Below are 56,410 nucleotides of genomic sequence, written 5' to 3' on the forward strand. Positions count from 1 at the left end.
TCGGGATGTCCGATTCGGTGCGCAGCCAGCGACACAACGACAGGCCGTCTTCACCCGGCAGCATGAGGTCGAGGACCACCACGTCGAAGGTTTCCAGCTGCAAGGCCTGGCGCATGCCGGCGCCGTCGGTGACACCGGTGGCCTGGATGCTGAAGCGCGCCAGGTAGTCGATCAGCAGTTCGCGAATGGGGATGTCGTCATCGACGATCAGCGCGCGGACATTCCAGCGCTTGTCATCGCCCGTTGGAAGCGATTTGTTGACGTCAGCCAGAGGAGCGGGAGTGTTCTGCATGCGTGCGATTATCTACCGGTAAGCAGCCAGCGCCTGATAAGTAGGGGGGCCGCGAATTGTTGCAGGATAGATACCCGGCTCGAAGCCAGGAATCCCTTTCAAGTGTAGCCATGCAAGAAGCTACAGGGGGGGGATGTTGGCCGCTTGTCGGTTGTGTATCTGGACTGATACAAATATTCCCCGTCAAACCGCTTATCTCCCTGGAGCTCGTCCGGATTCTAGGGTGTAACGCCTACGTAAAGTCACTCTTTACGCCTTCTTTACGCATCGCCCCCGGCGTCGCTCTCGTTCCTTTACGGCCTCCCTCACGACAATAAGCCCCACACACGGCCGTTGCCGTACCAAGGGGAAAATTCCATGAGCATTCTGGACGGGGTGTCACTGCTGCTGGCTGTGGCGCTGTTCATTTATCTACTGGTTGCGCTGTTGCGCGCGGACCGGAACTAGGAGCGGCAGGTATGCACAGTTATGACTATTTGCTGATCCTGGCGTTTCTTGTGCTGGTGCTTGCGCCCGCACCGGCATTGGGACGGTTTTATTACCAGGTGATGGAAGGTCGGCGGACCTGGCTAACGCCGCTGCTGGGGCCAGTGGAGCGGGCCTGTTATCGCCTGTCCGGGGTGGACGCCAGTAGCGAACAGAGCTGGCAGAAATACGCTCTGGCCTTGCTCGCCTTCAACTTCGCGGGCTTCCTGCTGTTGTTCGCGATCCTGCTGTTGCAGCAGTACCTGCCGCTCAACCCGCAGAATCTGCCGGGTCTGGAGTGGACCCTGTCGTTCAATACCGCCGTCAGTTTCATGACCAACACCAACTGGCAGAACTACAGCGGTGAAGCCTCGCTCAGCTACCTGAGCCAGATGGCCGGCCTGACCGTGCAGAACTTCGTCAGTGCCGCCACCGGCCTGGCCGTGCTGGTTGCACTGTGCCGCGGCATCAGCCGGCGTTCAACGGCGACCCTGGGCAACTTCTGGGTCGACATGACCCGCGCCACGCTCTACGGCCTGTTGCCGATGTGTCTGGTGCTGGCGCTGTTCCTGGTCTGGCAGGGTGTTCCGCAGACCTTTGCGCACTACGTCAATGCCGTGACCCTGCAAGGTGTCGACCAGGTCATTCCCCTGGGCCCGGCGGCCAGCCAGATTGCGATCAAACAGCTGGGCACCAACGGCGGCGGTTTCTTCGGCGTCAACTCGGCCCACCCGTTCGAAAACCCCACCGCCCTGAGCGATCTGATCGAGCTGGTGTCGATCATCCTGATTCCGGCGGCTCTGGTCTTCACCTTCGGCCATTACGTCAAGGACCTGCGCCAGAGCCGGGCCATCATGGCCTGCATGCTGTCCCTGTTGTTGATCGGTGGCGCGGTCTCGCTATATGCCGAGTATCAGCCGAACCCGGCGCTGCACAATCCGCTGGTGGAGCAGACCGCTCCGTTGGAGGGCAAGGAAACCCGCTTCGGTACGACCGCCAGCGTGGTGTGGGCGGTGACCACCACGGCGGCGTCGAATGGATCGGTCAATGCCATGCATGACAGCCTCAACCCCCTGAGCGGGATGGTGGCGCTGGTCAATATGATGGTCGGCGAAGTGATCTTCGGCGGCGTCGGCGCGGGCCTCTACGGCATGCTGCTGAACGTGCTGATCGCGGTCTTCCTCGCCGGCCTGATGATCGGCCGTACCCCGGAATACCTGGGCAAGAAGCTCCAGGCCAAGGAAGTGCAACTGCTGGTGGTGACCCTGCTAGTGATGCCGGTGGGCACCCTGGTGCTCGGCGCGCTGGCTGCCAGCCTGCCAGGACCGGCCGCCGCGATCAGCAATCCGGGGCCCCATGGTTTCAGCCAGTTGCTGTACGCCTACACCTCGGCTTCGGCCAACAACGGTTCGGCGTTTGGCGGTTTCAGCGCCAACACTACGTTCCATAACCTGATGATGAGCTTGAGCATGTTGCTCGGCCGCTTCGGTTACATCCTCCCGGTACTGGCCCTGGCCGGTAGTCTGGCGATGAAGAAGACTGCGCCGATTGGCCAGAACAGTTTCCCGACCCATGGCCTGCTGTTCGTCACGCTGTTGACTGTGACCATCCTGCTGGTGGGTGGCCTGACCTTTCTGCCGACGCTGGCGTTGGGACCGATTGCCGAACATCTGAGCATGGGTTTCTGAGGATTTGATGATGAATATGCCTCTTCCCGCAGCAAAAACGGCGCAAGCCAAACCGGCCGAGCCAGCCAAGACCGCGATGTCGGCCCTGTGGCGTCCGGCCCTGGTCCAAGCCTTCGTCAAGCTCGACCCGCGCCAGTTGCAACGGGCGCCGGTGATGTTCGTGGTCGAACTGACGGCGATCCTGACCACTGTCCTGTGCTTTGTGCCGGACAGCACTGTTTCGCTCTTTATCTCCGCCCAGATCGCCGTCTGGCTCTGGTTCACCGTGTTGTTCGCCAACTTTGCCGAAGCCCTGGCCGAAGGCCGCGGCAAGGCCCGCGCCGACAGCCTGAAGGCTGGCAGCGAAGGCCTGGTGGCCCATCGCCGCAAGGCCAATGGCAGCTTTGAGTCGGTTCCGGCCGCCAACCTGCGCAAAGGCGATGTGGTACGGGTGGCCGCCGGGGACATGATTCCCGGCGACGGCGAGGTGATCGAAGGGATCGCCGCGGTCAACGAGGCGGCGATTACCGGTGAGTCCGCACCGGTGATCCGTGAGTCCGGTGGCGACCGCTCGGCGGTCACCGGCAATACCCGCCTGGTGTCCGACTGGCTGATCGTGCGCATCACCGCCAACCCCGGTGAATCGACTCTGGACCGCATGATCGCCCTGGTGGAGGGCGCCAAGCGGCAGAAGACCCCCAACGAAGTGGCGCTGGATATCCTGCTGATCGGTCTGACCCTGATCTTCCTGCTGGTGGTGGTGACCTTGCAGCCGTTCGCCCGTTTCTCCGGCGGCAGTTTGCCGCTGGTGTTCCTGGTGGCGCTGTTGGTGACCCTGATCCCGACGACCATCGGCGGCCTGCTCTCGGCCATCGGTATCGCCGGGATGGACCGCCTGGTGCGCCTGAACGTGATTGCCAAGTCCGGCCGTGCGGTGGAAGCGGCGGGTGACGTGCATGTGCTGTTGCTGGACAAGACCGGCACCATCACCTTCGGTAACCGTCGCTGCACGGCGGTCTATGCCACCCCTGGCGTCAGCGCCAAGGAATTGGCCGAAGGCGCCTTGCTCGCCTCGCTGGCGGATGACACCGCCGAAGGCAAGTCGATTGTCGAGTACCTGCGCGAACTGCACCCCCAGCAAGAACCGGCGGCGAGCGAACTGACCGCCGTGCCGTTCAGTGCCGAAACCCGCCTGTCGGGTGTCGACTACCAGGGCCGGGTGTATCGCAAGGGCGCGGTGGATTCGCTGCTGGCCTTTGTCGGTCAGAAACGCAGCGACCTGTCGCCGGTATTGTCCCGGGAAGTCGACCGGATCGCCCAGAGTGGTGGTACGCCGTTGCTGGTCTGCGCCGATGGCCGGCTGCTGGGGGCCATTCACCTGAAGGACGTGGTCAAGCCGGGCATCCGTGATCGCTTCGCCGAGTTGCGCAAGCTGGGTATCCGTACCGTGATGGTGACCGGCGACAACCCGCTGACCGCCGCGGCGATCGCCGCGGAGGCGGGGGTTGACGATGTACTGGCCGAGGCCACCCCGGAGAAGAAGCTGGCGCGGATTCGCCTGGAACAGAACGACGGTCGTCTGGTGGCGATGTGCGGTGACGGTGCCAACGACGCCCCGGCACTGGCCCAGGCCGACGTTGGCATGGCGATGAACGATGGTACCCAGGCGGCGCGCGAGGCGGCGAACATGGTCGACCTCGACAGCGACCCGACCAAGTTGCTGGACGTGGTGCAGATCGGCAAGGAGTTGCTGGTGACGCGGGGGGCGCTGACCACCTTCTCGATTGCCAACGACGTGGCCAAGTACTTCGCCATCCTGCCGGCGCTGTTCGCCTCGATTTATCCACAGCTGGGCGTGCTCAACATCATGCACCTGACCAGCCCGCAGAGCGCGATTCTCTCGGCGATCGTGTTCAACGCTCTGATCATCGTCGTGCTGATCCCGCTGGCGCTGCGCGGCGTGCGGGTGCAGGCGGCGAGTGCCGCGCATCTGTTACGGCGCAACCTGCTGATCTACGGGCTGGGTGGGATCGTGGTGCCATTTGTGGGGATCAAGGCCATCGACATGCTGCTGACGGCGCTGCACCTGGTGTGACGCAACGAGCTTGCCGAAACGTATGAAAATTGTGGGAGCCGGCTTGCCGGCGATGAGGCCAGTGAGACTTGCATCGCCTGATCGACCGCTATCGCCGGCAAGCCGGCTCCTACAGGTTGTGTACCCCTGAATTTGAGGAATTGAACATGTCCAGCGTAGTACGTCCGGCCTTGAGCCTGTTGGTCCTGATGACCCTGATGACCGGCGTCGCCTATCCCCTGGTGGTCACCGGTGTAGCCCAGGTGGTCTTCCCGGAACAGGCCAATGGCAGCCTGGTACGCGATGCCGATGGCAAGGTCCGTGGCTCGGCCCTGATTGCCCAGGATTTCACCGGTGATACCTGGTTCCATCCGCGCCCTTCGGCGGGGGCCTTCGCCACCGTGTCGAGTTCGTCGAGCAACCTGAGTCCGAGCAACCCGGCCCTGGCCACGCGGATCTTCGACGATGCCAGTAAGCAGGCGGTACCCGGTCAGGGGCCTGTGCCTCTGTCCATGCTGACCACCTCGGCCAGCGGCCTTGATCCGCACTTGCCTCCTGAGGCAATTCGCTATCAACTGGCGCGAGTGGCGCAGGCGCGCCACCTGCCGGCGGCCGATGTCGAGCGACTGGTGGAAATGCATATCGAGCAACCGTTGATTGGCCCACCGGTGGTCAATGTGTTTGCCTTGAATGCGGCCCTGGCCGAAGTTTCGAAATAATGCGGCAAATGCCACTAACACCGCGAACCTTGTAGGCGCCAGCTTGCTGGCGATGCGATCTGGTAGCCGACATCGTTGTCGCCTGGATCACCGCTAGCGCCAACAAGCCGGCTCCTACAAGGGGGTGGTGGTGTTAGCTTCATAAGTGAGAACCGATGACATGAGTGATTCCGGTCGCGCCGACGCGCTCCTAGCAGAACTGCCCCGCGACGGTCGTGGCCGGCTCAAGGTCTTCCTCGGTGCCTCACCCGGCGTCGGCAAGACCTACGCCATGTTGCAGGCCGCCCACACGCAATTGCGTCAGGGCGTGAAACTCCTTGCCGGGGTGGTGGAGACCCACGGTCGCGCGGAAACCGAGGCGCTGCTCAGCGGTTTGCCGCAGCAGCCGCTGGTGCGCTCCGAATATCGCGGGGTGCTGCTCGAGGAAATGGATCTCGATGGCCTGCTCAAGGCCAAGCCCAAGCTGGTGCTGGTCGATGAACTGGCCCACAGCAACGCCCCCAACAGTCGTCACGTCAAACGCTGGCAGGATGTCCAGGAGTTGCTGGCCGCCGGCATCGATGTGTTCACCACGGTCAACGTCCAGCACCTGGAAAGCCTCAATGACCAGGTGCGCGGGATTACCGGCGTGCAGGTCCGGGAAACCCTGCCGGACTGGGTCCTGCAGGAGGCCGACGAGCTGCTGCTGATCGACCTGCCGCCCCGTGAGTTGCTGGAGCGCTTGCGCGACGGCAAGGTCTACGTGCCAGAGCAGGCCCGTGCGGCCATCGATGCGTTTTTCACCCAGACCAACCTCACCGCCTTGCGTGAACTGGCCATGCAGACGGCCGCAGCCCAGGTCGACAACGACCTGGCCCTCGGCTACCGCACCCTCGGCCAGTCGGCGCCGACCCTGCGCGGGCGCTTGCTGGTCGGGGTGGACGGCGATGCCCAGGCCGAGCGCCTGGTGCGCCATGCCAGTCGGGTTGCCCAGCGCCGGCATCTGCCCTGGAGCCTGGTGCATGTGGACAACGGCAGCGTCCGTGACGAGCCGTCGCGCCTGCGTCTGCAAAGCGCCCAGCAACTGGCCGAACGCCTGGGTGGGGAAGTGGTGTTGCTGCGCGCCGGGGAAGTCGCCAAGACCCTGATTCAACATGCCGCCGAGCGCCGCGCCAGTCTGGTGCTGGTGGGGCAGTCGCGTCAGCGCTGGTATCGCCGGCTGTTTGGCGGAGGCCTGGCGGCGCGCTTGTTGCGTAGCGCCCGTGGGCTGGAAATCAACGTGCTGGACCGTGACGAAGAACAACATGTCGCGCGTGCTCGCGCCCCGCAAGCGGTGGTTTGGTTCGACTATGCGATGGCGCTGCTGGCGACGATCCTGGCCACCGGCCTGGCCTGGGGCGTGGCCAGTCTCCTGCCGTTGCCGAATATCTCCCTGGTGTTCCTCGCCGCCGTGTTGCTGGTGGCCGTGCGCAGCAGCCTGGGGCCGTCGCTGGCCTGTGCGGTACTGTCGTTCCTGAGTTACGACTTCCTGTTTATCCCACCGAAATTCTCCTTCGCCATCCAGCGTGAGGAGGATGTCCTGACACTGCTGTTTTTCCTCTTGATGGCGGCGCTCACCGGTAACCTTGCGGCGCGTCAGCGGCGGCAACTGGAGGCCCTGCGCGACACCCAGGAAGAAACCAGCGAACTGCTCGACCTGTCGCGCAAGCTGACGGCGGCCACCGATCGCCAGGCAGTGGTCAGCGCCGCTTCCCAGCACCTCAGTGGCTGGGGGGAGCTGCAAGTGTGCCTGCTCAACCGTGACGGTGAGGGTGGCTGGAAAGTCGAGACCGGCGGCCCGCAAACTTTCTCCGAGTCCGAGCGCGCCGCCGCCGACTGGGCCTGGCAGCACGACCAGCCCGCAGGCATGGGCACCGGGACCTTGCCGTTCGGGCGTTGGTGGTGGTGGCCGTTGTCGGTGGAGGAGGGGCCATTGGCCCTGCTGGGTGTGCGGCCCAAGGATGGCCAGACCCTGAGCGGCCAGCGTCGGCGCCTGTTGACCGCCCTCAGCCAGCCGCTGGCCCAGGCGCTGGCCCGGGCCCAGTTGGCCGACGACCTCGAGGCCGCGCGCCTGCACGGCGAAACCGAGCAACTGCGCAGTGCCTTGCTCGCCTCGGTGTCCCATGACCTGCGCACGCCGTTGACTTCGATGCGTGGCAGCATCGACAGCCTGCTGGCGCTGGGCGAGGCGATTCCCCTGGCCGACCGCCAGGAACTGCTGGAAGGCACCCGCGACGAAGCCGAGCGCCTGGACCGCTATATCCAGAACCTGCTGGACATGACCCGCCTGGGCCACGGGGCGCTGAAGCTGGCCCGCGACTGGGTTGCGCCGGCCGATATCATCGGCAGCGCGCTGAACCGGCTGCGGGCGGTACTGGCACCCTTGCAGGTGAGCACCGAGTTGCCGGTGCAGTTGCCGTTGCTCTATGTGCACGCGGCACTGATCGAACAGGCGCTGATCAATGTCATGGAAAACGCTGCGCGTTTTTCACCGCCCCGGGGCCGCTTGCAACTGCGCGTCGGTACCACCGACAAGGAGCTGTTTTTTTCCGTCAGCGACGAAGGCCCGGGAATTCCGCCAGAGGAACGGAACAAGATTTTCGACATGTTCTACACCGCGGCCCGCGGTGATCGCGGTGGGCAGGGCACGGGTCTGGGCCTGGCGATCTGCCAGGGCATGGTCGGCGCACACGGCGGGCATATCGGCGTGGATGACGGCATCGATGGCCACGGGACTTGTATCACTCTGTTCCTCCCGTTGCAGGAGCAACCGGGCATTGAAAGTGAAGCCTGATATGCTTTGGCAACCGATAGCCACGATGCTAAGACCATGACCCAGATTGCGACCATCCTGGTCATCGACGACGAACCGCAGATTCGCAAGTTCCTGCGTATCAGCCTGGTGTCCCAGGGCTATAAGGTGCTGGAAGCCGGCACTGGCGCCGAGGGTCTGGCCCACGCGGCCTTGAACAAGCCGGACCTGCTGGTGCTCGATCTCGGCTTGCCGGACATGGACGGCCAGCAGGTTTTGCGCGAGTTTCGCGAGTGGTCCACGGCGCCGGTGCTGGTGCTCTCGGTGCGCGCCGGCGAGGGGCAGAAGGTCGAGGCGCTGGATGGCGGGGCCAACGACTACGTGACCAAGCCGTTCGGCATCCAGGAGTTTCTCGCGCGGATTCGTGCCCTGTTGCGCCAGGCGCCCAGCGGCGAGGCGCAGGAGGCGGCGTTGACTTTTGGACCGCTGACCATCGACCTGGCTTACCGGCGGGTGCTGCTCGATGGCGCGGAAGTGGCGCTGACCCGCAAAGAGTATGCGGTGCTGGCGCAACTGGCGCGGCATCCCGGGCGGGTGATCACCCAGCAACAGTTGCTCAAGGATATCTGGGGCCCGACCCATACCGAAGACAGTCACTACCTGCGGATCGTGGTCGGGCATCTGCGCCAGAAACTGGCGGATGATCCCACCGCGCCCCGGTTTATCGTGACCGAGGCGGGTGTCGGTTATCGGTTGCTGGATAGCCAGGGTTGATGGGGATGTAACCTGTGGGAGCGGAGCTTGCCCGCGAAGCTTTTAGCGACCACAGGGGCCCCATCGCCGGCAATCCGGCTCCCAAAGGAAGTGTGTTCGGCCTTGAGCTTCAGGGGGCCTAACGTCCTTCTTCCTCATAGCGATCCAGCGTATCGCTGGCAATCTCGCGCCCCAGGGCGATCAGTTCCGGTGCCTTGTAGAACTCGAAGAACCGGCACACCCGTTTCGGCACGTTGATCAGGATATCCGGCGGGTAGCCGGCGATCTTGTATTGCGCCAGCGAGGTCTGCATTACCTCGAAACTCTGGTTGATCAGGTCCAGCAGCGAGGCCGGCCCCACATTGTCGATGATGAACGAGCCGGTGGCGGACTTCGGCGCACCGTTGCCTTGGGGGGCGGCGGCCGGTTGTTGGCCCTGCGGCTCCGGGCCGTCGAGCCAGGGATTGCCGACCTGAGCGGCGTCGCTGGCGAGGGTCTGCTGTTCCAGGCGCAATAGCTCCTCGGCCTGTTTACGTCGGAACGGCAAGCGCGAGCCCATGGAACTGAGCAGGTTGTTGAAGCGGCTCTTGAACGCCGGTGGGCGCTGGATCACCGGCAACTGGTACTGCTTCTGGTTGGTGGCGTTGAGGTTGACAGCGATGATCAGGTCGCAGTGGCTGGAGACCACCGGCACGATCGGCAAGGGATTGAGAATGCCGCCGTCCACCAGCATGCGGTTGCCCTGCATGACCGGGGTGAACAGGCTGGGGATCGCCGCCGAGGCGCGCATCGCCTGGTGCAGGCAGCCTTCCTGGAACCAGATTTCCTGCTGGTTGGTCAGGTCGGTGGCGACGGCGGTGTAGGGAATGCGCAGGTCCTCGATATTCACCTCGCCGACGATCTTGCGGATCTGCCCGAAGACCTTTTCGCCGCGAATGGCGCCCAGGCGAAAGCTCACGTCCACCAGACGCAGCACATCCAGGTAATCCAGGCTCTCGATCCAGCGGCGATAGTCGTCGAGCTTGCCGGCCGCATAGATGCCGCCGACCACAGCGCCCATCGAGCAGCCGGCGATGCAGGCGATATCGTAACCGCGCCGTTCGATTTCCTCGATCACCCCGATATGGGCATACCCGCGGGCGCCACCCGAGCCCAGCACCAGCGCGACACGTTTTTTCATGACTCAGTCCTTGAACAAGCTCTTGCTAACAATGCACCTACGGGGAGACAGGTACAATCGTGGCATTGGTTGTTCTTTGCCGTCGAATCGGATCGACTGCAGCCATCGTCATCTGGATTGGCTAAGCTTGAGTGAAAGGCCAAGGCACTTTTTGCCTGGCGCGCCGTCTTAACCTGCACAAGTATTTATTTTCCCTGAGGTGTCATTGATGAAAGCCTGGATCTGTGTGCCATTGATTGCGTTGGCGTTGGCCGGTTGCGCGGGTAAATCAGCTTACCGAGAAAGCTGTGGCAGCCAGTTGGATGCCGCCTGGCATGAACTGGACCTGGCCAAGGCCGAAGGTTTTGCCGGGACTGTGAGTTACTCCAAGGCGCTGTCGCTGCTGACCGGGGCCAAGACCCAGCAGCAGTTCGAGGCCTATGAGGGCTGTACCAACAAGGCCGAGAAAGCCCGTTTCTACATCCGAGAGTCCCGCGCCGGGCGTTGAGCCTGCGAATGCGCTCCTTTGTAGGCGCCAGCAAGCTGGCGCCTACAAAGGAGGCGGTGTCGTTGCGCAAAACAAGGTTGTTTCACAGGCCTGCGTAACTCCAGAAACACGGTAGTATCCCCGGCTTCTCCCCACGTTCGGATGTCTGCCTATGCGCAGTAAACTGGAAGCCTGTCTGCAGGCCGTCAACCAGGTGGTGTTGGGCAAGGATGCGCAGGTTCGCCTGGCCCTGACCTGCCTGCTGGCCAACGGTCATCTGCTGATCGAAGACCTGCCGGGCATGGGCAAGACCACCCTCAGCCACACCCTGGCCAAGGTCCTTGGCCTGAGCTTCCAGCGTATCCAGTTCACCTCCGACCTGTTGCCCAGCGATATCCTAGGCACCTCGGTGTTCGACAAGGACAGCGGGTTGTTCGTGTTCCATCCGGGGCCGATCTTCGCCGAGCTGGTGCTGGCCGACGAAATCAACCGGGCCACCCCCAAGAGCCAGAGCGCCTTGCTCGAGGCCATGGAAGAAGGCCAGGTGACCATCGAAGGCGCCACGCGCCCCTTGCCGTCGCCGTTCTTCGTGATCGCCACGCAAAACCCCAGCAGCCAGGGCGGCACCTTCGCCCTGCCGGAGTCACAGCTCGATCGTTTCCTGATGCGGGTGTCCCTCGGCTATCCGTCCCGGGCCGCGGAAAAGGCCCTGCTGCAAGGCGTGTCGCGGCGTGACCTGTTGCCGAAGTTGCAGCCGATCCTCAGCCATGCCGAATTGTCGGTGTTGCAACAGCAGGTCAAGCAGGTGCGCACCAGCGATCCATTGGTGGACTACGTACTGCGCCTGGTCGGCGCGACCCGCGATCAAGCGCAATTCGCCTGGGGCCTGTCACCCCGGGCCAGCCTGGCGATCCTCGCCGCCGCCCGGGCCTGGGCGCTGTTGGCCGGGCGCGATTATGTGATCCCGGAGGACGTCCAGGCGGTCTTGCCCTCGGTGGTCAGCCATCGTCTGCGCGAACGTGCCGATCCGGCCGGGCAGGGCGGTGGCGCCCTGGTGCAGTGGCTGCTGCGCGAGGTGCCGGCGCTTTGATCCGGCGCCTGCGCGAGTTCTGGCAGGCCTGGCTGGTGCGGCGCCTGCCACCCTCGACGCGGATCCAACTGAGCCAGCGGCAGATCTTTATCATGCCCAATCGCGCCGGCGGAGTCTTTGCCGCCCTGCTGGCACTGATCCTGATGCTCGCCATCAACTACCAGAGCAGCCTGGCCTACGCCCTGTGCTTCCTGCTGCTGTCGGTGTTCGTGGTGGCGATCCTGCATACCTGGCGCAATTTGCAGGGGCTGGTGCTCAGTGCCGGGACCGGGCCTGCGGTGTTTGTCGGCGAGCAGGCGCGCTTCCTGGTGCGCCTGGAAAGTGCCGGGAAAGCTCATCAGTCCATTGGTCTGGGCTGGTCGACGCAGGCCTTGCACCGCGTCGATGTGCCGGCCGCGGGCTTTTGCGAGCTGGAGTTGAATCGGCCGACGCTGGTGCGCGGCTGGTTGCAGGCGCCGCGGATCGGCGTCGAGAGCAGTTTCCCGTTGGGGATCCTGCGGACCTGGAGCCGGCTCGACCTGGGCCAGAAAGTGCTGGTTTATCCACAGCCCCTGGAAGGCGAACTGCCGAGCCTGGCCAGTGTGCTGACGGATGATCGCGAAGAGGGCATGCGCGCCCACGGCCAAGGGGTCGACGACTACCAGGGTTTGAAGGTCTATCAACCCGGTGACTCCTGGCGACGCCTGCATTGGAAAGCCTATTCCCGTGGTCAGGGTTTGCTGATCAAGGAATTCGCCCGGCTCGATGGTCGTGAGCTGTGCCTGGATTTTCTCGCCCTGGGCGGGGATGTCGAGCAGCGCCTGTCACGCCTGTGTTATTGGGTATTGGAATTATCCCGCCGCGAGACGATGTTCTCCTTGCGCCTGCCCGACCAGCTGCTGGCCAGCGACAGCGGTGCGGCCCATTGCGCAGCCTGCCTGCGGGCCCTGGCGCTGTTCGGGAAACAACCATGAGCGCCGCGCCGCTGATCTCCCGTGCCAGCCTGGTCTGGCTGCTGGTGGCCCAGACCCTGGTGATGCTGCCGTTCTGGTTTCATGTGCCGCCGTGGATGGTCGCACTGTGGCTCGGCTGCACGGTCTGGCGGATCCAGGTCTACCGCATGCGCGCGCGCTTTCCCGGACGCCTGATGGAACTGCTTCTGCTGCTGGTCACCATCGCGGGCATCTGGCTCTCGCGCAGCAGTTTGCTCGGACTGGACGCCGGGGCGGTGCTGCTGGTGGCGATGTTTATCCTCAAGCTGGTGGAGACCCGCACCCGCCGCGATGCCCTGGTGCTGATTTTCCTTGGCCTGTTCTGTGTCGCGGTGGCCTATCTGTTCGAAGACAGCCTGCCCTGGGCGCTCTATAGCCTGTTGCCGGTGGGCGCGCTGCTGGCCGCGTTGATCGGTTTGCAGCAAGGCTCGACGACCCGGCCCCTGGCGACCCTGCGCCTGTCCACGAGCCTGTTGCTGCAAGCCTTGCCGCTGATGCTCCTGCTGTTCCTGTTTTTCCCCCGTATCGCGCCGCTCTGGTCGTTGCCGTTGGCCGTCGACAAAGCGCAGAGCGGCTTGTCCGAGAGCATGTCGCCGGGGGATGTGGCTGAGCTTGGGCGTTCCGCGGAACTGGCCTTTCGCGCCAGCTTCGACGGCCCCATGCCGGAGCGCCGCGACCTGTACTGGCGGGCCCTGACCCTGGAGCAATTCGACGGCCGGCGCTGGAGCCAGGCCGCCTCGGTGACCTACAGCCAGGCGCCGAAATGGCAAGCCGGCGGCGAGTCCTGGCGCTACAGCATTATCCTCCAGGCCAGTGGCAAACCCTGGTTGCCGGCGCTGGATGTGGCCCGCACCGATCAGGCCGATGTGCACCAACTGGCAGACTATCGAGTGCAGCGCTTGCGTCCGGTGCAGCAGGTATTGCTCTATCGGGTCGAGTCCTGGCCGCAGGTGGTGCGCGATCCGCAGCTCAGTGACCGGGCCCGGCGCCAGGCCTTGCAATTGCCGGCCCAGGGCGATCCACGCAGCCGCCAGTGGGCGGCACAATTACGACAAGGTTATCCACAGCCCCAGGCGCTGGTGGCGGCGCTGCTCAAGCATTTTCACGATGAGCCGTATTACTACACCCTCAAGCCGCCGACCCTGGGGGCCGACAGTATCGACGCTTTCCTGTTCGACAGCCGCCAGGGTTTTTGCGCGCATTACGCCGGGGCCATGGTCTACGTGTTGCGGGCGGCGGGTATTCCGGCGCGGATGGTGGCCGGCTATCAGGGCGGTGAGCTGAATCCGGCCGGCCACTTCCTCACGGTGCGTCAGTTCGATGCCCACGCCTGGGTCGAATACTGGCAGGAAGGGCGGGGCTGGCGCAGTGTCGATCCGACCTATGCCGTGGCCCCGCAGCGCATTGACCAGGGACTGGAACAGGCCCTGGCGACCGATGAAGATATGCTCGGGGCCTCGCCGCTGTCACCGCTGCGTTACCGCCATCTGACCTGGCTCAATGATCTGCGCCAGGGCTGGGATAATCTCAATTATGCTTGGCAGCGCAGGGTCCTGGGTTATCAGGGTGAACAGCAACTGCAACTGCTGGGGCGCTGGTTCGGCGACCTGACGGCGTGGGTCCTGCCGGTCGGCTTGGTGCTGATCCTGGGGCTGCTCTCGCTGCTGTTGCTGCGGCCCTGGCGGAACAGGTCCGATCCGTCGCTGCGCTTGTTCGCCAGCTTTGAAAAGCTGTTGCGACGGCGCGGGCTGGTGCGCGAGCCGGGCGAAGGTCCGCAGGCTTTTGGCGAGCGGGCCGCAAGGCAGTTGCCGCGCCAGGCAGAGAATATCAATGCATTTATCCAGAGCTTCGTGGCCCAGCGCTATGCTGAACGGAGCCCGTCGATGGATGCCTTGCAACAGACGTTGCGGTCATTGCGTCGTAGTCTTGGAAGTTCGATTTGGGAGTGAGTGTCGAATGTCTGCCCTGGTGGATGGATTGGTGGTTGAGGTCGTGAGCCTGGAAGTGCGGTTGCTGGCCTGTCATGCGCGTGTCGATGCGCTGACCGACGAGGAGGGCCTGCATGACTTGCGCACCACGGTACGGCGCCTGCGCAGTCTGTTGCGGCCGTTGCGTGGCTTGCCAGGGGTTGAACAGGTCGAGCAGGCGGCGCAGCAGGTCGGCAGCCTGACCACGCCGATTCGCGACCGCGAAGTACTGGCCGTCTACCTGCATCAGCAGGGGCATCATGTGGCGGCGGCGCGGCGCACGGAACAGTTGTCCGATGATTACTGGGCCGTGGCGCGCAGTGCCGAGTTGAAGCAGTTGTTCAGTGTGCTCGATGCCTTTCCGCGTTTTCTCCGGGCTTCGCAGCACCAGGGTTTGTTGAGGGGGCTGCGCAAGCGCATCGAAAAGCGCCTGGCCAAGCAGTGGGAGGCGCTGGATGAGGCCTTGCATGATCCGCTACATGACCGTCATCGCTTGCGCTTGTTGATCAAGCGCGTGCGTTACGCCGCCGAAGCCTATCCGCGACTGAACCGGTTACCGGCCCCGGCCTTGAAATCCCTGAAGGCGGCCCAGGAAGCACTGGGTGACTGGCATGATTGCTGGCAATGGCTGCTGCGGGCGGAACAGGAACCGGACCTGCAATCCTGTGTCACCGGTTGGCGCCGGACCATGGTCCTGGCCGAGAGCAAGGCCGATCGGGTGCTGGACCGATTGAGCGAGATCTGTTTCAGCTGAGGGATGACGGCCTGTTTGGCGGCAGCTTTGGCCGGTATGAGTGCTGTGTGGCCTGGATCAGCTGGGTACTATTCGGTAGGACTTTTTCCAGCCGAGGTGTGCATGGGCTTTTCAGATTTGCTCGATAGGGTTCGTCGCCAGCCCAGGGGGCTTTGCATTCCCGCCGAGTGGGCGCAGGGGCGGGCGACTTTTGGCGGCCTGGTGGTGGCGCTGCAATACGAAGCGATGCGGGCGCGGGTAGCGGCCGAGCGGCCGGTGCGTTCGTTGGCGATCACTTTTGTCGGGCCGGCCGAGCCCGGGGTGCCGATCGATTTTGAAGTCGAAGTGCTGCGCGAGGGCAAGGCGGTCAGCCAGGTGCTGGGCCGGGCCGTGCAGAATGGCCAGGTGGTGACGCTGGTGCAGGGCAGTTTCGGCGCTTCCCGGGAGTCGCTGGTGGACGTGCCGGCCGAGCCGGCACCCTCGCTCAAGCACTGGGACGAATGCCCGGAGGCGCCGTATATTCCAGGGGTGATGCCGGAGTTCATGCGTCATCTGTCGATGCGCTGGGGGATTGGCGGCCTGCCTTTCACCGGCAATAAATCCCGTGAGATGGGCGGTTGGGTACGTTTCCGTGGGGATGTCCGGCAAGAGCCGCTGAGCGAGGCGCACCTGCTGGCGCTGGTGGACGCCTGGCCGCCGGCCGTGTTGCCACACCTGAGCAAACTGGCGGCCGGCAGTACCCTGACCTGGACCGTGGAGTTCGTTCAGCCGTTGCTTGAACTCGATACCCTGGACTGGTGTAAATACCGCGCGGAGATCGAGCATGCCCGCGACGGCTACGGCCATGTGGCCGCGGCGTTGTGGAGCGCGGATGGACGGCTGATTGCCTTGAGCCGGCAGACCGTTACCGTGTTCGGCTGAGGCCGGCGGTGACGGTTGCATCGCTATCGCCGGCAAGCCGGCTCCCACAGGTACGGGGTCCGGCGATGTTTTTGGGTTGGAACACGGATTTGTAGGTGCTGGCACACCTGTACGGGGCACGGCGATGTTTCTGGGTTGGAACGCGGACTTGTAGGTGCTGGCACACCGTACGGGGCACGGCGATGTTTTTGGGTTGGAGCACGGATTTGTAGGTGCTGGCACACCTGTACGGGGCACGGCGATGTTTCTGGGTTGGAACGCGGATTTGTAGGAGCTGGCTTGCCGGCGATGAGGCCGGCAAGGCTTGCCTTGATCACAAGGTCCTACAACGAACCACGGCAGTTCAGGCCTCCAGCGCCAAACTCTGGCCTTTGCTGCGCAGGCTGAACGCGGCCACCAGGCCGAGTACGCCGACGGCGAAGCTGGTCGGGTTCTGGGCGAATACGCCGGAACTCACCAGCAGGAAGGACAGGGCGAACAGGATCAGCGCCAGCAGTTGCATGCCTTCGCCGGTGCTATCGTTCGAAGCTTGGGGAGCAACCCGCCATTGCCAGGCGGGGAAGTTGGGGTGACGTTGGCCCATGATCGTGTCCTCTGTTCGTGTAGTGGGTGAACAGAGAGTAAGCCCGACCCACTGGCGAGGCGAATCAACTCTTCCTATCGATCCTATAGTTTGAGCTGGCCAATCGCCTTATTCAGTTCTCCCGCCAGCTTGGCCAGGTCATGGCTGGTGGTGGCCGAGTCCACGGTCTGTTGCACGGTGTTCTCGGTCACGTCGCGGATACTCACCACCGCCCGGTTCATTTCCTCCGCCACCTGGCTCTGCTGTTCGGCGGCCACCGCGATCTGGGTGTTGCTTTCACGCATCTGGGCCACCGCACTGGTGATCTGCGCCAACGCTGCCCCGGCTTCCTGGGCCTGCTGCACGCAGTCGTCGGCCTTGAACGAGCTTTCCTGCATAAAGTCCACGGCGTCGCGGGTCCCGGCCTGCAAGGCGGAGACCATGCCGGTGATTTCGTCGGTGGAGGTCTGCACCCGCTTGGCCAGGTTACGCACTTCATCGGCAACCACCGCGAAACCGCGGCCCATTTCCCCAGCCCGGGCCGCTTCGATGGCGGCGTTCAGCGCCAGCAGGTTGGTCTGTTCGGCGATGCTGTGGATCACGCTGACCACGCCATTGATCTTCTGGCTGTCCTCGGCCAGTTGCTGGATCATCGTCGCGGTCTGCTGCACGCCGCTGGACAACCCGGTGATCGACTGCTGGACCCGGCTGACCACCGCCTGCCCGCTGCCGGCCAGGTCGTCGGCGGTTTTCGACAGGTCACGGGTGGCGCCGGCGTGCTGGGCAATGTGATAGACCGTGGCCGACATCTCGTTGATGGCCGTGGCGGCCTGGTCGGTTTCGCTCTGCTGGCCGAGCATGCCGTGGCGTACGTCGTTCATGCTCGAGGCCAGGCGCGCGGCACCGACATCCAGTTGCGCCGCGGTACGGGCCACCGTGCCGACCACCCGCTGATAGCCGGCCTGCATCGCGTTGAAGGCGCTGGCCATTTGTCCGACTTCATCCTTGCCAGCCAGCGGCACACGGGCCGAGAGGTCGCCGGTCTTCTCCACGTGGAGCATCACGTCCTTGAGGGTATTGAGCTGGCTGAGCAGGAAGCGGATCAGCAACTGCGAGGCGCCGAGCATCGCCAGCATCAGGATGAACACGGCCACCGCATAGTTGGCGAACCGCTCGCTGAACACCTGGGCCAGGCTGGGCGCGTAGGCGAGCACGGCGACTTGTTGCTCGCCATGGCTGAGCATTTGCGCGCCGAGCAGCGGGTTGTCGCCGAACAGCGGCATATAGTCGTAGTCGACCCAGCCCTTGGCGTCCTTCAGGCGTGGCAGCATCTGGCCCTTGAGGCTCGGCGTTTCGCCAGCCTTGAACGGCAGCAGGTTATCGGCCTCGGGCCAGGCCTTGCCTTCGGGCCAGGCGCCGAGCAGGCGGGCCTGGGACTGGACCGTGGCGCGGGAAGCGTCGGTGCGGGCCTGTTGCTCAAGCTGCACGGCATACAACACCAGGAGCAGGGTGGTGACGAAAGCGACCGCGTTCACGGCCCAGAACTTGTATTTCAGCGAGATATTGCTAAGCCAGGCACGCATGGGGGTCTTCCCTGATAGAGCGGAAACAGTTTTGGCAAGGTGCCATTATTGTGCCGCTACCGGGCAAGAGGCTTGTTGATGTAGGTCAATAGCGCTTTAGTCGAGGCTTGGCAAGTTGAAAAAGGCGCGGGCGCAGGCGGTCGTATGGGCGGCCAGGTCTTCCTGGCTTTCGCCGCGGTGCAGGGCCACTTCACGCAGCACTTCGCCCAGGTACGCCGGTTCGTTGCGCCCGTTCTTCGGCTTGGGTCGCAGGCTGCGCGGCAGCAGGTAGGGCGCGTCGCTTTCAAGCATCAGCCGACCACGGGGAATCTCCCGCACCAGGGGGTGCAGGTGGCTGCCCCGGCGCTCATCGCAGATCCAGCCGGTGATACCGATATGCAGGTCCAGGTCGAGGTAACTGAACAGCGCCTTTTGCTCGCCGGTGAAACAGTGCACCACGGCAGCGGGCAGGCGGTCGCGGTAGTCACGCAGGATCTCCAGCAAGCGCACGTTGGCATCGCGCTCGTGAAGGAACACCGGGCGCTGCAACTCCACGGCCAGGGCCAGGTGTTCCTCAAGGACTTTTTCCTGCTGCGGGCGCGGGGAGAAGTCCCGGTTGAAATCCAGCCCGCACTCGCCGACCGCACAGACGTTCGGTTCCATCAACAGGGCTTTCAGACGAACGGCGCTATCGGCTGTCCAGTCACTGGCGCAATGGGGGTGGATCCCGGCGCTGGCGAACAGCCGCTGGCCGCTAGGATCCCGCTCCCGACATAGCTCCAGCGCCTGTTCGCTGTCCGCCAGGCTGGTGCCTGTGACAATCAGTTGGCAGACTCCGGCGGCATAGGCACGCTCGAGTATTTCCTGCTGTTTGCCGGCAAAACTGGGGTTGGTCAGGTTGACGCCGATATCGATGAGTTGCATGGTGCTACCTCAGGCCACAGGCCGAAAAGCATACCAGAGCTGTAGATTTATAATAAAAATCAAGAACTACAACGAGTTATGACTGTCTCTTAAAGCCGCAAGAACGCATCGGTTGGCATGCCGCCGATGTCGCACCGCCTCTTGCGCACTTTTCGCGTTCAAAAGACGCTCGATTTCAGTTACCCGACTTCAGGCCACCCCGCCTGTGCCGGGCAGTATGCTTTCCGGAGAACGGATGAAGAAGCGACCCTCGCTGTTGCTCCTGCTGTGCCTGTCCCTGCTGCTGCCGTTGCCGGCGGTTGCGCGCTTGGCCGGGCCGTTGGAAATCGTCCAGCCGGGCAAGGTGCGCGACCTCGCGGAGATTCGCGGCAGCCGGGTCCTGCGGGTGCTGGTCAACCAGAGCCGCAACAGCAGCGGTGAGGTCCAGGGCGAGACCATCGGTATCGAATACCATCGCTTGCGGGCCTTTGAGCAGTTCCTCAACAGCCAGGCCCGCGACAATCAGGAGATCACCCTCAAGATCATTCCCAAGGCCAAGGACCAACTGCTCGGCGCCTTGCAGCGCGGGGAGGGCGATCTGGTGGCCCCAGGGGAATTGCTTGAGGCCCAACCGGGTCATACGGTGATCGCCAGCGATCCGCTCGGCAGTACGGTGCCGTTGTTGTTGGTGGGGCTCAAGGGCGAGAAGCGTTTTACCCGCTTTGAACAACTTTCCGGCCGGACCCTGGCCCTGACCCCCGGCAGCGCGGCGGGCGAGGCGGTCAACCAGATCAACCAGAAACTGGCGTTGCGCAAGTTGCCGCCGGTCAAGGTCGAATGGGTCGATCCGAGCCTGGCGGCGGAGGATGTGCTGGAGATGGTCCAGGGCGGGATCTTTCACCTGACCATCGTCGAACAGCCGATTGCCGAACGCTGGGCCCGGATCATGCCCAAGCTGCGTTTCGACAAGCAGGTGCTGGTCAGCGAACCGGGGCAGATGCACTGGTTCGTACGCGACAATGCGTCGATGCTGCGGGCAAGCATCGACCGCTTCCTCAAGACCTACAAGACCCCTTCGGACCAGGACGCGGCGTTTCTGCGCATCTATCGACGTCTGTACCAGGTGCATTACCCGTTGAGCCGCAGCGATCGGGCGAAGCTGGAAAAGCTGCGCCCGGTGTTGCAACGTCATGCCCAGGCCCAGGGTATCGACTGGCTGAACCTGGCGGCGCTGGCCTTCAAGGAGTCGGCCCTGGATCCCGCGGCCCGCGGCGCCAGCGGTGCGATGGGGTTGCTGCAGATCACCCCCTCGGCGGCGCAACGGGTCGGCGTGAGCAATATCCAGAATGTCGATAACAATGTGCAGGCCGGGGCCAAGTACCTGGCGATGATCCGGCGCAAGTTCTTTGCCAGCCCCAAGCTCAATGAGCGCGAGCGCATGGCCTTTGTCCTGGCGGCTTACAACATGGGCCCGGAACGGGTCCAGGGCATGCGCGCCGAGGCCCGCCGTCGTGGCCTGAACCCCAACCAGTGGTTCTTCCAGGTCGAGCGCATCGCCATGGAGCAGGTGGGGATGAATGCGGTGAACTATGTGAACAGCGTGAACAAGTACTACCTGGCCTTTGACCGGGAGCGCGACTCCCTGGAGCCGAATGCACGGAAGATCGCCTCACGTAAATAATCGAATACATAGATTTGTTTGTTGAGTTTTTTGCGATTTTACATTTTAAAAACTGATTAATATGAGGCCCATCACCCGCTCATAGAATCCAGACGACAGCGCCAATCTTTGTAGCCGCTGGCTTGCCGGCGATAGCGTCCGATCCGGCGATGCAAGGCTTACTGGCCTCATCGCCAGCAAGCCGGCTCCCAGACGAATACGACAAGCCCGCATTTTTGCGGGCTTTTTCGTTGTCGGGGATTCTTGACAGCTTGCTACCGGCTTCTCTAGGATTGCTATATGCGCCGATTTAAACAGCTACTTGCGGGGCGCCAGGCCGGTCGAAAGACCGCCGACAGAAGCTTGCGACAGGCTTCGAAATACCGCTAAAGCGCTGGTTCGGTGTTGCCTCACACCTGCCCGGCAGATCGTTGAGGCGGAGACACGCACTTTGAACAACCCACGCCCCGTTGTACGCCTTACGCCGATCACGGCGAGCCTGCCTTTTCGCAACCCTAAAATCCTTCTCGGCGGTACACACCAGCCCACGCTGCTGCGTTATCTCGACGGCTGGCCGCGGCGCAAGGGCCGTGCTTCGGCCTTCCTGATCCAGTTCGTCGAGGACGGTGACGCCCTGACTCGCTTTGCCGATGACAGCTTCGACCTGGCGGTGATCCAGGCACCGGATGCCGAGCACGCCGAAGCGGTGATCCGCCAACTGACCCGCGTGGCGCGGCAGGGTTTGATCACACGGCGCTAAGAGGTTGTCTCAGGGGATTCGAGCAGGGTTTAAAAACGAGAAATCTACTGGTGTTGGTTTGCCGGTTTCGTGGCTACTACCTGCTATGAAATTTTTCACTGCTGGTCATATCTGACCTATTTCTATTGATTTTCCGATTTTATTGGTCATTTTTGACCAATAGTAATCTGTTTTATCTCTTTGCTTTTCTATTGGTCAAAATTGACCTTTTATGGCTTGATTTATGTCATAGTGGGTCAGTTTTGACCAATAGCCTGTGAGAGTTAAGCGATGTCACTCATGCATTTTCTGTACTCCCCAGCGGAGATCGCCCGTGAACTGGGGAAAAATGCCGAATCATTGCGCCTGTCCAAGAACCTTTCCCGCAAGACCTTGGCCGAGCAATCCGGAGTCTCTGAGTCCTCCATCAAACGGTTCGAGTACACCGGCTCCATCACCCTCGAGTCCATGATCCTTCTGGCCACGGCGCTCGACGAACTGACCCCGATGATGAGTCTGTTCAAGCCTTCGAACCCGAGCTCAATCGACGAGCTGAAAAACCTCAAGCGAAAACGGGGTAACAAATGAGCTCACTCACCCCCAGGTTCAAGTCCACCGAGTCACTCACCGTCACCGCTAATGGCATCAGGGTCGGAGAGTTGAGCCGTACCGAGGGGAAAGGCATTTACTTCGCCTATGACAAAGAGTGGTTGGCCAAGGGGTTCAACCTTTCTCCCCTGACCATGAAGTTCGACGACAAGCCACAGCTCGCTCAGGAACGGCGTTTATTCAAGGGGCTGCACGGCCCATTTGCAGACTCCTTGCCGGATGGCTGGGGGCTCCTGCTGATGGATCGATTCTTCGACGCGACGTTTGGAGTGGGAGCCTCGCTGACACTCAGCCCGCTGGATCGGTTGGCCTACATGGGCGATCGTGGCATGGGAGTCTTTGAATACCATCCCAAAACAGAAAAGGTCAGCGTCTTCAGGTCATGGCAAACCGACGAGGAAGGTCATCCGGGATCTGTGCAAAGATTACAAATACCTCAAGCCGGATGGGTACATCGATCAGACGCTTGCGGCACTGGATGACTGGGAGCGGATGCTCGGATCGTTAAACATCCCCAAGGCCGCGGGGGCTGCGATTCATCGTGTTCTAAATGATGCAAGGGCACGTTTCGAGGATGATTCATCAGTGAGAATCCCGTCTTGAGTACCAATATCATCACACAAGCAGGCCATGAAGCTCTGAAGCAAGAGCTTGATTACCTTTGGCGAGAGAAACGCCCCGATACCACGAGAAAGGTCACCTGGGCCGCATCGCTGGGAGATCGTAGCGAAAATGCCGACTACCAGTACAACAAGAAACTGCTTCGGGAAATTGATCGGCGAGTCCGCTACCTTCGCAAGCGTCTTGAGGATGTCCGCGTAGTCGCCTACTCGCCCGAGCAGGAAGGTCGGGTTTTTTTCGGGGCCTGGGTCGAGATCGAAAACGAGGCGGGTGAAACCAAGAAGTTCCGGGTAGTGGGCTACGACGAAATCTACGGCCGCAACGACTACATCTCGATCGACTCGCCGATGGCGCGCGCGCTTTTGAAGAAAGAGGTAGGCGATGAGGTCGTGGTGCAGACCCCAAGTGGTGAAGTGTTGTGGTGGATCAACGAGGTCCTTTACCAAAAATAAGCTCGGCGCGTATGCGCGCCGAGTTCTTGGGAGTGATCCGAGCTGACTCTATCAGCCCTCGCGCAGCACTGTCAGTGGGCTGACATTGAGCGCCCGGCGGGTGCCGAACACACCGGCGCCGCCGACCATCAGCGCGCCGATCAGCGGCAGCAGCAACAGCCATGGATGCAGGTGCCAGGGTAGGTCGAAGGCGAACCGGTACAGTACCCAGCTCACCAGTTCCGTGCCGAGGGCCGCCAGCAGGCCGCTGGCCGCGCCGAGCAGGCCGAACTCGATCCGCCGGGCCTTGACCAGCAGCTTGCGCTCGGCCCCCAGTGCCCGCAGCAGCGCGCCCTGGCGGATGCGTTCGTCAAGTGTTGCCTGCAAGCCGGAGAACAGCACCGCCATGCCCGCCGCCAGGACAAACAGCAGCACGTACTCCACGGCAATGGTCACCTGCGCCAGGATGCTGCGCAGTTGTTCCAGCAGGGCTTCCACTTGCAGAATGGTCACCGCCGGGAAGGCCCGGGACAGTTCGACGATGTCCTTGTCGTGCCCCGGTGCCAGGTAGAAGCTGGTCAGGTAGGTCGCCGGCAGGTCCTGCAGGGTGCCGGGCTGGAAGATCATAAAGAAGTTCGGCTGGAAGTTGTCCCAGTTGATGGTCCGCAGGCTGCTGACCACCGCCTCGCGATTGACCCCGCCGACGCTGAACACCAGGTGATCGCCGAGCTTGAGCTTCAGGCTCAGGGCGACCTTGGCTTCCACCGAGACGCCAGGAGTGTCGCCAGTGGGCTTGTCCGGCCACCAGCTGCCTTGCGTCAGGATATTGCCCGGCGGCAGGTCGGCGGCCCAGGTCAGGCTGAGGTCGCGCTGGGTGGCGCGATCGCCGCCGGAGTCCTTGCTGACGATCTCCTGCACCGCGGTGCCGTTGATGCTGATCAGCCGGCCGGGCACCACTGGATAGATCGGTGCCGAGGTGGCCGCGAGCTGGATCAGATGGTCGCGGAAACCGTCCTTGTCCGCCGGTAGGATGTTCAGGGCGAAATAATTCGGCGCATTTTTCGGCAACTGGTTCTGCCAGGTGTCGAGCAATTCGCCGCGCAACAGGGCGATCAGGGCCATGGACAGCAGGATCAGGCCGAACGCCAGGGATTGTCCGGCCGCCGCCAGCGGATGGCGCAGCAACTGGCCCAGGCCCAGGCGCCAGGGCAGCGAGGCCCTCGCCAGCAGCCGCCGCAGGCTTTGCAGCACGAGCAGCAGCAGGCCACCCAGTACCAGCGCGGCGATCACCCCGCCACCGAGCAGAGCGAAAGTCAGCAGCAGGTCCAGGCTCAGGCGCCACATGATCAGGCCCAGCGCGAACAAGGCCGCTCCGTAGACCAGCCAGGTGCTGGCCGGGATCGGCAGCAGGTCACGGCGTAGTACCCGCAGCGGCGGCACCCGACCGAGGGCGGCCAGGGGCGGCAGGGCAAATCCGGCCAGTGCCACCAACCCGGTGCCGATCCCGGCGAGTGCCGGCATCAGCCCACCCGGCGGGACATCGGCGGGCAGCAGGTCATGCAGCAGGGCGAACAGACCCAATTGGGCCAGCCAGCCGAGCAGGGCGCCGCTGACACTGGCCAGCACGCCGAGCATCGCCAGTTGCAGGCTGAACAACGTCATGGTTTCCCGGCGCGACAGACCCAGGCAGCGCAGTAACGCGCTGGCGTCGAAGCGCCGGGCGGCGAAACGGCTGGCGCTGAGGGCCACGGCGACGCCGGAGAGCAACACCGCCACCAGGCTGGCCATATTCAGGTAACGCTCGGCCTTGCCCAAGGCACCGCCAATCTGCTGGTTGCCGTCGCGGGCATCGAGCAGGCGCTGGTTCGGCGCCAGCCCGGGCTTGATCAACTCGCGATAGGTCGCCAGGGCGTTCGCCGAGCCGCGCCACAGTTCACGATAGTCGACCCGACTGCCAGGCTGGACCACGCCGGTGGCGTCGAGGTCGGCGAGGTTGATCAGCACCCGTGGGGTCAGACTGTAGAAATTGCCGGCGCGATCCGGCTCATAGGTCAGGACCCGGGCCAGGCGCACGCGCTTCATCCCGACATCGATACTGTCGCCGATCTTCAGGTCCAGCGCGGTCAACAGCCGCGCTTCGACCCAGGCCTCGCCCGGTGCCGGTCCGCCGCCGGCGGTTTCGCTGCCGAACGGCGCTGCGGCGCTCTTCAGTTCGCCACGTAGCGGGTAGTGTTCGTCGGTGGCCTTGATGCTTGACAACTGGATGCCGCTGTCGGTGGCGATCACGCTGGAGAACTCGACCGCCCGCGCATGCGCGAGGCCCAGGTCGCTGCCGGTCTGGAGCTGCTCCGGGCGGGCAGCGGAGGTGCCGTCGAGCACCAGGTCTGCGGCGAGGAATTCGGTGGCCCGCAGCAGCATCGCGCCGTTCAGGCGCGCCCCGAAGTAGCCGATGGCGGTACTGGCCGCGACCGCCACCAGCAAGGCGAAGAACAGCACCCGCAGTTCCCCGGCGCGGGCCTCGCGCAGGAGCTGGCGGGTGGCGAGGCTGAACAGGCGCAACAGCGGCAGGCGTGCCATCAAGGCTCCAGGGGGCCGACCAGATGGCCGGCGTCAAGACGGATCAGGCGCCGGCAGCGATGGGCCAGGCGTTCGTCGTGGGTCACCAGCACCAGGGTGGTACCGCGTTCATGGTTCAGTTCGAACAGCAGGTCGCTGATGCGCTCGCCGGTATGGCTGTCGAGGTTGCCGGTGGGTTCGTCGGCGAACAGTACGTCCGGCTCGGCGGCAAAGGCCCGGGCGATGGCCACCCGTTGCTGCTCACCGCCGGACAACTGGCGTGGCGCGTGCGTCAGGCGCTGGCCCAGGCCGACCCGTTCGAGCAGGTCGCGGGCGCGTTCGCGGGCATCGCCGCGGCCGTCCAGTTCCAGGGGCAGCATGACGTTTTCCAGGGCGTTGAGGCTGTCGAGCAATTGGAAACTCTGGAATACGAAGCCAACGTGCTCGGCGCGGATCCGCGCGCGCTGGTCTTCATCCAGTGTGCTCAAGGCTCGTCCGGCCAGGATGACTTCGCCGCCACTGGGCAGGTCGAGGCCGGCGAGCAGGCCGAGCAGGGTGGATTTGCCCGAGCCCGAGGCGCCGACGATGGCCAGGCTGTCGCCCTTGTTCAATGTCAGGCTCAAAGGGTGCAGGATGGTCAGCTCACCTTCCGCGCTGGGAACCACTTTGCTAAGGTTCTGCGCGGTGAGAATACTTTCGCCCATGGAGAATCCGATGCGAGTGTGGTTTTTGAGTGCCGGCCTGGCCTTGATGTGCATGGCCCAGAACGCGGCGGCGGGTACAGTGCTGATCGTGGGCGATAGTATCAGCGCGGGTTTCGGCCTGGATACCCGTGTGGGATGGGTCGCCCTGCTGGAAAAGCGTCTGAAGAGTGAGGGTTTTGCCGATCAGGTGGTCAATGCGTCCATCAGTGGCGACACCAGTGCGGGGGGCCAGGCGCGGCTGCCGGCGCTGCTTGCAGAGCACAAACCGCAGGTGGTGGTGCTCGAGTTGGGCGGCAACGATGGTCTGCGTGGGCAGTTGCCGACGCAATTGAAACAAAATCTTGCATCGATGATCGACAAGTCTCAGGCCGCAGGTGCAAAAGTCCTACTGCTCGGGATGCAGATTCCGCCCAATTATGGTCCGCGCTACACCCAGGCCTTTGCCAAGGTCTATGGCGAGCTGGCCGAGGAAAAAAATATCGCCCTGGTGCCGTTTTTCCTCGAAGGCATCGGCGGTCATCCCGAACTGATGCAGGCCGACGGGATTCATCCGGCGCCCGCTGGTCAGGGGATGTTGCTCGATAACGTCTGGCCGAGGCTCAAACCGCTGCTTTGAGCTTTTCTAGCGGCCGGCTTTCGGCTATGGTGGCGCCCCCGATTTGGAGCCATCGATGCAGCGTCCCGCCTGGTCCTTGTTTGCCTACCAACTGATCGAACCCGACGAGCAGCTCGATCTGTTCGCCTGTCAGGAAGTGCGCGTGCACCTGGTCACCCGGCAGCTGGAGCTCGGCGGCTCGGCCGATCGAACGCTCTGCGGCACGCTGTTGCCGGCCCAGCCACGTTGGTCGGGGGTGGATCGCTCGATTTTTCGCGACCAGCGTCTGTGCCCTCTGTGTCGGGCGATTCTCGAATCGCAGAAGCGCGGTACGCCGCCGATCTGGCCGGAACTGCGCTTCGAGTTGTAGGCGCGAGCTTGCTCGCGATGGTAGTCAGGGCAACGCGGGGGGCAGGCTTTTCGCGTCATCGTTGAGGTCCATCGCGAGCAAGCTCGCTGCTACACCGGCAACCTGTACCGTACCTGTCTCGTTACGATTGTCCCAGTGCGCCATCTCCCTTGCCGGCGCGGTGTCGGTGTACAATTGCTGTCTATTTACTTACGTCGATCTATGCGAAGGATGTCCCGGATGTTGTCGCGCTTTCCTGCCGTTGCCCGTTGCCTGTCTGTGGCCGCCCTCTGTGTAGCGGGTCCCGTTTCGGCGCTGGAACTGCCGTTGCCTCCTCCTGGCGAGGATATTGTCGGCCAGGTCCAGGTGATCAAGGCCAAGTACGAAGATACCTTCGCCGACCTCGGGACCACCTACGACCTGGGTTATTCGGAGATGGTCGCGGCCAACCCGGGCGTCGATGCCTGGTTGCCGGGCGCGGGGACCAATATTGTCCTGCCGACCCGCTTCATCCTGCCGCCGGGTCCGCGCGAAGGCATCGTGATCAACCTGGCCGAGTACCGCCTGTACTACTTCCCCAAGGGGCGCAACGTGGTCTACACCTTCCCGTTGGGGATCGGTCGCGAAGGCTGGGGCTCACCGGTCGCCCACACCACCATTACCGCCAAGATCCCGAATCCGACCTGGACCCCGCCGGCCTCGATCAAGGCCGAGCACGCCGCCGAGGGTGATCCCCTGCCCAACGTGGTCCCGGCTGGCCCCGACAATCCGTTGGGCCCGTTCAAGTTCACCCTGGGGACGCCGGGGTATCTGATCCATGGTTCGAACATGAAGTTCGGTATCGGCACCCGGACCAGCCACGGTTGTTTCCGCATGTACAACAACAACGTGCTGGAGATGGCCGGCATGGTGCCGGTGGGCACTTCGGTGCGGATTATCAACGAGGCCTACAAGTTCGGCGTGAGCGGCGGCAAGGTGTTCCTCGAAGCTCACACACCGCTGGACGACAATGGCAACCCTTCGGTGGTCGACAAGCACACGGCGGTGATCAATGCCCTGCTCAAGCGTGAAGACCTGGCGAAGAATTTGCGGGTCAACTGGGACCAGGTGCGTGACGTGGTAGCCGCCGAAGATGGCCTGCCGACGGAAATCGCCGTGCCGGGAGCGCCGTCGTTGGTGTCTAACGCGCCTGATTTGCAGCAGTAAGGATTTGTACAGCGACCCGCCTGGGCCCAGTGGCCCAGGCGGGTTTTTTATACCTGCCCGCTTTTCCGACAGGCAAAAAAAAGCCGATCCAATAATGGATCGGCTTGATAACAACCCCGAAGGATTATTACTTCTTGCTTGCTTTATTGAGCATGCGCAGAGCGCGCTCGTTAGCTTCATCAGCAGTCTGTTGTGCTTTTTGAGCAGCAGCCAGAGCTTCATCAGCATGGCGGTAGGCTTCGTCAGCACGAGCCTGGGCACGAGCAGAAGCGTCTTCCGTAGCAGTCAGACGAGCTTCGGTTTCTTTGGATGCGCTGCTGCAACCAGTGGCCAGAACGGCGGCCAGGGCCAGAGCAGAGAATTTCAGAACGTTGTTCATCGTGTTCCCCTTCAAGGACTTTCTATTAATAACCATCTCCCCAGAGTGGGGATATAGTCGGCATACATACTACCCATTACTTGTAGTAAGTAAACTGACGTAACGCAAGAAGCAAAAAAATTTTTTGGAAGAGAATGTTTTCAGCTAAGTTTTCATGATTCTGTATGAAAAATGTGCAGCAAGCGGGCGCGATTCGGGCGCTTTGGCTAAGTCAGATCTGCACTAGTGTGCCAGTCACAGGGACTGTCCACTGCTCATACATGCGTCGTGTTAGTCGCGGCGAATGACTCTTTGCTTCTACCGTCACCTGGGCGGGGGGGCATCTTTGCCAATTGAAAAGTGACTTTAAGCGGCACAGTTCGTCTTACAACATAACATTCCGGCAGTCTGCAGCCGCTGTTCAGGTTTTCCAGCGAAAGGGCCAGTTCGACGGGGCTACCATGAGCCGGTCGAAGTACATGACGAGCGTATCTTGAGCGGGGGAGACAGGACGCCTACTATCTGTCAGGTGCCCACTTGTTCGGGAGCTGTCGGCTCTTCTCGTTGTCCAGCCAGGCACGGGGCGGCGTAGGATCTTTGTGGCGATTTGGCTGATGAAACGATTTTTCGTCGTGAGCCAGGTGGTTCCTTCGCCGGAAAAACATGTAAGGTAGGGTCAGAATCCAAGACCCGCGAGGAGTAGTGATGAGCGAGGCGTTGTCCATCCACCATGACCAGGCAGGTCATCAATTCGAGACCAATGTGGACGGTCATCGTGCCTACCTGACCTATATGGACCTGGGTAAGCAGACCCTGGATATCTACCGCACCTTCGTGCCCAACGCCTTGCGTGGCCGGGGCATTGCGGCGGCATTGACCGAGCAGGCGCTGGCCTATGCCGACCAGATGGGTTACACGGTGATTCCTTCCTGCTCCTATGTCGAACGTTACATGGAACGTCATCAGCGGCACGCCGCGAAGATCTGAGTCCAGGACGCACACGAAAACGCCGGGCAATGCCCGGCGTTTTCGTGTCTGCCTGTTGCGATCAGCCGCGCTGACGCTTGGGCAGCACGTCCTTGAGCTTGGCATGCATGCTGCGCAGGGTTTTTTCGGTGGCGCTCCAGTCGATGCAGGCGTCGGTGATCGACACGCCGTATTGCAGGTCGGCGAGGTCTTTCGGAATCGCCTGGCAGCCCCAGTTCAGGTGGCTTTCGACCATCAGGCCGATGATCGACTGGTTGCCTTCGAGGATCTGGTTGGCGACGTTCTCCATCACCAGCGGTTGCAGGGCCGGGTCCTTGTTGGAGTTGGCGTGGCTGCAATCGACCATGATGTTGGCCTTGATCTTGGCCTTGGCCAGCGCCTGTTCACAGACCGCGACACTGACCGAGTCGTAGTTCGGCTTGCCGTTGCCGCCACGCAGGACCACGTGACCGTAGGCATTGCCCTTGGTGGTGACGATGGACACGCCGCCTTCCTGGTTGATGCCAAGGAAGCGATGCGGGCTGGACACCGACTGCAAGGCGTTGATCGCCACGGTCAGGCCGCCGTCGGTACCGTTCTTGAAGCCCACGGCCGAGGACAGGCCCGAGGCCATTTCGCGGTGGGTCTGGGATTCGGTGGTACGCGCGCCGATGGCCGACCAGCTGATCAGGTCCTGCAGGTACTGCGGCGAGATCGGGTCGAGGGCTTCGGTGGCAGTGGGCAGGCCCATTTCCGCCAAATCCAGCAGCAACTGGCGACCGATGTGCAGGCCGTCCTGGATCTTGAAGGAGTCATCCAGGTAAGGGTCGTTGATCAGGCCTTTCCAGCCCACGGTGGTGCGCGGCTTCTCGAAATACACGCGCATCACCAGGTACAGGCTGTCGGACACTTCGGCGGCGAGGACCTTGAGGCGCTCGGCGTATTCGTGGGCCGCCTTGATGTCGTGGATCGAGCAAGGCCCGATCACGACAAACAGGCGATGGTCGGTGCCATCGAGAATATTGCGGATCACCTCGCGGCCCTTGGTCACGGTGCGCAGGGCGGACTCGCTCAGGGGGATTTCACGCTTGAGCTGATCAGGGGTGATCAGCGTCTCGTTGGAGGCGACGTTAAGGTCGTTGATCGGTAAATCAGCCATCGTGTTACTCGTCAGGTCACGGATGCCGGCCGCCAGCGATCCCCGCGCGGCGGAGCGCAGCAGATTTAAGCGCGTCGGGGAGCCGAACCTTAGCGCGTTAGGCGGGGCGCGGGCAATGGCCTGGCCGGTTTAATCGAGCAAAGCCCGCACATAAGGTTGCTCCAGGCTGGCGCGGGAGAAGTCGCTGGCGTGTTCGCGAACCCATTGCTGGGCGATGACTTCGACGTTTTGCCGATCTTCGCTTTGTTGCTCGCGCGTTCGCTGGTAGCGTTCGATCTGGCAGACCTGCTCACCCATGCGCGCGCCGAACAGGGTTTGCTCGTCGACAAAGGCAATGCCCACCCGGTAGCCGTGCTTGCGTTTCAGGCACCAGGCCACGTAGCCGGGATAACAGGCGGCTGCGCCGAGGCTGGGAATGCACATCTGCAGCGCCGAGCCTTTGCGCCAGCCGCGGGCCGAGAGGCAGGACACACCGCCCAGGCTGATGCGCTCGAGTTGGTGGCGGGAAATGCAGGAATGTTCAAGCAGGGTCAATGTGACGGGAACGTCATCGGGATGAGGAAGAAAGCGCACCATGAACAACGACTCCCTGCGTCGATCAGTGGAAAAACTTTCCAACAGTATAGTGAAGAGCCTGGAGTTGACGGATTTTGATATCGACCGGAATCTATTGGACTTGCCAGGTGTTTCATTATTGATATTCACCAGTGTCGGTTGCGCTTCCTGTCGGTTTGCTCGGGAGGTCTTGCCGACCCTGGCCCTGCCGGTCGAGCGCCTGTGCTGGATCGATGCCGGCGATAATGGCGGGGCGGTGCAGCGTTACGGGGTGTTTCATCTGCCGGCGCTGTTTGTGGTCAAGGACGGTGATTTTCATGGCGCTGTGCGCTCACGCCTGGCTGTGAACGAGCTTGCCGAAGCGCTTCGGCAAGCCTTGAGTCTTGTACCAGAGGAGTTGCCATGACAGGTTCAGCGAGCAAGCCGCGTATCGGCATTATCGGTACCGGTGCGATCGGCGGGTATTACGGCATCATGCTGGCGCGGGCCGGTTTTGATGTGCACTTCTTGTTGCGCAGCGAGTTTTCGACAGTGCTCGAGAACGGCTTGCATATCGACAGTGCGGTGCACGGTCCTCTGCATCTGAATGCCGTGCAGGCCTATGCCCAGGCCAGCGATATGCCACTCTGCGACTGGCTGCTGGTGGGGACCAAGACCACCAGCAATGCCAGTCTCGCCCCGCTGATCGCCCAGGCCGCCGCGCCTGGGGCCAAGGTGCTGGTGCTGCAGAACGGCCTCGATGTGGAGGATGAGTTGCGTGCGCTGCTGCCCGAGTCACTGCATCTGTTGGGCGGGCTGTGCTTTATCTGCGTGCACCGTACCGGCCCCGGGGCTATCGTGCATCAGGCCCTCGGGGCGGTGAACATCGGTTATCACAGTGGTCCGTTGCTGCAGGATGCAACGGCTCGACAGGCCCTGGTCGAAGAGGGGGCTGGCTTGTTCCATGAGGCGGGCATCGAGTCCCAGGCCATGGCCAACCTGCAGCAGGCGCGCTGGCAGAAGCTGGTGTGGAACGTGCCTTACAATGGCCTGTCGGTGTTGCTGCGGGCCAGCACCACGCCGCTGATGACCGATGACAGCAGCCGCGAACTGGTCCAGGCGCTGATGGCCGAAGTGGTGCAGGGCGCCCAGGCCTGCGGTCACGAGCTGCCGGCCGGTTATGCCGCGCACCTGTTCAAGGTGACGGAAAAGATGCCGGACTACTGGCCGAGCATGTACCACGACTTTGTCCACAAGCGCGCGCTGGAGCTGGATGCCGTCTATGCGCGCCCGCTGGCCGCGGCGAGTGCCGTCGGTTGTGAGTTGCCGAAGATCCGGGCCTTGTACCAGGCCCTGGCGTTTATCGACGCGAACAATCGCCAGGGATGAATGCGGTCCTGTAGGCGCCAGCTTGCTGGCGATTGCGATCTGACTGTCGACATTTTCGTCGCTTGGTAAACCGCTGTCGCCAGCAAGCTGGCTCCTACAGGTGTCGTGGTGTTTTCTGGATCGAGTTTCTTCAGGGATGAGCAACGGGGCCGGCCCGACCAGCCGTGCACCGCGCTCTTCGGGGCGCTGCTAAGCTCAACTGAGCTCGGCCATTCTGGCAGTCGAGGAGGCCCCATGATTCGTTCGATGTTGTATGCCACCGACCTCGGTCTGTATGCGCCTTATGTCATGCAGCATGCCCTGGAACTGGCGCGGACGTTCAAGGCCGATTTGTATGTGGTGCATGCGGTCGAGCCGATGGGTTTGTTCGCCGAATCGGTGTTGCAGAGCTACCTGGACGAACAGGCATTGAACGAATTTCACAGCCAGGGTCTTAACACCGTGATGGCGACCATTGAGCAGCGGGTGCTCGACAGCTTTCGCGAGGAGTGCGCGGACGGGCTGCAGGACCTGAGCATGATCCAATCGATCAAGGTGCTCCAGGGCGACCCGTCGCAGGTCATTCTGGAACAGGCCCGGGCCCTTTCGGTGGACCTGTTGATCGTCGGCAGCCACAGCCATGGCAGCGCTGGCGAGGCGCATTTGGGGCGCACCGCCGCGCGGGTCCTGCAGTTGGCCCAGGTGCCGGTCTACCTGGTGCCACTGTTACAGCGCCGTCGCTATGGCGATATCTGAGTCGGAAAGTCGGCGATTTGATAAAAAAGTTCTAGATTTATTCTTCAAACCATTCATATAGTTATATATCGCCGCTGTTACCTGTGGCGTCTACCTGCTTTGAGGGATACATATGAAGCTTCAACAACTGCGCTACATCTGGGAAGTGGCGCACCACGACCTCAACGTTTCCGCCACCGCCCAAAGCCTTTACACCTCTCAGCCGGGTATCAGCAAACAGATCCGCCTGCTCGAAGACGAGCTGGGGGTCGAAGTCTTCGCCCGCAGCGGCAAACACCTGACCCGCGTCACGCCAGCCGGTGAACGTATCATCACCACGGCCGGCGAGATCCTGCGCAAGGTCGAGAGCATCAAGCAGATCGCCCAGGAATTCTCCAACGAGAAGAAAGGCACCTTGTCGATCGCCACCACCCACACCCAGGCGCGTTATGCCTTGCCGCCGGTGATCAGCAGCTTTATCAAGCAATACCCGGATGTGGCCCTGCACATGCACCAGGGCTCGCCGATGCAGATCGCCGAGATGGCCGCCGACGGCACCGTGGATTTCGCCATTGCCACCGAGGCCCTGGAGCTGTTCGGCGACTTGGTGATGATGCCGTGCTATCGCTGGAACCGTTGCGTGGTCGTGCCCCAGGGTCACCCGCTGACCAAGCTGCCGAAGCTGACCCTGGAAACCCTGGCCGAATACCCGATCGTCACCTACGTGTTCGGATTCACCGGCCGTTCCAAGTTGGACGAGGCCTTCAGCCATCGCGGCCTGACCCCCAAGGTGGTGTTCACCGCGGCGGACGCCGACGTAATCAAGACCTATGTACGCCTGGGCCTGGGTGTCGGTATCGTCGCCAAAATGGCGGTGGACCCGGTGCTCGACAAGGACCTGGTGGTGCTTGATGCGAGTGAGCTGTTCGAGTCCAGCGTGACCAAGATCGGCTTCCGTCGTGGCACCTTCCTGCGCGGTTTCATGTGCGATTTCATCGAGAAGTTCGCCCCGCACCTGACCCGTGAAGTCATGGCCAAGGCCATCCAGTGCCACAACAAGCAAGAACTGGAAGAGCTGTTCGACGGTGTCGAGCTGCCGGTGCACTGAGTCGCCCGAACATGAAAAAGCCCCGATTGGTTCGGGGCTTTTTTGTCTGCGCTGGAACGCGATCTTGAAGGCCACGCGGTCCCTGTAGGAGCCAGCTTGCTGGCGATGAGGCCGGTGAGTCTTGCATTGATCTCGCGGACGCCATCGCCAGCAAGCTGGCTCCTACACGGAGAGCGTGCCAGGTCTTCAGATCTTGGCGATCAGGTTGCCGGCGTGCAGACCGCATTCCTTCTGCGTGGCTTCTTCCCACCACCAGCGGCCTTCGCGCTCGTGCTGGTTCGGCAGCACCGGACGGGTGCAGGGCTCGCAGCCGATGCTGATAAAACCGCGCTCATGCAGGCTGTTGTATGGCAGTTCGAGCATGCGGATATAACCCCAGATCTCTTCGCTGCTCATCTGCGCCAGCGGGTTGAACTTGTACAGGGTGTGTTCCGGGGTGGAGAAGGCGCTGTCGATTTCCAGTACCGCCACCTGGCTGCGGGTGCCCGGGCTCTGGTCGCGACGCTGGCCGGTAGCCCAGGCGCTGACGCCGGACAACTTGCGCCGCAGCGGGGCGATCTTGCGGATGCCGCAGCATTCGCCGTGGTTGTCCTTGTAGAAGCTGAACAGGCCTTTGGCTTTGACGAACGGCTCAAGCTCATTGTGATCCGGGGAGATCAGCTCGATGTCGATCTTGTAGTGCTCGCGCACCTGATCGATAAAACGATAGGTTTCCGGGTGCAGGCGACCGGTGTCGAGGCTGAAGACCTTGACGTTCTTGTTCAGTTTCCAGGCCATGTCCACCAGCACCACGTCTTCCGCGCCGCTGAAAGATATCCACAGGTCATCGCCAAACTGGGCGAAGGCCAGCTTGAGAATGTCCTGGGCGGACTTGTTGGCGTAGGTCGCGGCGAGTTCAGCGACGTCGAATGGTTGGCTCATCAGGCGGTTCCTAAGTCAGCGGCGCTTTGCGCTCGAATAGGCTAATAGTAACAAAATCCTTCGGCGACGGCCCCATGCTCGAACGCGGTCATTGTGGGAGCCGGCTTGTCGGCGATGGCGTCCGCATGAACGATGCCAGGCTTGAGGGCCTTATCGCCAGCAAGCTGGCTCCTACAGGTTTTGTGGTGTTCCGGAAGCAGGGTTTCAAAGGTCTTGCAGGGTATCGAGCAAGACCTTCACCTTGGTGATGGACTCCTGGTATTCGGCCTGCCAGTCGGAATCGGCGACGATGCCGCCGCCGCCCCAGCAACTGACCTGGCCATCCTTGACCAGCAGGCTGCGGATGGCAATGGAGCTGTCCATCTCGCCGCGTACATCCAGGTACAGCAGCGAACCGCAATACAACGCCCGTCGGGTCGGTTCCAGCTCGTCGATGATCTGCATGGCGCGGATCTTCGGTGCGCCGGTGATCGAGCCCCCGGGGAAACTGCCGGCAATCAGGTCGAGGGCGTCACGGTCGTCGGCCAGGGTCCCGGTCACGCTGCTCACCAGATGGTGCACATTGGGGTAACTCTCCAGGCTGAACAGTTCCGGCACCCGCACCGAACCGATGCGGCAGGTGCGCCCCAAGTCGTTGCGCAGCAGGTCGACGATCATCAGGTTCTCCGCGCGGTCCTTGCCGCTGGCCAGCAGTTCGGCGGCGTTGGCGGCGTCCTCGACAGCGTCGCGGCCACGCGGGCGGGTGCCCTTGATCGGCCGTGTCTCGACCTGGCCCTGGCTGACCTTGACGAAACGCTCCGGTGACAGGCTCAGCACCGCGCCCTGGTCGGGCAGGCTCTGGAAACCGGAGAAGGGTGTCGGGCAGGCGGCGCGCAAGGCGCAATAGGCAACCCACGGATCGCCCTGGCAGGCGGCCCGGAAGCGCTGGGCGAAGTTGACCTGGTAGCAGTCGCCGGCCTGGATATAGTGCTGGATGCGTTCGAACGCCTGGCGGTAGGCCTCGGTCGTGAGGTCCGCGGTCATCGGCGCCATGAGCTGGAAGTCGCTGCTGCCCTGGCCGGCTGGTTGGCTGAACAGTTGGATCAGCCGTTCGCGTTCAACGGCTTCGACGCCGGGATGGAACACCAGTTGGCTGCTGCCTCGCTGGTGATCGCTGATCAGCGCCCAGGCGTACAGGCCGAAACGCGCGTCGGGCAGTTGCAGGTCGTCCCGGGCCTGATGAGGCAGGTTTTCCAGATGGCGGCCGAAGTCGTAGCTCAGGTAGCCGATCAGGCCGCCGGCAAAAGGCAGTTCAAGACCCGCGGGGAGTTGCGCTTCACCCAGGCGCGCCAGGTTGTCCCGCAGGCGTTGCAGGAACGCCGCGCCGCGTTCGTCCGGCAACACCGCCAGTTGCTCCAGCGGCCAGGCGCTGAGCAGGTCGTAGCGCCCGCGCTCGGCCTCGGGGCGGCCGCTGTCGAGCAGCACGGCCCCGGGCGCATGGCGAATCGCCGCGAAGTAATGAGCGGGATTGGCGTGGTAGGGCAGCGGATGTACGGAGCAGGTCAACATGGGGGGCGGGTCAGCCATGGGAGCGCGGTGCGCGATTGTAGTCCCCTGCCGACGCCGCTCCTAGAGGGATATCGCAGGATCGTGTAGGAGCCAGCTTGCTGGCGATGGCGCCCGCAAGATCAGCGCAAGGCTCACCGGTCTCATCGCCAGCAAGCCGGCTTCTACAGGGGCGGTGTTATGAAGAGGGCCGATCAGGCTTCGATCGCAGGCACACGTCCGAACAGTTCCTGGACAAAGCGCACCCGTTGCGCCGGTGTCTCGCTGAGGCCCTCGGCGGCCAGTTCCGCCAGGTGGGCCTCCACGGCATGGGTGCGGTGGGTCAGGCCGCAGTCGTTGGCGATCTGGATATTCAGGCCGGGGCGGGCGTTGAGCTCGAGGATCAGCGGGCCCTTGTCCTGGTCCAGCACCATGTCCACGCCGATGTAGCCCAGGCCGCAGAGCTCATGGCAACCGGCTGCCAGTTGCATGAAAGCGTCCCAGTTTGGCAATTGCACACCGTCCACCGGGTGGGTGGTGTCCGGGTGTTTGCGGATGATGTTGTTCAGCCAGGTGCCGCGCAGGGTGATCCCGGTCGCCAGGTCCACGCCCACGCCAATGGCGCCCTGGTGCAGGTTGGCCTTGCCATGGGACTGACGGGTCGGCAGGCGCAGCATGGCCATCACCGGGTAGCCCATCAGCACAATGACGCGGATGTCCGGCACGCCTTCGTAGCTGATGCTTCTGAAGATCGGGTCGGGGGTGACCCGGTACTCGATCAGCGCGCGGTCGCGGTGCCCGCCCAGGGAATACAGGCCGGTGAGAATGCTGGAGATCTGGTGCTCGATTTCCCCGTGGCTGATGAGGCGCCCGGAGATCGAGCGATAATGGCCCTCGAAACGGTCGGCGATCACCAGGATGCCGTCGCCGCCCGCGCCCTGGGCCGGCTTGATGACGAAATCCCGACGTCCGGCGATGATCGCCTCAAGCCGGTCGATTTCCTTTTCCGTGGAAATCACCCCATACATTTCCGGCACATGGATGCCGGCGGCGATGGCCCGTTCCTTGGTGATGATCTTGTCGTCGACGATGGGGTAGAGGCTGCGCTTGTTGTACTTGAGTACATAGTCCGCGTTGCGCCGGTTGATTCCCATGATGCCTCGGGCTTCCAGGGCCTTCCAGGTTTTCCACAGGCCGAACATCAGGCTTGTTCCTTCAGGAATGCCTTGAAACGCACCAGTTCGGTCAGGCGGTAACCGCGATAGCGGCCCATCGCCAGCATGAAGCCCACCAGGATCAGCAGGATCGCCGGAAAGGTGAAGACGAAGTAGATCAGCTCCGGCACGGTCATGATCAAGTGGGCCAGGGCCGCCGCGAACAGCGTGCCGATGGCGACTTTCAGCGCATGATTGGCGCCGCGCTCTTCCCAGGTAATGGACAGGCGCTCGATGGTCATGGTCAGGATCACCATCGGGAACAGCGCCACCGACAAGCCGCGCTCCAGGCCCAGCTTGTGGCTGAACAGGCTGATGGCGGCGATCAGCACCACGACGAAGGTCAGCACCACCGACAGCCGCGGCAACATCTGCAACTTCAGGTGTTCCAGGTAGGAGCGCAGCGACAGCCCGAGGGCGGTAATGATGGTGAACAGCACGATGCCGAAGCCCAGCTGGGTTTCGCGGAAGGCCAGGGCAATCAGCACCGGGGTGAAGGTGCCGAGGGTCTGCAGGCCGATCAGGTTGCGCAGGATCAGGATTACCAGCACGCCGATGGGGATCATCACCATGATCATGAAGGTCTGCTGGGTTTGCAGCGGCAGGCCGTAGAGCGAATATTCGAGGAAGTTGGCGTCGGAGTTCTCGTCGGTCAGCTTGGCCAGGCGGATCGCGTTCATCTCACTGTTGTTCAGGCTGAAGGTGACGCCGGCCTTCTTGCCGCCATCGACGGTGATCAGGTTGTCGGCGCCGGTCCACCACAGCAGGCGGTCGGAGGGCAGGCCCTGTTCGCCGGTGTCCGGGTTGAAGTACAGCCAGTTGTTGCCGTTGAAGCTGCGCAGCCAGAGTTCCGGGGTTTGCGGTTGATCGGCCACCAGGCGCAGGGTGTGGGCCCTTTCCATCGGCACATGGGCGATGGACAGCAGCAACTCGATGATCTGCGCCTTGTGCGGGGTCGACGGGTCGCCGGCGAGCAGCAGCTTGACGTTGTCATCGGCCAGGTTGTTGACCCGCTTGATGGTCTCGCCGATGAAAGTCTCGACGTCCGCCGAGTGCTGGCGGATCGGTGCGAGCAAAGCGTCGGCGGCGATTTTTTCCGGTCCTTCGATCGCCATGCTGTCGCGGAAAGTCGGGCCTTTGACCTTGGGTTTTTCGCCGGTGTAGCGCTTTGTCAGCACCAGGCGGTAATACAGCGTCTGCTTGCCACTGACCTTGCGTGCCGACCAGATGACCTTGCGGTTGCCGTCGGCGCGGTTGACGCTCACCCCATAGTTGTTGGAAATGAAGCTCTCGTTGAGGCTGACGTAGTCGCGGCTCAGGGGCGGCACGAACATCTGGATCTTCACCGGTTCCTTGCTGTTGGCGACGAACTCGACCTTGGCGTCGATATTCCACAAGTCGTCCGTAGCATCCTCGGTGACGGGAATCCCCAGCACGAAAATCTGATAGGCCGTGACCGAAACCCCCAACAGCACCAGTACGGTGATGAGAATTTTCAGGTGGAGGGTAAGAGAACGCATTCGGATTACTCGGCGGTTTGAGCGTCGTGGCTGCAGGCGGGTTTGCCGGCGGCGTATTTGAGGCTGGGGTCGACCAGCGCATCGAAGCGCTTGAGGGCCTCGGAGCCGATCAACAGCGGGTATTGGAAGCTGCTACGGTCGGTCAAGTTCAGTTCGATGCTGCGCAAGGCGCTGCCCATGCAGATTTCCAGGGTGACCACTGGGCGCGCGGTATAGGCGTTGCCCTCGTCCGGGTCATAGTCGCCGGCGCGGCGCTTGATCTTGCTGACGCGGGCCAGGGGCAGTTCGATCGGGTGCGAGTGTGCGGCGTCGATCGCCAGGTAGAAGCGTACCCAGCTCTCGCCGTTGCGTTTGAACCGGTGGATGTCGCGGGCACTGAGGGAGGCGGTCTTGGCTCCGGTGTCGAGCTTGGCCGGCACTTGCAGATCGATCCCGGCCAGGCGCGCGTACTCGTTCAGGCCGTACACCGTCTTCTCGGTCGCCAGGCTCATGCCAGGCAGACAAAGCAGGCAGAGAAGCAGTAGGGGGAAAGGCTTGAGTCTCATAAATCCTGGCGCGTATCGGGCAATCTTGATTCAAGGGGACTGGCAATATCGCGCAAGCATCCTCGTACGTCTGTCAGGAAAATATGACAGGCAGCGCATCGACGGATGCGCGCGGCATTCTAGCATGCTGGTCTTGTCGCGCCAGCGCCGGGCAAATGACCGAGCGCACGGGCGACGGGCAAGCCTGAGGGGGGCGCCAGATGCTGCATGCCCACGAGCCCGATGCGGCGCTCCAGGCAGTGTGGGCTATAATCTTTTGGTCCCGTAAATCAGGATGTCTAGGCGGTGTAACAGCAGCTCTATGGGTGAAATGGTTGTTTATTTCCATGCTGTGAGAAGTTTCTAAGAATTAAAGACGTGGACACGGTTCTTTATTGGCTTTGAATTCTCATCGGTCGTAAATTGACAATCGGAGAGCTTGACATCATGCGCAAGAAAAATAATCAACTCATGCCCACATACCCTTGGGCTTTTATCGCCAGTCCGCTGGTCGATTCCCTACTTGAGGAAGAGGTCGTCTGGTACGATACGGATTATACTTTTATGTCGGTAGCGACACGGGAGAAATATAAACGGCATGGTTTGGCCGCCGCTGCGGCCTATATGTCGCCCACCACCACTGATGTGGCGCGTCTGCGACCAATAGCCAGGCTGATGATCTGGTTGACACTGTTTGATGATTATTATGAGTTTTGTCCGATCAGTGAGCTGGTGCCGATAAGAGATCACATGGTCAATATCCTCTTGGGCGAGGAGCCTCGTCCTGACGATATTGGAATGGTCCGCCAGGCGGCGCAGATGACTAAAGAGTTCAAAACGTTTATGCCCGATTTTTGGATTGAGCGATTGGCTCATTCTTTTTATCGTTATGTCACCTATGGCTTAATGGCGGAAACCCCTTACAAGCTGGCTGAGATAAAGCGCTTCCCTCCTTTGGCGATCCTGCTGCCTATCAGGGAATATTCGATTGCCATGTATCCATATCTGGATATGCTGGATCCGGCGCTGGGTTTTACGTTGCCGGTGCATCTGCATAATCATCCGGTTATTCAAAGATTTAGAGCGGTCATAGCGCGGCTTACGGTCATTCAAAATGATTTTGCTTCTTTGGAGAAAGAAAAGGCATTGGCGGCTGAAGTGCTTAATATCGTGTTGGTGGTGCAGCATGAATACCAAATCTCATTGAAAGAGGCTGTCGAGGAGTCCCTCCGGATACATGATGGCTATGTAAAAGAGGTGGATGCCTTGCATGCCGCTCTGCCTGATTTTGGTGCCTGTCATAAAGAAGTAGATAGTTATATTTCTCACATGAAGTTGATGTTGACCGGTATCGGGCGCTGGTATGAAGATGTGACGGAGCGTTATACCCAATTTCCTACGCCTGAATATGTGAACGCGGATGCTGTTGAACAGTGATGGGGAGGATGATTTAAATATTTTTTTAATGCGTTAATTTGATGCGGTTGATCGGGCGCATGACGGAGGTGCAGAAAAGAAAATACTGAACATTATGCGGGCGTCGGTAGGGCAGACGAGAGGCTTTTAAAGCCTTCAGGGTGTTCGAGTTTGAAACAGCTTGTTGACGCGATTTTTAGCGTGATTCGCCTGCCTAAAACTTTATATTCCTAAAGCAGTCTTCAGTTTAAGGGAGGGCTGATGATTTTTATAGGACCCCAATAAAACCTGAAATACCAACGAGTTTCCTCGTGTGGCCATCAGCCAGGTTTGACTGACGCGCACCTTGGCGTGCTGATTTTGTGGTGCCAGCGCAGGGCAAATGACGGTTTGGACTTTCAGGCGACTCTCTTAGACTATTGTCGACAATCCTGACAAATGCTTTGACTGCTTTGTCGGTTTTGGCTATTTTTACCGCCATTAACTCATGGAGTGTCGACAATATGCTGGATCAGCAGGCGATTACCCTGATTGACCCTGAGGAGTCCGAGACCCTCTCGGAGAACGTCTTCCGGCGTATTCAGGCGGCGATTGTCAAGGGTGAGATTGCCCCCGGCAGCAAGATTTCCGAGCCGGAACTGGCGCGCACCTACGGCATCAGCCGCGGCCCGCTGCGCGAGGCCATTCACCGCCTTGAAGGCCAGCGCCTGCTGGTGCGCGTGCCCCATGTCGGGGCGCGGGTGGTGTCCCTCAGCCAGGCCGAACTGATCGAGCTCTACGAGATCCGCGAGTCCCTCGAAGGCATGGCCTGTCGCTTGGCCGCCGAGCGCATGACCGTCGAGGAAATCGAGGAGTTGCGACAGGTTCTCAATACCCATGAGCGTGACGCAGCCTTTCAGGCCGGTGTCGGCTATTACCAGCAGGAGGGTGATTTCGACTTCCACTACCGGATCATCCAGGGCGCCGGCAACCGCACCCTGACCCAGATGCTCTGCGGCGAGCTGTACCAGTTGGTGCGCATGTACCGCATCCAGTTTTCCGTTACCCCCAATCGGCCACGCCAGGCGTTCGCCGAACATCACCGGATTCTCGACGCCATCGCCGAGCGTGATGGCGAATTGGCCGAACTGCTGATGCGCCGCCATATCGGCGCGTCGAAACGCAATATCGCGCGTCACTACCAGGACGCCGTCAAACCGACAGCTACGAAGCGAGGTGAGTCATGAGTCAGGGTTCCAACCAGAGCACGCCCGGTCAGCGTTTCCGCGATGCGGTCGCCAGCGAACATCCCTTGCAAGTGGTCGGCGCGATCAACGCCAACCACGCCTTGCTGGCCAAGCGTGCCGGCTTCAAGGCCATCTACCTGTCCGGTGGCGGTGTCGCGGCGGGTTCCCTCGGGGTGCCGGACCTGGGCATCACCGGCCTGGATGACGTGCTCACTGACGTGCGACGCATCACCGATGTCTGCGACCTGCCGCTGCTGGTGGATGTCGACACCGGCTTCGGCGCCTCGGCGTTCAACGTCGCGCGCACGGTCAAGTCGATGATCAAGTTCGGTGCGGCGGCGATTCATATCGAGGACCAGGTCGGCGCCAAGCGTTGCGGTCATCGTCCGAACAAGGAAATTGTCACCCTGCAGGAGATGGTCGACCGCATCAAGGCGGCGGTGGATGCCCGCACCGACGACAGCTTCGTGATCATGGCGCGGACCGATGCCCTGGCCGTGGAAGGCCTGGAATCAGCCCTGGAACGTGCCGCCGCGTGCATCGAGGCCGGCGCTGATATGGTCTTTCCGGAAGCCATTACTGAACTGGAAATGTACAAATTGTTCGCCAGCCGGGTGAAAGCGCCGATCCTGGCCAACATCACCGAGTTCGGTGCGACGCCGCTGTTCACCACCGAACAGCTGAAGTCCGCCGATGTGTCGCTGGTGCTGTACCCGCTGTCGGCCTTCCGCGCGATGAACAAAGCGGCGGAAAACGTCTACACGGCGATTCGCCGTGACGGTACCCAGCAGAATGTGATCGACACCATGCAGACCCGCATGGAGTTGTACGACCGTATCGACTACCACACCTTCGAGCAGAAGCTCGATGCGCTGTTTGCCCAGAAGAAGGGCTGATCGTTTTTTGTGGGAGCGGAGCTTGTCGGATCGCCGCACCGCCGCGAAGGGGCCCCTGAGAGCGCCAAAAAGCTTCGCGGGCAAGCTCCGCTCCCACGGTTTGGGTGTGCAGCCTCTTGCGGCGAACGCCCATTGATTGAATGGCCGAGTCCCTGACAACATCAAGAATTGGAGAGAGCAATGGCTGAAGCAAAAGTACTGAGCGGTGCCGGCCTGCGTGGCCAGGTCGCCGGGCAAACCGCCCTGTCCACCGTTGGCCAGGCCGGTGCCGGCCTGACTTACCGTGGCTACGACGTGCGTGAACTGGCCGCCGAGGCGCGTTTCGAAGAAGTTGCCTACCTGCTGTTGTACGGCGAACTGCCGACGGCCACCGAACTGGCGGCCTACATGGGCAAGTTGCGGACCTTGCGCGATCTGCCCCAGGCGCTGAAGGAAGTGCTGGAGCGGATTCCCGCTGACGCCCATCCGATGGATGTGATGCGCACCGGCTGTTCCTTCCTCGGCAATATCGAACCCGAAGGCGACTTTTCCCGCCAGCATGAAGCCACCGACCGGCTGCTGGCCGCGTTCCCGGCGATCATGTGCTACTGGTATCGCTTCAGCCACGAAGGCCTGCGCATCGACTGCGTGACCGATGAGGTCTCCATCGGCGGGCACTTCCTGCACCTGTTGCATGGCAAGGCGCCGAGCGAGCTGCACCGCAAGGTGATGGATGTGTCGCTGATCCTCTACGCGGAGCACGAGTTCAACGCCTCGACCTTCACCGCGCGGGTCTGTGCTTCGACCCTGTCCGATCTGTTCTCCTGCGTCACCGCCGCCATCGGTTCCTTGCGCGGCCCGCTGCACGGCGGCGCCAACGAGGCGGCGATGGAAATGATCGAGCGTTTCAGTTCGCCGCAGGAGGCCGTCGAAGGCACCCTTGGCATGCTGGCGCGCAAGGACAAGATCATGGGCTTCGGTCATGCGATCTACAAAGACAACGATCCGCGCAATGAAGTGATCAAGGGCTGGTCGAAGAAACTCGCCGATGAAGTCGGTGACACTGTGTTGTTTGCGGTTTCCGAAGCCATCGACAAGACCATGTGGGAGCAGAAGAAGCTGTTCCCCAACGCCGACTTCTACCATGCCTCGGCGTACCACTTCATGGGTATCCCGACCAAGTTGTTCACGCCGATCTTTGTCTGCTCGCGCCTGACCGGCTGGGCCGCGCATGTGTTCGAACAGCGTGGCAATAACCGCATCATCCGTCCGAGCGCCGAGTACATCGGTGTCGAGCAGCGCAAGTTCGTGCCAATCGAGCGTCGCTGAATACCGGCTGTGGGAAGCGTGTTTGTCCGCGAAGCCTTGGACTGGCTTGAGGGCCTCTTCGCGGGCAAGCTCCGCTCCCACAGTATTTGAGTCGAGCCTGAACCTGTGTACAACATGGACGTTGTGGGAACGGAGCTTGCCCGCGAATGGGGCCTCAAGGTCGCCACAAGTTTCGCTGGCAAATGCAACTCCTACAGGTTCTGCGTCCACTCTTGAATCTACCGTGACCGAGTCCTGACGATGAACACTGAATACCGTAAATCGCTACCCGGCAGCCAGCTGGATTTTTTCGACGCCCGTGCGGCGGTCGATGCCATCCAGCCCGGGGCCTATGCGACCCTGCCTTACACTTCCCGGGTGCTTGCCGAGAACCTGGTCCGGCGCTGCGCCCCGGCGACCCTCAGCGACTCCCTGAAGCAACTGATCGAACGCAAGCGCGACCTCGACTTTCCCTGGTTCCCGGCCCGCGTGGTCTGTCATGACATTCTCGGCCAGACCGCCCTGGTCGACCTGGCCGGGCTGCGTGATGCCATCGCGTCCCAGGGCGGCGATCCGGCCCAGGTCAACCCGGTGGTGCCGACCCAGTTGATCGTCGACCATTCGTTGGCGGTGGAGTGCGGCGGTTTCGACCCGGACGCCTTTACCAAGAACCGCGCCATCGAAGACCGTCGCAACGAAGACCGTTTCCATTTCATCGACTGGACCAAGAAGGCGTTCAAGAACGTCGATGTGATACCGCCGGGCAACGGCATCATGCACCAGATCAACCTGGAGAAAATGTCTCCGGTGATCCAGGCGCGTGACGGTGTGGCTTTCCCCGACACCTGTGTCGGCACCGACAGCCACACGCCCCATGTCGATGCCCTGGGGGTGATCGCCATCGGTGTCGGTGGCCTCGAAGCCGAAAGCGTGATGCTCGGCCGGGCGTCCTGGATGCGCCTGCCGGAAAGTGTCGGCGTCGAATTGACCGGCAAGCTGCAACCGGGCATCACCGCCACCGACATGGTGCTGGCGCTGACCGAGTTCCTGCGTAAACAGAAAGTGGTCGGTGCCTGGCTGGAGTTCTTCGGCGAAGGCGCCAGCGCGCTGACCCTGGGCGATCGCGCGACCATTTCCAACATGGCCCCGGAGTACGGCGCCACGGCGGCGATGTTCTATATCGATCAGCAGACCATCGACTACCTGAAACTCACCGGACGTGAAGACGAGCAGGTCAAGCTGGTGGAAACCTACGCCCGCCACACTGGCCTCTGGGCCGATAGCCTGAAAGGCGCGGACTACGAGCGTGGGCTGAGCTTCGATCTGTCCTCGGTGGTGCGTAATATGGCCGGCCCGAGCAACCCCCATGCCCGCGTCGCCACCAGCGACCTGGCGGCCAAGGGCATTGCCGGCCAGTGGGACGATGTGCCGGGGCAGATGCCCGACGGCGCGGTGATCATCGCCGCCATCACTAGTTGCACCAACACCAGCAACCCGCGCAACGTGATCGCCGCCGGTCTGATGGCGCGCAATGCCAACAAGCTCGGCCTGACCCGCAAGCCGTGGGTCAAGTCGTCCCTGGCGCCGGGTTCCAAGACCGTGGCGCTGTACCTGGATGAAGCCGGGTTGACCCAGGAGTTGGAGCAATTGGGCTTTGGCGTCGTGGCCTTTGCCTGCACCACCTGCAACGGCATGTCCGGTGCGCTGGATCCGGTGATCCAGCAGGAAATCATCGACCGTGACCTCTACGCCACGGCGGTGTTGTCCGGTAACCGCAACTTCGACGGGCGCATCCATCCGTACGCCAAGCAGGCCTTCCTCGCGTCGCCGCCACTGGTGGTGGCCTACGCGATCGCCGGGACCATCCGTTTCGATATCGAGAAGGACGTACTGGGCCTGGACGCCGACGGCCAGGAAATCCGCCTCAAGGACATCTGGCCGAGCGACGAGGAAATCGACGCGGTGGTCAAGGCGTCGGTGAAGCCGGAGCAGTTCCGCAAGGTCTACATCCCGATGTTCGCCATCCAAGAAGACACCGGTCCCAAGGTCACGCCGCTGTACGACTGGCGGCCAATGAGCACCTATATCCGCCGTCCGCCTTACTGGGAAGGCGCCCTGGCCGGTGCGCGGCCGCTCAAGGGCATGCGCCCGCTGGCGGTACTGCCGGACAACATCACCACCGATCACCTGTCGCCATCGAACGCCATCATGCTCGACAGCGCGGCGGGTGAGTACCTGGCGAAAATGGGCCTGCCGGAAGAGGACTTCAACTCCTACGCGACCCATCGCGGCGACCACCTCACGGCACAACGCGCCACGTTCGCCAACCCGAAACTGTTCAACGAAATGGTCGTGGAAAACGGCCAGGTCAAGCAGGGTTCCCTGGCGCGGGTCGAGCCGGAAGGCCAGGTCATGCGTATGTGGGAAGCCATCGAAACCTACATGCAGCGCAAGCAGCCGCTGATCATCATTGCCGGTGCCGACTACGGCCAGGGCTCGTCCCGTGATTGGGCGGCCAAGGGCGTGCGCCTGGCCGGGGTCGAGGCGATTGCCGCCGAAGGCTTCGAGCGTATCCACCGTACCAATCTGGTGGGCATGGGCGTATTGCCGCTGGAGTTCAAGCCGGGGACCGACCGCAAGACCCTCGGTATCGACGGCACCGAGACCTTCGATGTGGTCGGTGAGCGTACTCCCCGTAACACCCTGACCCTGGTTATCAATCGTCACAACGGCGAGCGTATCGAAGTGCCTGTGACCTGCCGCCTCGACACCGCCGAAGAGGTCTCGATCTACGAGGCCGGCGGTGTCTTGCAGCGTTTTGCCCAGGACTTCCTCCAATCGGCCACGGCGAGCTGAGTAAGGTGCCGGGGCGGCGACCGAAGCCCCGGCCTTGTTCATGACCGGCCGGTCTGTCAGCGATTGAGGCGCAAGATTCACCTCCGTCATCGCCGGCAAGCCGGCTCCCACACATTTGTGTCTCGCCGCGAAATAATGTCGCGCCCAGACTCTGCAGGAAATTTCATGGCTCATGCAGCGCAAATCAGGATTCCCGCCACCTACATGCGGGGCGGTACCAGCAAAGGGGTGTTCTTCAACCTCAGTGACCTGCCGGAAGCCGCGCAGCTGCCCGGCGCGGCGCGGGACACGTTGTTGTTGCGGGTGATCGGCAGCCCCGATCCCTATGAAAAGCAGATCGACGGCATGGGTGGCGCGACCTCCAGCACCAGCAAGACGGTGATCCTGTCCAAGAGCATCAAGGCCGATCACGACGTCGATTACCTGTTCGGTCAGGTTTCCATCGACAAACCGTTTATCGACTGGAGCGGCAACTGCGGCAACCTGTCGGCGGCGGTCGGTTCGTTCGCCATCAGCGCCGGCCTGGTGGACGCCGGCCGGATTCCGCGCAACGGCGTGGCAGTGGTGCGGATCTGGCAGGTGAATATCGGCAAGACCATCATCGCCCATGTGCCGATCAGCGACGGTCAGGTGCAGGAAACCGGTGACTTCGAACTCGACGGCGTGACCTTTCCGGCCGCTGAAGTGCAGCTTGAGTTCATGGACCCGGCGGCCGAGGAAGAGGGGGCTGGCGGTTCGATGTTTCCCACCGGCAATCTGGTGGATGACCTGGAGGTGCCGGGCGTGGGCACCTTCAAGGCGACTATGATCAATGCCGGGATCCCGACGATTTTCGTCAATGCGGCGGATATCGGCTATACCGGTACCGAGTTGCAGGGCGATATCAACGGTGATCCGAAGGCCCTGGCGATGTTCGAGACGATTCGCGCCTACGGTGCGGTGCGCATGGGCCTGATCCAGCGTATCGACGAGGCGGCCACGCGGCAGCACACGCCGAAGGTGGCGTTTGTCGCGGCTCCGGCGAACTACACCGCGTCAAGCGGCAAGCCGGTAGCGGCGGCCGATCTGGATCTGTTGGTACGGGCCTTGTCCATGGGCAAGCTGCACCACGCGATGATGGGCACGGCGGCCGTGGCTATCGGCACGGCGGCGGCGATCCCTGGCACGCTGGTGAACCTGGCGGCGGGCGGTGGCGCACGCAGTGCGGTGCGTTTCGGCCATCCATCGGGCGCCTTGCGGGTCGGTGCCGAGGCTTCCCAGGTCAACGGCGAGTGGACCGTGGTCAAGGCCATTATGAGTCGCAGTGCACGGGTCCTGATGGAAGGTTGGGTACGCATACCCGGGGAGTGAAGCGAAGATGAGCGTCAACGTCGATCTGAATGAGCGTCCCGATTACGATCAGGTCCTGCAGGACATTGCCGACTATGTGCTCGATTACCGAATCGAGTCCCCGGAAGCGTGGGACACCGCTCGTCATTGCCTGATGGATACGCTCGGCTGCGGTCTGTTGGCGCTGCGTTTTCCCGAGTGCACCAAACATCTGGGGCCGCTGGTCGAGGGTACCGTGGTGCCGTTCGGCGCCCGGGTGCCGGGGACCCGCTTTCGCCTCGATCCGGTCAAGGCGGCCTGGGACATCGGCTGCATCGTCCGCTGGCTCGACTACAACGACACCTGGTTGGCGGCCGAGTGGGGTCACCCCTCGGATAACCTGGGCGGAATTCTTGCGGTGGCCGATCATCTGTCGCAGAAGCATGTGGCCAACGGCGAGCCTCCGCTGACCGTACGTGCGGTGTTGGAAGCGATGATCATGGCCCATGAGATTCAAGGCGTGATCGCGCTGGAGAATGCCTTCAATCGAGTCGGTCTTGACCATGTGCTGCTGGTGAAAGTCGCCTCTACCGCGGTCACCGCCAAACTGATGGGGGCCAGCCGTGAACAGCTGTTGGCGGCGCTGTCCCACGCCTTTGTCGATGGGCAGGCATTGCGTACTTATCGTCACGCACCGAATGCCGGTTCGCGTAAATCCTGGGCGGCGGGCGATGCCACCAGTCGTGGCGTACGCCTGGCGGATATCGCCCTGCGTGGGGAAATGGGGATTCCCGGGGTGTTGAGCGCGGCGCAATGGGGCTTCTACGACGTGCTGTTCAGTCACACCAGCAAGGATCTGGCGCTCAAGCCCGCAGACAAGCGTGCGTTCAGCCTTTCCCAGGCCTATGGCAGCTATGTTATGGAAAACGTGCTGTTCAAAATCAGTTTTCCGGCCGAGTTCCACGCCCAGACGGCCTGCGAGGCGGCGCTGACGTTGCATCCCCTGGTCAGAAACCGCCTGGGCCAGATCGATCGGATCGTGATTACCACTCATGAGTCGGCGATCCGCATCATTTCCAAGGTCGGCAAGCTGGCCAATGCCGCCGACCGCGACCACTGCCTCCAGTACATGACGGCGGTGCCGCTGGCTTTCGGCGAGCTGGTGGCCGAGCACTATGAAGATGATTTTCACGCGAGCCATCCGATCATTGATGTGTTGCGCGAGAAGATGGTGATCGTTGAGGAGCCGCGTTACACCCGTGAATACCTGGAGGCCGACAAGCGTTCGATCGCCAATGCGCTGCAAGTGTTTTTCAAGGACGGCACGAGTACCGAGCAGGTGGCGGTCGAATACCCGCTCGGCCATCGCCGCCGCCGGGCCGAGGGTATTCCGTTACTGGAAGACAAGTTCAAGGCCAACCTGGCGACGCGCTTCACTGCCCAGCGCAGTGCCGAAATCCTGGCCTTGTGCAAGGATTCGGCGCGCCTGGAGGCGACGCCGGTGCAGCGGTTTGTTGATCTGTTCGTGATCTAGGCTGTCTGTGCCGGCCTTTTCGCGGGCAAGCTCCGCTCCCACACTGTCCCGAGTCGTGCCAAAAAAACTGTGTGCGACCGAGAGCCTGTGAGAGCAGAGCTTGCCCGCGAAAGTGTCAGTTCTGACGACACAGGGCTTGCAGGCACGATCGTGTTACTTGAACCGCCGCTCCACACCTTTTTCGACGAGGATCTTCGCGGAAATCTCTTCCACCGAGAAATGCGTGGAATTGATATGGGCGATATTCTCGCGGCGGAACAGGTTTTCCACCTCGCGCACTTCGAATTCGCACTGGGCATAGCTGGAATAGCGGCTGTTGGGCTTGCGCTCGTTGCGGATCGCGGTGAGGCGGTCCGGGTCGATGGTCAGGCCGAACAGCTTGTGCTGGTGCGCGCGCAGGGCGGTCGGCAGTTGCAGGCGCTCCATGTCGTCCTCGGTCAGCGGGTAGTTGGCCGCGCGGATGCCGAATTGCATCGCCATGTACAGGCAGGTCGGGGTCTTGCCGCAGCGCGACACGCCCACCAGGATCAGGTCGGCCTTGTCGTAATAGTGGGTGCGGGCGCCGTCGTCGTTGTCCAGGGCGAAGTTCACCGCCTCGATGCGCTCCATGTAGTTGGAGTTGCCGCCGATGGAGTGGGACTTGCCCACCGAGTAGGATGAGTGCTCGGTCAGTTCCTGTTCCAGTGGGGCGAGGAAGGTGGAAAAGATGTCGATCATGAAACCATTGGACGTGGCGAGGATCTCACGAATGTCCTGGTTGACGATGGTATCGAAGATGATCGGTCGAAATCCGTCATTTTCGGCGGCGATATTGATTTGTTGTACCATGGCCCGGGCCTTGTCGGCGTTGTCGATGTAGGGCCGGGTGAGTTTGGCGAAGGTAATGTTTTCGAACTGCGCCAGCAGGCTTTGACCCAGAGTTTCGGCGGTGATACCCGTGCCATCGGAGATAAAGAAAGCAGATCGTTTCATTTGCGCCTTGGGCCTTAAGCTGGTGACGATTCTTGGATATGATAGGCGGGATTTGTACGCCAGGAATGGCGGACATTCTCACTTATTTTCCAGGTCCAGGCCACATGGCTATAGCGGTGAAAGCTCGCCGAGCGGCGATCAGGCAAGGCAAAAACAGGTGAGGAAGCGGAGTTTGGTTTACCAAATGAGCATTCCGAGCCTGTTTTTAACTCAGCATGATCGTCGCGCAGGCAGCTTTCTGCCACAGAGCAGCCCGCTCCTGAGCTTTTCCAACATATTAGTGGAGAGATCACCTTGGTAGAGTACGTAGTTTCCCTCGATAAGCTCGGCGTCCATGATGTAGAGCACGTAGGGGGCAAGAACGCATCCCTGGGCGAGATGATCAGTAACCTCGCGGGTGCCGGTGTATCGGTCCCCGGCGGCTTTGCCACTACGGCTCAGGCGTATCGTGATTTTCTCGAACTCAGTGGCCTGAACGACCAGATCCATGCGGCGCTGGATGCGCTGGATGTCGACGACGTCAACGCCCTGGCCCGAACCGGCGCGCAAATCCGCCAGTGGATCATGGAAGCCGAGTTCCCCGAGAAGCTCAACGCCGAGATCCGTACGGCCTTCGCCAGCCTGTCGGCGGGCAACCCGGACATGGCCGTGGCCGTGCGCTCCTCGGCCACCGCCGAAGACCTGCCGGACGCCTCCTTCGCCGGCCAGCAGGAAACCTTCCTGAATATCCGCGGCGTGGAAAACGTGATCCGTGCGGCCAAGGAAGTCTTCGCCTCGCTGTTCAATGACCGCGCCATCTCCTACCGCGTGCACCAGGGCTTCGACCACAAGCTGGTGGCCCTGTCCGCCGGTGTGCAGCGCATGGTGCGTTCGGAAACCGGCACCGCCGGCGTGATGTTCACCCTCGACACCGAGTCGGGCTTCCGTGACGTGGTGTTTATCACCGGTGCCTACGGCCTGGGTGAGACCGTCGTCCAGGGCGCGGTGAACCCGGATGAGTTCTACGTGCATAAGGGCACTCTTGAAGCCGGTCGTCCCGCCATCCTGCGCCGCAACCTGGGGAGCAAGGCGATCAAGATGATCTACGGCGACGAAGCCAAGGCCGGTCGTTCGGTCAAGACCGTCGACGTCGACAAGGCCGAGCGAGCGCGTTTCTGCCTCAGCGATGCCGAGGTCAGCGAGCTGGCCAAGCAGGCGATGATCATCGAGAAGCACTACAAGTGCCCGATGGACATCGAGTGGGCCAAGGACGGTGACGACGGCAAGCTGTATATCGTCCAGGCGCGTCCGGAAACCGTGAAGAGCCGTACCCAGGCCAATGTCATGGAACGCTACCTGCTCAAGGAAACCGGCACCGTGCTGGTGGAAGGGCGGGCCATCGGCCAGCGCATCGGCGCCGGCAAGGTGCGGATCATCAAGGACGTGTCAGAGATGGACAAGGTCCAGCCGGGTGACGTACTGGTCTCCGACATGACCGACCCGGATTGGGAACCGGTGATGAAGCGCGCCAGCGCCATCGTCACCAACCGTGGCGGGCGGACCTGCCATGCGGCGATCATCGCCCGTGAGCTGGGGATTCCGGCGGTGGTCGGTTGCGGCAACGCCACCCAACTGCTGAAGGATGGCCAGGGCGTGACCGTTTCCTGTGCCGAAGGCGACACCGGTTATATCTTCGAAGGCGAGCTGGGCTTCGATATCAAGAAAAACTCCGTCGATGCCATGCCGGAGCTGCCGTTCAAGATCATGATGAACGTCGGCAACCCGGACCGCGCCTTCGACTTCGCGCAGTTGCCGAACGCCGGTGTGGGCTTGGCCCGTCTGGAGTTCATCATCAACCGCATGATCGGCGTACACCCCAAGGCGTTGCTGAATTACGCCGGGCTGCCAGCGGAAATCAAGGACAGCGTCGACAAGCGCATTGCCGGCTACGACGATCCGGTCGGTTTTTATGTCGAGAAGCTGGTCGAAGGTATCAGCACCCTGGCGGCGGCGTTCTGGCCGAAGAAAGTCATCGTGCGCCTGTCGGACTTCAAGTCCAACGAATACGCCAACCTGATCGGCGGCAAGCTCTACGAGCCGGAAGAAGAAAACCCGATGCTGGGTTTCCGTGGGGCTTCGCGCTACATCAGCGAGTCGTTCCGTGACTGCTTCGAGCTCGAATGCCGCGCCCTCAAGCGCGTGCGCAACGAGATGGGCCTGACCAACGTTGAAATCATGGTGCCGTTTGTTCGTACCCTGGGCGAAGCCAGCCAGGTGGTCGACCTGCTCGCCGCCAATGGCCTGGCCCGTGGCGATAACGGTCTGCGCGTGATCATGATGTGCGAGTTGCCATCCAACGCCATCCTTGCCGACGAGTTCCTCGAGTACTTCGACGGCTTTTCCATCGGTTCCAACGACCTGACCCAATTGACCCTGGGCCTGGACCGCGACTCCGGGATCATCGCGCACCTGTTCGACGAGCGTAACCCGGCGGTGAAGAAGCTGCTGTCCAACGCTATCCAGGCCTGCAACAAGGCTGGCAAGTACATCGGCATCTGCGGCCAGGGGCCTTCCGATCACCCGGACCTGGCGCTTTGGTTGATGGAGCAGGGCATTGAAAGCGTGTCGTTGAACCCGGACTCCGTGCTGGAGACCTGGTTCTTCCTGGCCGAAGGGCAGGCGCAGGCCTGACCCTTGTGGGAGCTGGCTTGCCAGCGATGCGTCCTTGAGGGCGCCAAAAGCTTCGCTGGCAAGCCAGGCTCCTACAGGTTCGCGGTGTTTTGACGTTGAGTGTTACAAACCTTATTTTCAGGGCGAGTCCACATGGGTCGCCCTTTTTTGTGCAAGAGCCTTATGCAAAGCAGCAGCAATCTTTTTCCGGTGGCCTTGATCAGCGCCGAGCGTCGTGGCGATCTCTGTGAAGACGTCTATCGTTTGAAACCAGGCAACAGCCCCGATGGCACGGTCGAGCTGGCGCTTACTCGCCTGGGCCTCGCCGACGAGCCTGAAGCGCGTGGCGTGCCGGTCATCCTCCTGCATGGCAGCTTTTCCAACCGGCGGTTCTGGTATTCCGCCAAGGGCATCGGTCTGGGTGCCTATCTGGCGCGTGCCGGGTTCGATGTATGGATCCCGGAAATGCGCGGTCATGGACTCTCGGCACGCAATCACGGTTATCGACGCAATCGCGTGGCCGATTACGCCCGTTACGACCTACCGGCCATCGCCGCGTTCGTGCGTGAGCAAAGCGCGCAGATTCCCCACTGGATCGGCCATTCCCTCGGTGGCACCACCCTGGCGGCGGCCTTGGGCGGTCAATACCTGGGTGCCCCTGCCGTCGCCTCGGCGGCATTGTTCGGCTGCCAGGTCAGTCGCACCTATTGGCCGTTGAAAATTCCACCGGTGGAGTGGGGCGGTCGCTTGCTGCTCAGGCGTTTCGCCCATTTGTCCGGTTCGCGTCTCAAGCGCGGCCCGGAAGACGAGCCCATCGGCCTGGCCCTGGAAAGCCTGCGCTGGTACGGCCTGTTCGGGCGTTTCCGGGATGCCGAGCGGGACTGGTGGGGCGGCCTGGCCGAGGTGGACGTGCCAGTGCTGGCGGTGAGCGCGGTCGGCGATCACCAGGACCCGGCCTGGGCCTGTCGCAAGCTGTTCGAGCAGATCGGCTCGGCCTACAAGCATTTTCTCTGCCTGGGCCGCGCGCAGGGTTTCAGCTCGGATTTCGGTCATGTCGAGATGCTGGTGAGCAAGCCGGCACAGGCCGAAGTCTGGCCGCGGGTGGCCGATTGGCTGCATGATCAGCAGGCCTTCTTGCTCCGTGAGTCAGCCGTTGTTCAGGAAACGCCCTGACAAGGGCATTCCGCTGACGAGTGGTAAAGGCTAAGATATGACGCATTGAGCGGTTTGGGTCATTGTCTAAACATTCGACCGGGGCAAGCGTTTCATCTTGTAGCGCGACCTGCGTAGTCTGGCATTCTCGATTCCACCTACAGGAGTTTACCCATGGATCATTACCTCACCCCCGACCTGTGCGACGCCTATCCGGAGTTGGTACAGGTGCTTGAACCGATGTTCAGCAATTTCGGCGGCCGCGATTCCTTCGGCGGTGAAATCGTCACCATCAAGTGCTTCGAAGACAACTCCCTGGTCAAGGACCAGGTCGAGCTCGATGGTCGGGGCAAGGTGCTGGTGGTCGATGGCGGTGGTTCCCTGCGTCGTGCCCTGCTGGGCGACATGCTGGCCGAGAAGGCGGCGAAGAACGGCTGGGAAGGGCTGGTGATCTACGGTTGCATCCGTGATGTCGACGTGATCGCCCAGACCGACCTGGGGGTGCAGGCGTTGGCCAGCCATCCGATGAAAACCGACAAGCGTGGCATTGGCGACCTCAATGTCCCGGTGACCTTTGCCGGCGTGACCTTTCGCCCGGGCGAATATATCTATGCGGAC

General features: G+C 62.1%; 51 protein-coding genes (2 of these 51 running past the window's edge). 35 read left to right on the top strand and 16 right to left on the bottom strand.

All coding sequences use genetic code 11. The annotated features are described in order from the left end of the window. Positions 1-292, bottom strand: partial view of a response regulator gene (locus AC07T0_RS20390; RefSeq protein WP_218225209.1) — the 5' end (the start) only. The gene continues 473 nt to the left of window position 1, outside the view; 292 of the gene's 765 nt are visible here — the first part of the coding sequence; the start codon lies at positions 290-292; its stop codon lies off the left edge, out of view. 357 nt (positions 293-649) lie between these two features. Here AC07T0_RS20390 and kdpF point away from each other — a divergent pair, with 357 nt between their 5' ends. The 6 genes from kdpF to AC07T0_RS20420 all read left to right on the top strand — a co-directional run bounded on the left by kdpF (position 650) and on the right by AC07T0_RS20420 (position 8,761). Next, positions 650-739 carry a K(+)-transporting ATPase subunit F gene (kdpF, locus tag AC07T0_RS20395; protein WP_017128001.1) on the top strand — a complete coding sequence of 30 codons (90 nt, stop codon included), beginning with the start codon at positions 650-652 and terminating at the stop codon, positions 737-739. An 11-nt stretch (positions 740-750) separates the two neighbouring features. Then, on the top strand, positions 751-2,445 hold the full coding sequence (kdpA, locus tag AC07T0_RS20400) for a potassium-transporting ATPase subunit KdpA (protein WP_495002916.1): 1,695 nt from the start codon (positions 751-753) through the stop codon (positions 2,443-2,445). A 10-nt stretch (positions 2,446-2,455) separates the two neighbouring features. Beyond that, a complete protein-coding gene (gene kdpB / locus AC07T0_RS20405; RefSeq protein ID WP_495002917.1) occupies positions 2,456-4,519 on the top strand; it encodes a potassium-transporting ATPase subunit KdpB in 2,064 nt (687 codons plus the stop codon). Between the two features lie 146 nt (positions 4,520-4,665). Beyond that, complete coding sequence (gene kdpC, locus AC07T0_RS20410; RefSeq protein ID WP_495002918.1) at positions 4,666-5,217, top strand: potassium-transporting ATPase subunit KdpC; 552 nt, start codon at positions 4,666-4,668, stop codon at positions 5,215-5,217. A gap of 160 nt (positions 5,218-5,377) precedes the next feature. Continuing rightward, positions 5,378-8,029, top strand: a complete 2,652-nt coding sequence (locus AC07T0_RS20415; protein ID WP_495002919.1) for a DUF4118 domain-containing protein — start codon at positions 5,378-5,380, stop codon at positions 8,027-8,029. Positions 8,030-8,065: 36 nt separating this feature from the next. Continuing rightward, positions 8,066-8,761 (top strand): response regulator, encoded by a 696-nt coding sequence (locus AC07T0_RS20420; RefSeq protein ID WP_495002920.1) that lies wholly within the window; start codon positions 8,066-8,068, stop codon positions 8,759-8,761. Positions 8,762-8,879: 118 nt separating this feature from the next. On the opposite strand, the gene AC07T0_RS20425 is transcribed toward AC07T0_RS20420, so the two are convergent. Then, a complete protein-coding gene (locus AC07T0_RS20425) occupies positions 8,880-9,920 on the bottom strand; it encodes a patatin-like phospholipase family protein (protein WP_495002921.1) in 1,041 nt (346 codons plus the stop codon). A 208-nt stretch (positions 9,921-10,128) separates the two neighbouring features. Here AC07T0_RS20425 and AC07T0_RS20430 point away from each other — a divergent pair, with 208 nt between their 5' ends. The 6 genes from AC07T0_RS20430 (at position 10,129) to AC07T0_RS20455 (ending at position 16,068) form a co-directional block, all read left to right on the top strand. Next, complete coding sequence (locus tag AC07T0_RS20430) at positions 10,129-10,407, top strand: hypothetical protein (protein ID WP_191485152.1); 279 nt, start codon at positions 10,129-10,131, stop codon at positions 10,405-10,407. Between the two features lie 151 nt (positions 10,408-10,558). After that, positions 10,559-11,476 (top strand): AAA family ATPase, encoded by a 918-nt coding sequence (locus AC07T0_RS20435; RefSeq protein ID WP_495002922.1) that lies wholly within the window; start codon positions 10,559-10,561, stop codon positions 11,474-11,476. Next, on the top strand, positions 11,446-12,429 hold the full coding sequence (locus AC07T0_RS20440; protein WP_495002923.1) for a DUF58 domain-containing protein: 984 nt from the start codon (positions 11,446-11,448) through the stop codon (positions 12,427-12,429). The genes AC07T0_RS20435 and AC07T0_RS20440 overlap by 31 nt, the downstream gene beginning before the upstream one ends. Continuing rightward, positions 12,426-14,396 carry a transglutaminase TgpA family protein gene (locus AC07T0_RS20445; RefSeq protein ID WP_495002924.1) on the top strand — a complete coding sequence of 657 codons (1,971 nt, stop codon included), beginning with the start codon at positions 12,426-12,428 and terminating at the stop codon, positions 14,394-14,396. The genes AC07T0_RS20440 and AC07T0_RS20445 overlap by 4 nt, the downstream gene beginning before the upstream one ends. 7 nt (positions 14,397-14,403) lie before the next feature. Continuing rightward, a complete protein-coding gene (locus tag AC07T0_RS20450; protein ID WP_495002925.1) occupies positions 14,404-15,168 on the top strand; it encodes a CHAD domain-containing protein in 765 nt (254 codons plus the stop codon). Positions 15,169-15,270: 102 nt separating this feature from the next. Continuing rightward, complete coding sequence (locus tag AC07T0_RS20455; RefSeq protein WP_495002926.1) at positions 15,271-16,068, top strand: acyl-CoA thioesterase; 798 nt, start codon at positions 15,271-15,273, stop codon at positions 16,066-16,068. A 343-nt stretch (positions 16,069-16,411) separates the two neighbouring features. Here the strand turns inward: AC07T0_RS20455 and AC07T0_RS20460 are convergent, their stop codons facing one another. The 3 genes from AC07T0_RS20460 to AC07T0_RS20470 all read right to left on the bottom strand — a co-directional run bounded on the left by AC07T0_RS20460 (position 16,412) and on the right by AC07T0_RS20470 (position 19,116). Then, a complete protein-coding gene (locus AC07T0_RS20460; protein WP_495002927.1) occupies positions 16,412-16,651 on the bottom strand; it encodes a terminase in 240 nt (79 codons plus the stop codon). An 83-nt stretch (positions 16,652-16,734) separates the two neighbouring features. Next, positions 16,735-18,213, bottom strand: coding sequence for a methyl-accepting chemotaxis protein (locus AC07T0_RS20465; protein ID WP_495002928.1), 1,479 nt, complete (start codon positions 18,211-18,213; stop codon positions 16,735-16,737). A gap of 96 nt (positions 18,214-18,309) precedes the next feature. Then, positions 18,310-19,116, bottom strand: coding sequence for a TatD family hydrolase (locus tag AC07T0_RS20470; RefSeq protein WP_495002929.1), 807 nt, complete (start codon positions 19,114-19,116; stop codon positions 18,310-18,312). 235 nt (positions 19,117-19,351) lie between these two features. Between AC07T0_RS20470 and AC07T0_RS20475 the strand changes: the two genes are divergently transcribed. The 5 genes from AC07T0_RS20475 (at position 19,352) to greB (ending at position 23,176) form a co-directional block, all read left to right on the top strand. Then, a complete protein-coding gene (locus AC07T0_RS20475; protein WP_495002930.1) occupies positions 19,352-20,776 on the top strand; it encodes an MltF family protein in 1,425 nt (474 codons plus the stop codon). A 430-nt stretch (positions 20,777-21,206) separates the two neighbouring features. Beyond that, positions 21,207-21,515 (top strand): class I SAM-dependent methyltransferase, encoded by a 309-nt coding sequence (locus AC07T0_RS20480; protein ID WP_100940829.1) that lies wholly within the window; start codon positions 21,207-21,209, stop codon positions 21,513-21,515. A 270-nt stretch (positions 21,516-21,785) separates the two neighbouring features. Continuing rightward, positions 21,786-22,082: a helix-turn-helix domain-containing protein gene (locus tag AC07T0_RS20485; RefSeq protein ID WP_495002931.1), complete on the top strand. Its 297-nt coding sequence runs from the start codon at positions 21,786-21,788 to the stop codon at positions 22,080-22,082. Beyond that, on the top strand, positions 22,079-22,585 hold the full coding sequence (locus AC07T0_RS20490; protein WP_495002932.1) for a HipA N-terminal domain-containing protein: 507 nt from the start codon (positions 22,079-22,081) through the stop codon (positions 22,583-22,585). The genes AC07T0_RS20485 and AC07T0_RS20490 overlap by 4 nt, the downstream gene beginning before the upstream one ends. Before the next feature lie 117 nt (positions 22,586-22,702). Beyond that, positions 22,703-23,176 carry a transcription elongation factor GreB gene (greB, locus tag AC07T0_RS20495; protein WP_495002933.1) on the top strand — a complete coding sequence of 158 codons (474 nt, stop codon included), beginning with the start codon at positions 22,703-22,705 and terminating at the stop codon, positions 23,174-23,176. A gap of 51 nt (positions 23,177-23,227) precedes the next feature. Here the strand turns inward: greB and AC07T0_RS20500 are convergent, their stop codons facing one another. Both AC07T0_RS20500 and AC07T0_RS20505 read right to left on the bottom strand, forming a co-directional pair. Beyond that, positions 23,228-25,732 (bottom strand): ABC transporter permease, encoded by a 2,505-nt coding sequence (locus tag AC07T0_RS20500; protein WP_495002934.1) that lies wholly within the window; start codon positions 25,730-25,732, stop codon positions 23,228-23,230. Continuing rightward, positions 25,732-26,415, bottom strand: coding sequence for an ABC transporter ATP-binding protein (locus tag AC07T0_RS20505; protein WP_495002935.1), 684 nt, complete (start codon positions 26,413-26,415; stop codon positions 25,732-25,734). The genes AC07T0_RS20500 and AC07T0_RS20505 overlap by 1 nt, the downstream gene beginning before the upstream one ends. A 10-nt stretch (positions 26,416-26,425) precedes the next feature. Between AC07T0_RS20505 and AC07T0_RS20510 the strand changes: the two genes are divergently transcribed. The 3 genes from AC07T0_RS20510 to AC07T0_RS20520 all read left to right on the top strand — a co-directional run bounded on the left by AC07T0_RS20510 (position 26,426) and on the right by AC07T0_RS20520 (position 28,565). Then, positions 26,426-27,031 carry an arylesterase gene (locus AC07T0_RS20510; RefSeq protein WP_495002936.1) on the top strand — a complete coding sequence of 202 codons (606 nt, stop codon included), beginning with the start codon at positions 26,426-26,428 and terminating at the stop codon, positions 27,029-27,031. A gap of 55 nt (positions 27,032-27,086) precedes the next feature. Beyond that, a complete protein-coding gene (locus AC07T0_RS20515; protein WP_191485136.1) occupies positions 27,087-27,380 on the top strand; it encodes a hypothetical protein in 294 nt (97 codons plus the stop codon). A gap of 219 nt (positions 27,381-27,599) precedes the next feature. Then, positions 27,600-28,565 carry a L,D-transpeptidase family protein gene (locus AC07T0_RS20520; RefSeq protein ID WP_495002937.1) on the top strand — a complete coding sequence of 322 codons (966 nt, stop codon included), beginning with the start codon at positions 27,600-27,602 and terminating at the stop codon, positions 28,563-28,565. Positions 28,566-28,692: 127 nt separating this feature from the next. Here AC07T0_RS20520 and AC07T0_RS20525 read toward each other — a convergent pair whose 3' ends face one another. Then, on the bottom strand, positions 28,693-28,944 hold the full coding sequence (locus tag AC07T0_RS20525) for an Lpp/OprI family alanine-zipper lipoprotein (protein ID WP_495002938.1): 252 nt from the start codon (positions 28,942-28,944) through the stop codon (positions 28,693-28,695). 684 nt (positions 28,945-29,628) lie between these two features. On the opposite strand from AC07T0_RS20525, the gene AC07T0_RS20530 reads away from it, so the two are divergent. Then, on the top strand, positions 29,629-29,910 hold the full coding sequence (locus tag AC07T0_RS20530) for a GNAT family N-acetyltransferase (RefSeq protein ID WP_040065473.1): 282 nt from the start codon (positions 29,629-29,631) through the stop codon (positions 29,908-29,910). Between the two features lie 61 nt (positions 29,911-29,971). On the opposite strand, the gene AC07T0_RS20535 is transcribed toward AC07T0_RS20530, so the two are convergent. Both AC07T0_RS20535 and AC07T0_RS20540 read right to left on the bottom strand, forming a co-directional pair. Then, positions 29,972-31,048, bottom strand: coding sequence for a 3-deoxy-7-phosphoheptulonate synthase (locus AC07T0_RS20535; RefSeq protein WP_495002939.1), 1,077 nt, complete (start codon positions 31,046-31,048; stop codon positions 29,972-29,974). Positions 31,049-31,177: 129 nt separating this feature from the next. Continuing rightward, positions 31,178-31,624, bottom strand: a complete 447-nt coding sequence (locus tag AC07T0_RS20540) for a PilZ domain-containing protein (RefSeq protein ID WP_495002940.1) — start codon at positions 31,622-31,624, stop codon at positions 31,178-31,180. Here AC07T0_RS20540 and AC07T0_RS20545 point away from each other — a divergent pair. The 4 genes from AC07T0_RS20545 (at position 31,623) to cysB (ending at position 34,793) form a co-directional block, all read left to right on the top strand. Beyond that, complete coding sequence (locus AC07T0_RS20545) at positions 31,623-32,009, top strand: thioredoxin family protein (protein ID WP_495002941.1); 387 nt, start codon at positions 31,623-31,625, stop codon at positions 32,007-32,009. The two genes, AC07T0_RS20540 and AC07T0_RS20545, sit on opposite strands and share 2 nt — an antisense overlap. Then, positions 32,006-32,971 carry a putative 2-dehydropantoate 2-reductase gene (locus AC07T0_RS20550; RefSeq protein ID WP_495002942.1) on the top strand — a complete coding sequence of 322 codons (966 nt, stop codon included), beginning with the start codon at positions 32,006-32,008 and terminating at the stop codon, positions 32,969-32,971. The genes AC07T0_RS20545 and AC07T0_RS20550 overlap by 4 nt, the downstream gene beginning before the upstream one ends. A 234-nt stretch (positions 32,972-33,205) precedes the next feature. Further along, positions 33,206-33,706: a universal stress protein gene (locus tag AC07T0_RS20555; protein WP_495002943.1), complete on the top strand. Its 501-nt coding sequence runs from the start codon at positions 33,206-33,208 to the stop codon at positions 33,704-33,706. A 112-nt stretch (positions 33,707-33,818) separates the two neighbouring features. Further along, positions 33,819-34,793 carry an HTH-type transcriptional regulator CysB gene (cysB, locus tag AC07T0_RS20560; protein ID WP_040065465.1) on the top strand — a complete coding sequence of 325 codons (975 nt, stop codon included), beginning with the start codon at positions 33,819-33,821 and terminating at the stop codon, positions 34,791-34,793. A 186-nt stretch (positions 34,794-34,979) separates the two neighbouring features. Here cysB and AC07T0_RS20565 read toward each other — a convergent pair whose 3' ends face one another. The 5 genes from AC07T0_RS20565 to rloA all read right to left on the bottom strand — a co-directional run bounded on the left by AC07T0_RS20565 (position 34,980) and on the right by rloA (position 40,517). After that, positions 34,980-35,714, bottom strand: coding sequence for a phosphoadenylyl-sulfate reductase (locus tag AC07T0_RS20565; RefSeq protein WP_495002944.1), 735 nt, complete (start codon positions 35,712-35,714; stop codon positions 34,980-34,982). A 204-nt stretch (positions 35,715-35,918) separates the two neighbouring features. Then, positions 35,919-37,262 carry an aminodeoxychorismate synthase component I gene (gene pabB / locus AC07T0_RS20570; RefSeq protein WP_495002975.1) on the bottom strand — a complete coding sequence of 448 codons (1,344 nt, stop codon included), beginning with the start codon at positions 37,260-37,262 and terminating at the stop codon, positions 35,919-35,921. A 191-nt stretch (positions 37,263-37,453) separates the two neighbouring features. Next, the gene (locus AC07T0_RS20575; protein ID WP_495002945.1) at positions 37,454-38,440 is read right to left on the bottom strand and encodes an alpha-L-glutamate ligase-like protein; all 987 of its coding nucleotides are present in this window, start codon (positions 38,438-38,440) and stop codon (positions 37,454-37,456) included. Continuing rightward, positions 38,440-39,972, bottom strand: coding sequence for an osmotic stress tolerance membrane protein RloB (gene rloB / locus AC07T0_RS20580; RefSeq protein WP_495002946.1), 1,533 nt, complete (start codon positions 39,970-39,972; stop codon positions 38,440-38,442). Before rloB ends, AC07T0_RS20575 begins: the two co-directional genes overlap by 1 nt. A gap of 5 nt (positions 39,973-39,977) precedes the next feature. After that, positions 39,978-40,517 carry a retropepsin-like aspartic peptidase RloA gene (gene rloA / locus AC07T0_RS20585; RefSeq protein ID WP_495002947.1) on the bottom strand — a complete coding sequence of 180 codons (540 nt, stop codon included), beginning with the start codon at positions 40,515-40,517 and terminating at the stop codon, positions 39,978-39,980. A gap of 426 nt (positions 40,518-40,943) precedes the next feature. Between rloA and AC07T0_RS20590 the strand changes: the two genes are divergently transcribed. The 7 genes from AC07T0_RS20590 to prpD all read left to right on the top strand — a co-directional run bounded on the left by AC07T0_RS20590 (position 40,944) and on the right by prpD (position 51,019). After that, positions 40,944-41,933, top strand: a complete 990-nt coding sequence (locus tag AC07T0_RS20590; RefSeq protein WP_495002948.1) for a terpene synthase family protein — start codon at positions 40,944-40,946, stop codon at positions 41,931-41,933. 482 nt (positions 41,934-42,415) lie between these two features. Then, a complete protein-coding gene (locus tag AC07T0_RS20595) occupies positions 42,416-43,138 on the top strand; it encodes a GntR family transcriptional regulator (RefSeq protein WP_495002949.1) in 723 nt (240 codons plus the stop codon). Beyond that, entirely contained in the window at positions 43,135-44,034 is a 900-nt protein-coding gene (gene prpB / locus AC07T0_RS20600; RefSeq protein ID WP_495002950.1) for a methylisocitrate lyase, read from the top strand. The genes AC07T0_RS20595 and prpB overlap by 4 nt, the downstream gene beginning before the upstream one ends. A gap of 180 nt (positions 44,035-44,214) precedes the next feature. Next, the gene (prpC, locus tag AC07T0_RS20605) at positions 44,215-45,342 is read left to right on the top strand and encodes a bifunctional 2-methylcitrate synthase/citrate synthase (RefSeq protein ID WP_495002951.1); all 1,128 of its coding nucleotides are present in this window, start codon (positions 44,215-44,217) and stop codon (positions 45,340-45,342) included. A 240-nt stretch (positions 45,343-45,582) separates the two neighbouring features. Then, a complete protein-coding gene (gene acnD / locus AC07T0_RS20610; protein ID WP_495002952.1) occupies positions 45,583-48,177 on the top strand; it encodes a Fe/S-dependent 2-methylisocitrate dehydratase AcnD in 2,595 nt (864 codons plus the stop codon). A 165-nt stretch (positions 48,178-48,342) separates the two neighbouring features. After that, positions 48,343-49,527 carry a 2-methylaconitate cis-trans isomerase PrpF gene (gene prpF, locus AC07T0_RS20615; RefSeq protein ID WP_495002953.1) on the top strand — a complete coding sequence of 395 codons (1,185 nt, stop codon included), beginning with the start codon at positions 48,343-48,345 and terminating at the stop codon, positions 49,525-49,527. A gap of 7 nt (positions 49,528-49,534) precedes the next feature. Continuing rightward, positions 49,535-51,019, top strand: coding sequence for a 2-methylcitrate dehydratase (prpD, locus tag AC07T0_RS20620; RefSeq protein WP_495002954.1), 1,485 nt, complete (start codon positions 49,535-49,537; stop codon positions 51,017-51,019). A gap of 153 nt (positions 51,020-51,172) precedes the next feature. Here prpD and ppsR read toward each other — a convergent pair whose 3' ends face one another. After that, positions 51,173-51,991 carry a posphoenolpyruvate synthetase regulatory kinase/phosphorylase PpsR gene (gene ppsR / locus AC07T0_RS20625; protein WP_495002955.1) on the bottom strand — a complete coding sequence of 273 codons (819 nt, stop codon included), beginning with the start codon at positions 51,989-51,991 and terminating at the stop codon, positions 51,173-51,175. Positions 51,992-52,285: 294 nt separating this feature from the next. Here ppsR and ppsA point away from each other — a divergent pair, with 294 nt between their 5' ends. The 3 genes from ppsA to rraA all read left to right on the top strand — a co-directional run. Beyond that, a complete protein-coding gene (gene ppsA, locus AC07T0_RS20630; protein ID WP_495002956.1) occupies positions 52,286-54,661 on the top strand; it encodes a phosphoenolpyruvate synthase in 2,376 nt (791 codons plus the stop codon). Positions 54,662-54,823: 162 nt separating this feature from the next. Next, on the top strand, positions 54,824-55,813 hold the full coding sequence (locus AC07T0_RS20635; RefSeq protein ID WP_495002957.1) for an alpha/beta fold hydrolase: 990 nt from the start codon (positions 54,824-54,826) through the stop codon (positions 55,811-55,813). Positions 55,814-55,966: 153 nt separating this feature from the next. Then, positions 55,967-56,410, top strand: the 5' portion of a protein-coding gene (gene rraA / locus AC07T0_RS20640; RefSeq protein ID WP_495002958.1) for a ribonuclease E activity regulator RraA. The gene runs 48 nt beyond the window's last position; 444 of the gene's 492 nt are visible here — the first part of the coding sequence; the start codon lies at positions 55,967-55,969; its stop codon lies off the right edge, out of view.

It is taken from the genome of Pseudomonas sp. GW821-FHT04D07 (genome assembly GCF_059420225.1).

Excerpts from the sequence above, each read along its gene's own strand:
- kdpF (WP_017128001.1), top strand. The coding sequence starts at position 650 with ATGAGCATTCTGGACGGGGTGTCACTGCTGCTGGCTGTGGCGCTGTTC.
- kdpA (WP_495002916.1), top strand. The coding sequence starts at position 751 with ATGCACAGTTATGACTATTTGCTGATCCTGGCGTTTCTTGTGCTGGTG.
- kdpB (WP_495002917.1), top strand. The coding sequence starts at position 2,456 with ATGAATATGCCTCTTCCCGCAGCAAAAACGGCGCAAGCCAAACCGGCC.
- kdpC (WP_495002918.1), top strand. The coding sequence starts at position 4,666 with ATGTCCAGCGTAGTACGTCCGGCCTTGAGCCTGTTGGTCCTGATGACC.
- AC07T0_RS20415 (WP_495002919.1), top strand. The coding sequence starts at position 5,378 with ATGAGTGATTCCGGTCGCGCCGACGCGCTCCTAGCAGAACTGCCCCGC.
- AC07T0_RS20420 (WP_495002920.1), top strand. The coding sequence starts at position 8,066 with ATGACCCAGATTGCGACCATCCTGGTCATCGACGACGAACCGCAGATT.
- AC07T0_RS20425 (WP_495002921.1), bottom strand. The coding sequence starts at position 9,920 with ATGAAAAAACGTGTCGCGCTGGTGCTGGGCTCGGGTGGCGCCCGCGGG.
- AC07T0_RS20430 (WP_191485152.1), top strand. The coding sequence starts at position 10,129 with ATGAAAGCCTGGATCTGTGTGCCATTGATTGCGTTGGCGTTGGCCGGT.
- AC07T0_RS20435 (WP_495002922.1), top strand. The coding sequence starts at position 10,559 with ATGCGCAGTAAACTGGAAGCCTGTCTGCAGGCCGTCAACCAGGTGGTG.
- AC07T0_RS20445 (WP_495002924.1), top strand. The coding sequence starts at position 12,426 with ATGAGCGCCGCGCCGCTGATCTCCCGTGCCAGCCTGGTCTGGCTGCTG.
- AC07T0_RS20450 (WP_495002925.1), top strand. The coding sequence starts at position 14,404 with ATGTCTGCCCTGGTGGATGGATTGGTGGTTGAGGTCGTGAGCCTGGAA.
- AC07T0_RS20455 (WP_495002926.1), top strand. The coding sequence starts at position 15,271 with ATGGGCTTTTCAGATTTGCTCGATAGGGTTCGTCGCCAGCCCAGGGGG.
- AC07T0_RS20460 (WP_495002927.1), bottom strand. The coding sequence starts at position 16,651 with ATGGGCCAACGTCACCCCAACTTCCCCGCCTGGCAATGGCGGGTTGCT.
- AC07T0_RS20465 (WP_495002928.1), bottom strand. The coding sequence starts at position 18,213 with ATGCGTGCCTGGCTTAGCAATATCTCGCTGAAATACAAGTTCTGGGCC.
- AC07T0_RS20470 (WP_495002929.1), bottom strand. The coding sequence starts at position 19,116 with ATGCAACTCATCGATATCGGCGTCAACCTGACCAACCCCAGTTTTGCC.
- AC07T0_RS20475 (WP_495002930.1), top strand. The coding sequence starts at position 19,352 with ATGAAGAAGCGACCCTCGCTGTTGCTCCTGCTGTGCCTGTCCCTGCTG.
- AC07T0_RS20485 (WP_495002931.1), top strand. The coding sequence starts at position 21,786 with ATGTCACTCATGCATTTTCTGTACTCCCCAGCGGAGATCGCCCGTGAA.
- AC07T0_RS20490 (WP_495002932.1), top strand. The coding sequence starts at position 22,079 with ATGAGCTCACTCACCCCCAGGTTCAAGTCCACCGAGTCACTCACCGTC.
- AC07T0_RS20500 (WP_495002934.1), bottom strand. The coding sequence starts at position 25,732 with ATGGCACGCCTGCCGCTGTTGCGCCTGTTCAGCCTCGCCACCCGCCAG.
- AC07T0_RS20505 (WP_495002935.1), bottom strand. The coding sequence starts at position 26,415 with ATGGGCGAAAGTATTCTCACCGCGCAGAACCTTAGCAAAGTGGTTCCC.
- AC07T0_RS20510 (WP_495002936.1), top strand. The coding sequence starts at position 26,426 with ATGCGAGTGTGGTTTTTGAGTGCCGGCCTGGCCTTGATGTGCATGGCC.
- AC07T0_RS20515 (WP_191485136.1), top strand. The coding sequence starts at position 27,087 with ATGCAGCGTCCCGCCTGGTCCTTGTTTGCCTACCAACTGATCGAACCC.
- AC07T0_RS20520 (WP_495002937.1), top strand. The coding sequence starts at position 27,600 with ATGTTGTCGCGCTTTCCTGCCGTTGCCCGTTGCCTGTCTGTGGCCGCC.
- AC07T0_RS20525 (WP_495002938.1), bottom strand. The coding sequence starts at position 28,944 with ATGAACAACGTTCTGAAATTCTCTGCTCTGGCCCTGGCCGCCGTTCTG.
- AC07T0_RS20530 (WP_040065473.1), top strand. The coding sequence starts at position 29,629 with ATGAGCGAGGCGTTGTCCATCCACCATGACCAGGCAGGTCATCAATTC.
- AC07T0_RS20535 (WP_495002939.1), bottom strand. The coding sequence starts at position 31,048 with ATGGCTGATTTACCGATCAACGACCTTAACGTCGCCTCCAACGAGACG.
- AC07T0_RS20545 (WP_495002941.1), top strand. The coding sequence starts at position 31,623 with ATGAACAACGACTCCCTGCGTCGATCAGTGGAAAAACTTTCCAACAGT.
- AC07T0_RS20540 (WP_495002940.1), bottom strand. The coding sequence starts at position 31,624 with ATGGTGCGCTTTCTTCCTCATCCCGATGACGTTCCCGTCACATTGACC.
- AC07T0_RS20550 (WP_495002942.1), top strand. The coding sequence starts at position 32,006 with ATGACAGGTTCAGCGAGCAAGCCGCGTATCGGCATTATCGGTACCGGT.
- AC07T0_RS20555 (WP_495002943.1), top strand. The coding sequence starts at position 33,206 with ATGATTCGTTCGATGTTGTATGCCACCGACCTCGGTCTGTATGCGCCT.
- cysB (WP_040065465.1), top strand. The coding sequence starts at position 33,819 with ATGAAGCTTCAACAACTGCGCTACATCTGGGAAGTGGCGCACCACGAC.
- AC07T0_RS20565 (WP_495002944.1), bottom strand. The coding sequence starts at position 35,714 with ATGAGCCAACCATTCGACGTCGCTGAACTCGCCGCGACCTACGCCAAC.
- pabB (WP_495002975.1), bottom strand. The coding sequence starts at position 37,262 with ATGTTGACCTGCTCCGTACATCCGCTGCCCTACCACGCCAATCCCGCT.
- AC07T0_RS20575 (WP_495002945.1), bottom strand. The coding sequence starts at position 38,440 with ATGTTCGGCCTGTGGAAAACCTGGAAGGCCCTGGAAGCCCGAGGCATC.
- rloB (WP_495002946.1), bottom strand. The coding sequence starts at position 39,972 with ATGCGTTCTCTTACCCTCCACCTGAAAATTCTCATCACCGTACTGGTG.
- rloA (WP_495002947.1), bottom strand. The coding sequence starts at position 40,517 with ATGAGACTCAAGCCTTTCCCCCTACTGCTTCTCTGCCTGCTTTGTCTG.
- AC07T0_RS20590 (WP_495002948.1), top strand. The coding sequence starts at position 40,944 with ATGCGCAAGAAAAATAATCAACTCATGCCCACATACCCTTGGGCTTTT.
- AC07T0_RS20595 (WP_495002949.1), top strand. The coding sequence starts at position 42,416 with ATGCTGGATCAGCAGGCGATTACCCTGATTGACCCTGAGGAGTCCGAG.
- prpB (WP_495002950.1), top strand. The coding sequence starts at position 43,135 with ATGAGTCAGGGTTCCAACCAGAGCACGCCCGGTCAGCGTTTCCGCGAT.
- prpC (WP_495002951.1), top strand. The coding sequence starts at position 44,215 with ATGGCTGAAGCAAAAGTACTGAGCGGTGCCGGCCTGCGTGGCCAGGTC.
- acnD (WP_495002952.1), top strand. The coding sequence starts at position 45,583 with ATGAACACTGAATACCGTAAATCGCTACCCGGCAGCCAGCTGGATTTT.
- prpF (WP_495002953.1), top strand. The coding sequence starts at position 48,343 with ATGGCTCATGCAGCGCAAATCAGGATTCCCGCCACCTACATGCGGGGC.
- prpD (WP_495002954.1), top strand. The coding sequence starts at position 49,535 with ATGAGCGTCAACGTCGATCTGAATGAGCGTCCCGATTACGATCAGGTC.
- ppsR (WP_495002955.1), bottom strand. The coding sequence starts at position 51,991 with ATGAAACGATCTGCTTTCTTTATCTCCGATGGCACGGGTATCACCGCC.
- AC07T0_RS20635 (WP_495002957.1), top strand. The coding sequence starts at position 54,824 with ATGCAAAGCAGCAGCAATCTTTTTCCGGTGGCCTTGATCAGCGCCGAG.